Annotated in this window: 54 protein-coding genes (2 of these 54 running past the window's edge); 29 read left to right on the top strand and 25 right to left on the bottom strand. The window is 75.3% G+C overall.

The features are described from left to right. From purH to KDL28_RS07485, 4 genes are all read left to right on the top strand, one after another. Positions 1 to 1521, top strand: the 3' portion of a protein-coding gene (gene purH, locus KDL28_RS07500) for a bifunctional phosphoribosylaminoimidazolecarboxamide formyltransferase/IMP cyclohydrolase (RefSeq protein WP_252436593.1). 60 nt of this gene lie to the left of the window's left edge; 1521 of the gene's 1581 nt are visible here — the last part of the coding sequence; its start codon lies off the left edge, out of view; the stop codon is at positions 1519 to 1521. A 334-nt stretch (positions 1522 to 1855) separates the two neighbouring features. Next, on the top strand, positions 1856 to 2623 hold the full coding sequence (locus tag KDL28_RS07495) for a ribosomal RNA small subunit methyltransferase A (RefSeq protein ID WP_252436591.1): 768 nt from the start codon (positions 1856 to 1858) through the stop codon (positions 2621 to 2623). An 83-nt stretch (positions 2624 to 2706) separates the two neighbouring features. After that, positions 2707 to 3552 (top strand): DnaE2-dependent mutagenesis accessory factor ImuA', encoded by an 846-nt coding sequence (gene imuA' / locus KDL28_RS07490; protein ID WP_252436589.1) that lies wholly within the window; start codon positions 2707 to 2709, stop codon positions 3550 to 3552. A gap of 414 nt (positions 3553 to 3966) precedes the next feature. Then, entirely contained in the window at positions 3967 to 5880 is a 1914-nt protein-coding gene (locus KDL28_RS07485) for a DNA polymerase Y family protein (protein ID WP_252436587.1), read from the top strand. 118 nt (positions 5881 to 5998) lie between these two features. On the opposite strand, the gene KDL28_RS07480 is transcribed toward KDL28_RS07485, so the two are convergent. From KDL28_RS07480 to KDL28_RS07465, 4 genes are all read right to left on the bottom strand, one after another. Beyond that, positions 5999 to 6277, bottom strand: coding sequence for an STAS domain-containing protein (locus KDL28_RS07480; protein ID WP_252436585.1), 279 nt, complete (start codon positions 6275 to 6277; stop codon positions 5999 to 6001). A gap of 438 nt (positions 6278 to 6715) precedes the next feature. Continuing rightward, positions 6716 to 7534, bottom strand: coding sequence for an ATP-binding cassette domain-containing protein (locus tag KDL28_RS07475; RefSeq protein ID WP_252436584.1), 819 nt, complete (start codon positions 7532 to 7534; stop codon positions 6716 to 6718). Positions 7535 to 7586: 52 nt separating this feature from the next. After that, positions 7587 to 8603, bottom strand: a complete 1017-nt coding sequence (locus KDL28_RS07470) for an ABC transporter permease (protein WP_252436582.1) — start codon at positions 8601 to 8603, stop codon at positions 7587 to 7589. A 2-nt stretch (positions 8604 to 8605) separates the two neighbouring features. Next, positions 8606 to 9664, bottom strand: a complete 1059-nt coding sequence (locus KDL28_RS07465) for a sugar ABC transporter substrate-binding protein (protein ID WP_252436580.1) — start codon at positions 9662 to 9664, stop codon at positions 8606 to 8608. Between the two features lie 184 nt (positions 9665 to 9848). Between KDL28_RS07465 and KDL28_RS07460 the strand changes: the two genes are divergently transcribed. From KDL28_RS07460 to KDL28_RS07445, 4 genes are all read left to right on the top strand, one after another. Continuing rightward, positions 9849 to 10880 carry a LacI family DNA-binding transcriptional regulator gene (locus tag KDL28_RS07460; protein WP_252436579.1) on the top strand — a complete coding sequence of 344 codons (1032 nt, stop codon included), beginning with the start codon at positions 9849 to 9851 and terminating at the stop codon, positions 10878 to 10880. A 73-nt stretch (positions 10881 to 10953) separates the two neighbouring features. Beyond that, positions 10954 to 11322: a MerR family transcriptional regulator gene (locus KDL28_RS07455; RefSeq protein ID WP_252436578.1), complete on the top strand. Its 369-nt coding sequence runs from the start codon at positions 10954 to 10956 to the stop codon at positions 11320 to 11322. Between the two features lie 10 nt (positions 11323 to 11332). After that, positions 11333 to 11674: a thioredoxin family protein gene (locus KDL28_RS07450; protein ID WP_305882186.1), complete on the top strand. Its 342-nt coding sequence runs from the start codon at positions 11333 to 11335 to the stop codon at positions 11672 to 11674. A gap of 37 nt (positions 11675 to 11711) precedes the next feature. Next, positions 11712 to 15059, top strand: a complete 3348-nt coding sequence (locus KDL28_RS07445; RefSeq protein WP_252436576.1) for an error-prone DNA polymerase — start codon at positions 11712 to 11714, stop codon at positions 15057 to 15059. Between the two features lie 282 nt (positions 15060 to 15341). Here the strand turns inward: KDL28_RS07445 and KDL28_RS07440 are convergent, their stop codons facing one another. Together KDL28_RS07440 and KDL28_RS07435 are read right to left on the bottom strand one after the other, a co-directional pair. Further along, on the bottom strand, positions 15342 to 16016 hold the full coding sequence (locus KDL28_RS07440) for a response regulator (protein ID WP_252436574.1): 675 nt from the start codon (positions 16014 to 16016) through the stop codon (positions 15342 to 15344). Continuing rightward, on the bottom strand, positions 16013 to 17185 hold the full coding sequence (locus tag KDL28_RS07435; RefSeq protein WP_252436572.1) for a sensor histidine kinase: 1173 nt from the start codon (positions 17183 to 17185) through the stop codon (positions 16013 to 16015). Before KDL28_RS07435 ends, KDL28_RS07440 begins: the two co-directional genes overlap by 4 nt. Positions 17186 to 17364: 179 nt before the next feature. Between KDL28_RS07435 and KDL28_RS07430 the strand changes: the two genes are divergently transcribed. Then, entirely contained in the window at positions 17365 to 18813 is a 1449-nt protein-coding gene (locus KDL28_RS07430; RefSeq protein WP_252436570.1) for an alpha/beta fold hydrolase, read from the top strand. 1 nt (position 18814) lies between these two features. Here KDL28_RS07430 and KDL28_RS07425 read toward each other — a convergent pair whose 3' ends face one another. Both KDL28_RS07425 and KDL28_RS07420 read right to left on the bottom strand, forming a co-directional pair. After that, positions 18815 to 19486 carry a response regulator gene (locus KDL28_RS07425; RefSeq protein ID WP_308215942.1) on the bottom strand — a complete coding sequence of 224 codons (672 nt, stop codon included), beginning with the start codon at positions 19484 to 19486 and terminating at the stop codon, positions 18815 to 18817. Further along, positions 19483 to 20619 (bottom strand): sensor histidine kinase, encoded by a 1137-nt coding sequence (locus KDL28_RS07420; protein ID WP_252436568.1) that lies wholly within the window; start codon positions 20617 to 20619, stop codon positions 19483 to 19485. The genes KDL28_RS07425 and KDL28_RS07420 overlap by 4 nt, the downstream gene beginning before the upstream one ends. A gap of 171 nt (positions 20620 to 20790) precedes the next feature. On the opposite strand from KDL28_RS07420, the gene KDL28_RS07415 reads away from it, so the two are divergent. Next, positions 20791 to 21363: a hypothetical protein gene (locus KDL28_RS07415; RefSeq protein WP_252436566.1), complete on the top strand. Its 573-nt coding sequence runs from the start codon at positions 20791 to 20793 to the stop codon at positions 21361 to 21363. 9 nt (positions 21364 to 21372) lie between these two features. Here the strand turns inward: KDL28_RS07415 and KDL28_RS07410 are convergent, their stop codons facing one another. Next, positions 21373 to 21975, bottom strand: coding sequence for a TetR/AcrR family transcriptional regulator (locus tag KDL28_RS07410; RefSeq protein WP_252436565.1), 603 nt, complete (start codon positions 21973 to 21975; stop codon positions 21373 to 21375). 60 nt (positions 21976 to 22035) lie between these two features. Here KDL28_RS07410 and KDL28_RS07405 point away from each other — a divergent pair, with 60 nt between their 5' ends. From KDL28_RS07405 to KDL28_RS07390, 4 genes are all read left to right on the top strand, one after another. Next, positions 22036 to 22419, top strand: a complete 384-nt coding sequence (locus tag KDL28_RS07405) for a nuclear transport factor 2 family protein (RefSeq protein ID WP_252436563.1) — start codon at positions 22036 to 22038, stop codon at positions 22417 to 22419. Positions 22420 to 22540: 121 nt separating this feature from the next. Continuing rightward, entirely contained in the window at positions 22541 to 23398 is an 858-nt protein-coding gene (locus KDL28_RS07400; RefSeq protein WP_252436561.1) for a bifunctional methylenetetrahydrofolate dehydrogenase/methenyltetrahydrofolate cyclohydrolase, read from the top strand. Positions 23399 to 23400: 2 nt separating this feature from the next. Further along, positions 23401 to 23694, top strand: a complete 294-nt coding sequence (locus tag KDL28_RS07395; protein ID WP_372496906.1) for a DUF3017 domain-containing protein — start codon at positions 23401 to 23403, stop codon at positions 23692 to 23694. 33 nt (positions 23695 to 23727) lie between these two features. Further along, a complete protein-coding gene (locus KDL28_RS07390; protein ID WP_252436559.1) occupies positions 23728 to 25041 on the top strand; it encodes a DUF2252 domain-containing protein in 1314 nt (437 codons plus the stop codon). 156 nt (positions 25042 to 25197) lie between these two features. Here KDL28_RS07390 and KDL28_RS07385 read toward each other — a convergent pair whose 3' ends face one another. From KDL28_RS07385 to KDL28_RS07375, 3 genes are read right to left on the bottom strand one after another with little or no spacing between them, the layout of a single operon-like run. After that, on the bottom strand, positions 25198 to 26148 hold the full coding sequence (locus tag KDL28_RS07385; RefSeq protein WP_252436557.1) for an ABC transporter ATP-binding protein: 951 nt from the start codon (positions 26146 to 26148) through the stop codon (positions 25198 to 25200). Then, complete coding sequence (locus KDL28_RS07380) at positions 26145 to 26942, bottom strand: ABC transporter permease (protein WP_252436555.1); 798 nt, start codon at positions 26940 to 26942, stop codon at positions 26145 to 26147. Before KDL28_RS07380 ends, KDL28_RS07385 begins: the two co-directional genes overlap by 4 nt. After that, positions 26935 to 27723: an ABC transporter permease gene (locus KDL28_RS07375; RefSeq protein WP_252436553.1), complete on the bottom strand. Its 789-nt coding sequence runs from the start codon at positions 27721 to 27723 to the stop codon at positions 26935 to 26937. The genes KDL28_RS07380 and KDL28_RS07375 overlap by 8 nt, the downstream gene beginning before the upstream one ends. Before the next feature lie 257 nt (positions 27724 to 27980). Here KDL28_RS07375 and KDL28_RS07370 point away from each other — a divergent pair, with 257 nt between their 5' ends. Then, on the top strand, positions 27981 to 28622 hold the full coding sequence (locus KDL28_RS07370) for a VC0807 family protein (RefSeq protein WP_252436551.1): 642 nt from the start codon (positions 27981 to 27983) through the stop codon (positions 28620 to 28622). A 95-nt stretch (positions 28623 to 28717) separates the two neighbouring features. Here the strand turns inward: KDL28_RS07370 and KDL28_RS07365 are convergent, their stop codons facing one another. After that, the gene (locus KDL28_RS07365) at positions 28718 to 30910 is read right to left on the bottom strand and encodes an NADP-dependent isocitrate dehydrogenase (protein ID WP_252436549.1); all 2193 of its coding nucleotides are present in this window, start codon (positions 30908 to 30910) and stop codon (positions 28718 to 28720) included. Between the two features lie 170 nt (positions 30911 to 31080). On the opposite strand from KDL28_RS07365, the gene KDL28_RS07360 reads away from it, so the two are divergent. From KDL28_RS07360 to KDL28_RS07345, 4 genes are read left to right on the top strand one after another with little or no spacing between them, the layout of a single operon-like run. Then, positions 31081 to 31425 carry an SH3 domain-containing protein gene (locus KDL28_RS07360; RefSeq protein WP_252436547.1) on the top strand — a complete coding sequence of 115 codons (345 nt, stop codon included), beginning with the start codon at positions 31081 to 31083 and terminating at the stop codon, positions 31423 to 31425. 17 nt (positions 31426 to 31442) lie between these two features. Next, entirely contained in the window at positions 31443 to 32255 is an 813-nt protein-coding gene (locus tag KDL28_RS07355; RefSeq protein WP_252436545.1) for an exodeoxyribonuclease III, read from the top strand. Then, positions 32252 to 33787: a serine/threonine-protein kinase gene (locus KDL28_RS07350; RefSeq protein ID WP_252436544.1), complete on the top strand. Its 1536-nt coding sequence runs from the start codon at positions 32252 to 32254 to the stop codon at positions 33785 to 33787. Before KDL28_RS07355 ends, KDL28_RS07350 begins: the two co-directional genes overlap by 4 nt. 18 nt (positions 33788 to 33805) lie before the next feature. Further along, a complete protein-coding gene (locus tag KDL28_RS07345; protein ID WP_252436542.1) occupies positions 33806 to 34294 on the top strand; it encodes a YbaK/EbsC family protein in 489 nt (162 codons plus the stop codon). 144 nt (positions 34295 to 34438) lie between these two features. Here the strand turns inward: KDL28_RS07345 and KDL28_RS07340 are convergent, their stop codons facing one another. Continuing rightward, entirely contained in the window at positions 34439 to 35296 is an 858-nt protein-coding gene (locus KDL28_RS07340) for an alpha/beta fold hydrolase (RefSeq protein WP_252436541.1), read from the bottom strand. A 132-nt stretch (positions 35297 to 35428) separates the two neighbouring features. On the opposite strand from KDL28_RS07340, the gene KDL28_RS07330 reads away from it, so the two are divergent. Then, positions 35429 to 36361: a LysR family transcriptional regulator gene (locus KDL28_RS07330; protein WP_308215941.1), complete on the top strand. Its 933-nt coding sequence runs from the start codon at positions 35429 to 35431 to the stop codon at positions 36359 to 36361. A 267-nt stretch (positions 36362 to 36628) separates the two neighbouring features. Here KDL28_RS07330 and KDL28_RS07325 read toward each other — a convergent pair whose 3' ends face one another. Then, positions 36629 to 36979 (bottom strand): DoxX family protein, encoded by a 351-nt coding sequence (locus tag KDL28_RS07325; protein ID WP_252436539.1) that lies wholly within the window; start codon positions 36977 to 36979, stop codon positions 36629 to 36631. A gap of 87 nt (positions 36980 to 37066) precedes the next feature. Here KDL28_RS07325 and KDL28_RS07320 point away from each other — a divergent pair, with 87 nt between their 5' ends. Beyond that, the gene (locus KDL28_RS07320; RefSeq protein ID WP_252436537.1) at positions 37067 to 37630 is read left to right on the top strand and encodes a TetR/AcrR family transcriptional regulator; all 564 of its coding nucleotides are present in this window, start codon (positions 37067 to 37069) and stop codon (positions 37628 to 37630) included. Between the two features lie 473 nt (positions 37631 to 38103). On the opposite strand, the gene KDL28_RS07315 is transcribed toward KDL28_RS07320, so the two are convergent. Together KDL28_RS07315 and KDL28_RS07310 are read right to left on the bottom strand one after the other, a co-directional pair. After that, entirely contained in the window at positions 38104 to 38478 is a 375-nt protein-coding gene (locus KDL28_RS07315) for a nuclear transport factor 2 family protein (protein ID WP_252436536.1), read from the bottom strand. Positions 38479 to 38542: 64 nt separating this feature from the next. Then, positions 38543 to 39157: a hypothetical protein gene (locus KDL28_RS07310; protein WP_252436534.1), complete on the bottom strand. Its 615-nt coding sequence runs from the start codon at positions 39155 to 39157 to the stop codon at positions 38543 to 38545. Positions 39158 to 39343: 186 nt separating this feature from the next. On the opposite strand from KDL28_RS07310, the gene KDL28_RS07305 reads away from it, so the two are divergent. Both KDL28_RS07305 and KDL28_RS07300 read left to right on the top strand, forming a co-directional pair. Continuing rightward, positions 39344 to 39991, top strand: a complete 648-nt coding sequence (locus KDL28_RS07305) for a TetR/AcrR family transcriptional regulator (RefSeq protein WP_252436533.1) — start codon at positions 39344 to 39346, stop codon at positions 39989 to 39991. Further along, complete coding sequence (locus KDL28_RS07300; protein WP_252436531.1) at positions 39988 to 41130, top strand: acyltransferase family protein; 1143 nt, start codon at positions 39988 to 39990, stop codon at positions 41128 to 41130. Before KDL28_RS07305 ends, KDL28_RS07300 begins: the two co-directional genes overlap by 4 nt. Positions 41131 to 41146: 16 nt before the next feature. Here KDL28_RS07300 and KDL28_RS07295 read toward each other — a convergent pair whose 3' ends face one another. The 3 genes from KDL28_RS07295 to sigJ form a co-directional block, all read right to left on the bottom strand. Then, entirely contained in the window at positions 41147 to 41617 is a 471-nt protein-coding gene (locus tag KDL28_RS07295; RefSeq protein WP_252436529.1) for a DinB family protein, read from the bottom strand. A gap of 224 nt (positions 41618 to 41841) precedes the next feature. Then, positions 41842 to 42135 (bottom strand): MarR family winged helix-turn-helix transcriptional regulator, encoded by a 294-nt coding sequence (locus KDL28_RS07290; protein WP_252436653.1) that lies wholly within the window; start codon positions 42133 to 42135, stop codon positions 41842 to 41844. A 27-nt stretch (positions 42136 to 42162) separates the two neighbouring features. Then, positions 42163 to 43098, bottom strand: a complete 936-nt coding sequence (sigJ, locus tag KDL28_RS07285; RefSeq protein ID WP_252436527.1) for an RNA polymerase sigma factor SigJ — start codon at positions 43096 to 43098, stop codon at positions 42163 to 42165. A gap of 150 nt (positions 43099 to 43248) precedes the next feature. Here sigJ and KDL28_RS07280 point away from each other — a divergent pair, with 150 nt between their 5' ends. Then, a complete protein-coding gene (locus KDL28_RS07280; RefSeq protein ID WP_252436526.1) occupies positions 43249 to 43596 on the top strand; it encodes a DoxX family protein in 348 nt (115 codons plus the stop codon). A 28-nt stretch (positions 43597 to 43624) separates the two neighbouring features. Here the strand turns inward: KDL28_RS07280 and KDL28_RS07275 are convergent, their stop codons facing one another. Then, positions 43625 to 44038 carry a hypothetical protein gene (locus KDL28_RS07275; RefSeq protein ID WP_252436524.1) on the bottom strand — a complete coding sequence of 138 codons (414 nt, stop codon included), beginning with the start codon at positions 44036 to 44038 and terminating at the stop codon, positions 43625 to 43627. A gap of 147 nt (positions 44039 to 44185) precedes the next feature. Between KDL28_RS07275 and KDL28_RS07270 the strand changes: the two genes are divergently transcribed. Continuing rightward, positions 44186 to 44761 (top strand): GNAT family N-acetyltransferase, encoded by a 576-nt coding sequence (locus KDL28_RS07270; protein WP_252436522.1) that lies wholly within the window; start codon positions 44186 to 44188, stop codon positions 44759 to 44761. Positions 44762 to 44873: 112 nt separating this feature from the next. Beyond that, positions 44874 to 47123, top strand: a complete 2250-nt coding sequence (locus KDL28_RS07265) for an MMPL family transporter (RefSeq protein WP_252436521.1) — start codon at positions 44874 to 44876, stop codon at positions 47121 to 47123. Here the strand turns inward: KDL28_RS07265 and KDL28_RS07260 are convergent. Both KDL28_RS07260 and KDL28_RS07255 read right to left on the bottom strand, forming a co-directional pair. After that, the gene (locus tag KDL28_RS07260; protein ID WP_252436519.1) at positions 47104 to 48501 is read right to left on the bottom strand and encodes a TY-Chap domain-containing protein; all 1398 of its coding nucleotides are present in this window, start codon (positions 48499 to 48501) and stop codon (positions 47104 to 47106) included. The two genes, KDL28_RS07265 and KDL28_RS07260, sit on opposite strands and share 20 nt — an antisense overlap. A gap of 186 nt (positions 48502 to 48687) precedes the next feature. Next, positions 48688 to 50562, bottom strand: coding sequence for a DUF6461 domain-containing protein (locus KDL28_RS07255; protein ID WP_252436517.1), 1875 nt, complete (start codon positions 50560 to 50562; stop codon positions 48688 to 48690). Between the two features lie 181 nt (positions 50563 to 50743). Between KDL28_RS07255 and KDL28_RS07250 the strand changes: the two genes are divergently transcribed. Next, positions 50744 to 51916, top strand: coding sequence for an SPL family radical SAM protein (locus KDL28_RS07250; RefSeq protein ID WP_252436515.1), 1173 nt, complete (start codon positions 50744 to 50746; stop codon positions 51914 to 51916). Positions 51917 to 52033: 117 nt separating this feature from the next. Then, positions 52034 to 52618 (top strand): dihydrofolate reductase family protein, encoded by a 585-nt coding sequence (locus tag KDL28_RS07245; RefSeq protein WP_252436514.1) that lies wholly within the window; start codon positions 52034 to 52036, stop codon positions 52616 to 52618. A 16-nt stretch (positions 52619 to 52634) separates the two neighbouring features. Here the strand turns inward: KDL28_RS07245 and KDL28_RS07240 are convergent, their stop codons facing one another. Next, entirely contained in the window at positions 52635 to 53465 is an 831-nt protein-coding gene (locus KDL28_RS07240; RefSeq protein WP_252436512.1) for an ABC transporter permease, read from the bottom strand. After that, entirely contained in the window at positions 53462 to 54379 is a 918-nt protein-coding gene (locus KDL28_RS07235) for an ABC transporter ATP-binding protein (RefSeq protein ID WP_252436510.1), read from the bottom strand. The genes KDL28_RS07240 and KDL28_RS07235 overlap by 4 nt, the downstream gene beginning before the upstream one ends. 111 nt (positions 54380 to 54490) lie before the next feature. Here KDL28_RS07235 and KDL28_RS07230 point away from each other — a divergent pair, with 111 nt between their 5' ends. Then, positions 54491 to 55685, top strand: the 5' portion of a protein-coding gene (locus KDL28_RS07230; protein WP_252436508.1) for a sensor histidine kinase. Its footprint extends 17 nt past the window's final position; 1195 of the gene's 1212 nt are visible here — the first part of the coding sequence; its start codon is at positions 54491 to 54493; the stop codon falls past the right edge of the window.

Below are 55685 nucleotides of genomic sequence, written 5' to 3'. Positions count from 1 at the left end.
CTGATCAGCGTCTACGACAAGGCGGGCGTGGTCGAGCTGGCCGCTGAGCTGCACGCGCTCGGCGTGGAGATCGTCTCCACCGGCTCGACGGCCGCCCGCATCGCCGACGCCGGCGTGCCGGTGACGCCGGTGGAGAGCATCACCGGCTTCCCGGAGTGCCTCGACGGGCGGGTCAAGACCCTGCACCCGGGCGTGCACGCCGGCCTGCTCGCCGACACCCGCCGCCCCGAGCACCTCACCCAGCTGACCGAGCTCGGCATCGCGCCGTTCGAGCTGCTCGTGTCGAACCTGTACCCGTTCACCCGGACGGTGGCCTCCGGCGCGAGCCCCGACGAGTGCGTCGAGCAGATCGACATCGGTGGTCCGGCGATGGTCCGCGCGGCGGCCAAGAACCACGACAGCGTGGCCGTCGTCGTCGACCCGGCCCGCTACGAGTGGGTCGTCCAGCAGGTCAAGAGCGGCGGGTTCGGGCAGGGTGAGCGGCGGGCGCTGGCCGCGGCCGCGTTCCGCCACACCGCCACCTACGACGTCGCCGTCGCCTCCTGGCTGGGCAACGTGCTCGCCCCCGACGGCGACCCGTTCCCCGGCTGGGTCGGTGCCACCTGGGACCGCCAGGCCTCGCTGCGCTACGGCGAGAACCCGCACCAGCCGGCCGCGCTCTACGTCTCCGGCGCCCCCGGCGTCGCCGCCGCCGAGCAGCTGCACGGCAAGGAGATGTCCTACAACAACTACGTCGACGCCGACGCCGCCTGGCGCGCCGCGCACGACCACGACGGCGTCTGCGTCGCCATCATCAAGCACGCCAACCCGTGCGGGATCGCCGTCGGCGCCGACGTCGCCGACGCCCACCGCAAGGCCCACGCCACCGACCCGGTCAGCGCCTTCGGTGGGGTCATCGCGACCAACACCGAGGTCAGCGTGGCCATGGCCGAGCAGGTCGCGGAGATCTTCACCGAGGTCGTGCTGGCCCCCGGCTACGCCGACGGCGCGCTGGAGGTGCTGGCCCGCAAGAAGAACGTGCGGGTCCTGCGGCTCGCCGGCGACGTGCCCCGCGGGGGAGCCGAGATGCGCCCGGTCAGCGGCGGGCTGCTGCTGCAGCACCGCGACGCCGTCGACGCCCCCGGCGACGACCCGTCCACCTGGACCCTCGCCACCGGCGACCCCGCGCCCGCCGACGTCCTGGCCGACCTCGCGTTCGCCTGGCGGGCGTGCCGCTCGGTGAAGTCCAACGCCATCCTGCTCGCCGCCGACGGCGCCGCCGTCGGGGTGGGGATGGGCCAGGTCAACCGGGTGGACGCGGCCCGGCTCGCGGTGTCGCGGGCGGGGGAGCGGGCGCACGGCTCGGTGGCCGCCTCCGACGCCTACTTCCCGTTCCCGGACGGCCTGGAGGTGTTGACCGAGGCGGGCGTGCGCGCGGTCGTGCAGCCCGGTGGGTCCGTGCGGGACGCCGAGGTCACGGCGGCCGCCGCGGCGGCGGGGATCGCGCTCTACCACACGGGAACCCGCCACTTCGCCCACTGACCCGCGGTGTTCGGCCCAGCCCCGGTTCAGGAAGGCCACCTTCCTGAACTTCTGAGCGAGCGGGCGGACGGGTGGGGGCAGAGCGCGGGGCGGACGGGCGGGCGATCGCCGTGCCGTCCGCGAAAACCCGTCGACGCGGGGGATAGCGTGATCGTCATGGCTGCGTCCATAAGGCTGCGCCGCGCTCACCGGACGTCGCGCCGCTGATCGCCCGCCGGTCCTCCCCGACCGACCCGTTCCGCACCCGGCTGCCGCACCCTCGTCGTGCGCCCCGGGGTAGTCGCGCGCCGTCCGACCGGATTCCCGTCCGATCGACGCGAAGCGCGGGTCAGTCATGCCATCCTCCTTCCGTGGCCATCGCCACGAACTGGGTCAGAACCACCTGATCGACCGCGGCGTCGCCGCCCGCATCGCCGGGCTCGTGCCGCCGGGGGCGGTCCTCGAGCTCGGCGCGGGCGACGGCGCCCTCACCCGGCTGCTGGCCGCCCGGCCCTGGCCGGTCACCGCCGTCGAGCTCGACCCGGCCAGGGTCGAGGCGCTGCGCCGCGGGCTCGGCCGCGGCGTCCGCGTGGTGCACGCGGACATGCTGCGGTTCCCGCTGGCCGGCGACCACCACGTCGTCTCCAACGTGCCGTTCGGCATCACCACCGCCGTGCTGCGCAGGCTGCTCGCGCAGAGGTCCTGGATGACCGCGGTGCTGCTGCTGCAGTGGGAGGTGGCCCGGAAGCGGGCCGCGGTCGGCGGCACGACCCTGCTGACCGCCAGCTGGTGGCCGTGGTTCGAGTTCGACCTGGCCGGGCGGGTGCCCGCGGCGGCGTTCCGGCCGCGGCCCGCGGTCGACGGCGGGCTGCTGGTGGTGCGCCGCCGGGCCGTGCCGCTGGTCGATCCCGGCCAGCGGGCCGCCTACCAGCACCTGGTGCGCACGGCGTTCGCCGGCGACCGGCTGCTCCCCGCGTTGCGCCGCGTGCCCGGGGCCGACCGGTGGGCGGCGGTGGAGCGGGTGCCGCGCTCGGTGCGCCCGCGCGACCTGCGGGCCGAGGCGTGGGCGTCGCTGCACCGGGCGGTCTCCGGTGCCCGCCGACTCCCCGAACGGAGGGGTTGAGGGCGTCGACGACCGCCGGTTAGAGTTCGAACATCAGTTCGACTCGCCGACTTCCCCACGGCGTGCCAGGGGAGGGGTGTGTCGTGGCCGAGGCTGCGGTGGTCGGTGCGGGGTCGGCGGACGACCGGGCGAGCCGCCTGGAGCGGGCCCGCGGCCTGCTGCGCGGCTTCGAGGCCGCTCCGGCCCGGCCGGTGCGGGTCACCGGGGGCGACGGCGCCGTGCTCCCGGTCGTCGGGCCGCTGGCCGGGCTGCTGCCGGCCGGTGGGCTGCGCCGCGGCACGGCGGTGGCGGTGGCCGACGGGCCGGGGTCGAGCTCGCTGCTGCTGGCCCTGCTGGCCGAGGCCTCCGCGAGCGGGGCCTGGGTGGGGCTGGTCGGCCGCCCCCAGCTGGGGGTGGTGGCCGCGGCGGAGGCCGGGATCCGGGTCGAGCGGCTGGCGCTGGTGCCGCACCCCGGGGCCGACCTGGTCGCCGTCACCTCCGCCCTGCTCGACGGGCTCGACGTGGTCGCGGTGGCCGGGGCCGCCGCGGCCGGGGTGCGCGCCGCCGACCGGCAGCGCCTGGCCGCCCGGGCCCGCCAGCGCGACGCGGTGCTGCTGTCGCTGGGCCCCTGGCCCGGCGCCGACGCCGAGCTGACCTGCGCCGACGCCCGGTGGCTCGGCCTGGGCGGCGACGGCGGCGGCCGGTTGCTGGCGCGCCGGCTGGAGGTGCGGGCCCGTGGGCGGGGGATCGCGCCGCGCGGGCGCAGCGCCCGGATGCTGCTGCCTGCGCCCGGTGGGGCGCTCGGGGTCCCGGACGCGGTCGTGCCGGGCGAAGCGGTCGCGGCCGGGCTGGACGAGGCCGTCGGGTCAGGGGAGCCGGCGGTCGAGGCGGGCGCGGCACCGGGCGGGTCGCGACGCCCGGTGCCGTTCCCGGCGCGGGAGGCCGGGTGAGCGGGCCGCGGCGCCGGCCCCGTCCGGTCGCCTCGGGCCCGGGTGAGTGGGCCGTCGGGCCGGCGTGGTCGGGCGGACGCGCCGTTCGCCCGACCCGGTCGGTGGCCGGACGGCGGGCGCCGAGCGGGGAGCGAACGGACCGGTGGGCTGGCGTGGTCGGGCGCGCGTGCCGTTCGCCCGACCCGGTGGCGGGGGCGCGTCGGAGCGGGCTGTCGCTGCGGCACCGGACGTGCCCGCGGGCCGTGGTCATCGGGCGAGTGGGCCGGTGGGCCGGTGTGGTCGGGCGGATGCGCCGTTCGCCCGTCCCGGTCGGTGGCCGGACGGGCGCCGTGCGGGGAGCGAGTGGGCCGGTGGGCCGGTGTGGTGGGGCGGGCGCGCCGTTCGCTCGGCCGGCGGCGGGGAACGGGCGCGGTAGTGGGTGAGCCGCTGGACGACGCCCCGCCCCGCGACGAGCCGACGCGGGTGCTGGCGCTGTGGTCGCCCGACTGGCCGGTCACGGCGGCGGCCCGGGCGGCGCACGTCCCGGCGCACCAGCCGGCCGCGGTGTTCGTGGCGAACCGGGTGCTGGCCTGCTCGGCGGTGGCCAGGGCGCAGGGCGTGCGGCGGGGCCTGCGCCGCCGCGAGGCCCAGGCCCGCTGCCCCGACCTGGCCGTCCTCGCCCCCGACCCGGACCGCGACGCCCGGGCCTTCGAGCCGGTGGTGGTGGCGATCGAGGAGCTGGCGCCGGGGGTGGAGGTGGTGCGGCCGGGGTTGGTGGCGCTGCCGGCCAGGGGGCCGGCCGGCTACTTCGGCGGCGAGCTGGCGGCGGCCGAGCGGCTGGTCGACCAGGTCGCCGCGCGCACCGGGGTGGAGTGCCAGGTCGGGCTGGCCGACGGGCTGTTCGCGGCGGTGCTGGCGGCGCGCCGCGGGGTGGTCGTGGCGCCCGGCGACACTCCGGCCTTCCTGGCCCCGCTGGAGGTCGGCGAGCTCGACCGCGAGCCCGACGTCGACCGCTCCGAGCTGGTGGGCCTGCTGCACCGGCTGGGCCTGCGCAGCCTGGGGGCGTTCGGCGCGCTGGCGGCGAGCGATGTCGCGTCCCGGTTCGGCGCCGACGCCGTGCTCGCCCACCGGCTCGCCCGGGGGCTCGACCCGCGGCCCCCCGTCCGCCGCCACCCGCCCGAGGAGCTGACCGTCGAGCTGGAGCTCGACCCGCCGGTCGACCGGGTCGACGCGGCCGCGTTCGCCGCCCGCGGGCTCGCCGAGCGGCTGCACCGCACGCTGGCCGGGCACGGCCTGTCCTGCACCCGGCTCGGGGTCGCCGCCCGCACGGTGGGCGGGGAGCAGCTGCTGCGGGTGTGGCGCTGCGCCGAGCCGCTCACCCCCGCCGGCACGGTCGACCGGGTGCGCTGGCAGCTCGACTCCTGGCTCACCCGCGGCGGCTCGGGCGCGGTCGACCGGATGTGGCTGGTCCCGGAGGAGACGGTCACCGCGGGGGCGCTGCAGCTCGGGCTGTGGGGTGAGGTCGGTGAGGCCGACGAGCGCGCGAGCCGGGCGCTGGTGCGGGTGCAGGCGCTGCTGGGGCCCGAGTCGGTGGTCACCGCGGTCCTGGTGGGCGGGCGCGACCCCGGCGAGCGGGTCCGGCTGGTGCCCTGGGGCGACACCCGCGACGGCGCGGGCGCCGCGGCCGCCGGGGTCACCGGGGTCGACGTGGCGCCGCCCGCACCGGAGACCGGCCCGGCGGTGCTCGACGAGCCGCCCGAGCTGTGGGCCGTCCCGGAGGGCGCGCCGGACCCGCTGCCCGCGGCTCCCCCGGCCGGGACAGTCCCGGACGTGTTCGCGCCCCGGGTCGCCGCCGACCGCGCCCCCGCCGGTTGGCCGGCCGACGTGGTCCGGGAGACCGGTCGCGTCCCGGCCACCGCCCCGCTCGAGGGCGGCGCCGCGCCCCCGGCCCGGCCCACCAACCGCAGGCGCCGCCCGCCTGCCCGCCGGTCCACCCCCCGCGCGCCCCTGCGCGAGCCCCCGCCGCCCTGGCCAGGGCGCCTGCCCGCCCCCGCCCCGGCCACCGTGCTGCCGGAGCCGGCGCCGATCGGCGTCCTCGACGGCGACGGCCGCCCGGTCCGGCTGGCCGAGCCCGACCGGCTGTCCGCGTCGCCCGCCCGCCTGGTGCTCGGCGCACCGCACGGCGAGTGGGCGGTGCTGGGGTGGGCGGGCCCGTGGCCCGTGCAGCAGCGCTGGTGGGCGGGCGGGGCCGGCCCCACCGGCCGCGTGCAGGTGCTCTGCGACGGCGGCGCCGCCTACCTGCTGGCCGTGCGCGACGACCGGTGGTGGCTCACCGCCGTCTACGACTAGCGTTCGAGTGGCACATGAGCGGGATCTCCCGCCGGTTCAGGCCCGCTGGTGTGCCACTCGACCGCAGTCGATCACCGTGGAGCGGGATCCCGGTCCCGCCTCCACCAGCGGAAGGCGATCACGGGTCGCCGAGCACGCGCCGGACGGAGTCGCCGGGCACGATCCGCAGCCCGGCGTCGTGGTCGGCGCAGATCAGCAGGACCCGCAGCAGCTCGTCGCGCAGCCCCGGGTCGCACACGCCCGCCTCCCGCATGTCCAGCACGACGGCCTCGGTGCCCGCGCTGCGGGGCAGCGCGAGGTGTTCGGCGATCGTGCGGCGGAGGGCGTCGAGGTCGGCGGCCGGCAGGTCCCCTGTCACCCGCACGGCGCCGCGGTTGTCCGAGTGCGTGACGGTCATGCCGACGACGTTGCCACGCCCGCGCCCGCCCGACCTCCGGGTCGTCCCGGACCCGACCCCGGGGCCGGTGGTCGGATCAGCGCTCGAACTCGACCTTGCCCTTGCTCATCTCGAACGTACCGTCGGGCCGAGCAGGGGGCGCCGCTCGGAGAACGACTTGCCGTAGGTCTCCACCTGCGACACGTGCAGCCCGGCCGGGACCATGTCGGCGTCGCCGGAGCCTTGCCGTCGGCGCCGAGGACGAGCGCGGTCAGGTCGACCGGGCCGGTGACCGAGACCGTCAGCGACCCGCCGACGAGGGGGGCGTTCTGGCCGGGAGCGAGCTGCACCCGCCGGACATTACCGACCGATACCGCCGTCCCCGTACAGTTCGATGCACGACGAGTGCCGGGTGCGGTCTGCCATCGTCGCGGACCGCACCCGGCTCCCGCCCCCGGGTCAGGCCACCGGGGGCGGGGGCTCCGCGGCTCCGGTCATGATCGCCACCGCCTCGGACATCGAGTGCGACCGCGGGGTGATCACCGTGGCCCGCCTGCCCAGCCGCTGGATGTGGATCCGATCGGCGATCTCGAACACGTGCGGCATGTTGTGGCTGATCAGGATGACCGGCAGGCCGCGGTCACGGACGTCGCGGATGAGCTGCAGCACCCGGTTGCCCTCCTTGACCCCGAGCGCGGCCGTCGGCTCGTCGAGGATCACCACCTTGCTGCCGAACGCGGCCGCCCTCGCCACCGCGACGCCCTGGCGCTGCCCGCCGGACAAGCTCTCCACGGCCTGCCCGATGTTCTGCAGGGTGGCGATGCCCAGCTCGCTCATGTGCCGCTCGGCCTCGGACCGCATGTGCTTCTTGTCGAGCATTCGGAACACCGAGCCGAGGAGCCCGGGCTTGCGCTCCTCGCGGCCGAGGAACAGGTTGTCGGCGATGTCGAGACCGGGCGCGACGGCCAGCGACTGGTAGACGGTCTCGATGCCGGCCAGCCGGGCGTCCATCGGGCTGCGGAACTGCACCCGCCTGCCGTCCAGCAGGATCTCCCCGCTGTCCGGGACGATCGCCCCGCACAGCGCCTTGATCAGGCTGGTCTTGCCCGCCCCGTTGTCGCCGATCACCGCCAGGATCTCGCCGGGGTAGAGCTCGAGGTCGCCGCTGGCGATCGCGGTGACCGGCCCGTACCGCTTGACCAGGCCCTTGGCCTGCAGGACCGGCTCGCGGACGGCGGTCGGCTGCGGGTCGGACTCCACGGACGACTGCGCGCTCATGCTGTGTCTCCCGGCGCCTTCGGCGCGGCCCCTTCGGGGAACGCTGTCGCGCTCATGCCCGTACCTTCCTGATCCACTGGTCGATGGCCACCGCCACCAGGACGAGCAGGCCGATCGCGAAGCCCTGCCAGACGACGTCGACCCCGCCCAGCTGCAGCCCGTTGCGGAACACGCCGACGATCAGTGCGCCGACCAGGGTGCCGAGCACCAGGCCGCGCCCGCCGAACAGGCTGGTCCCGCCCAGCACCACCGCGGTGATGGAGTCGAGGTTGTACTCGACGCCGACGTTCGGGCTGGCCGAGGCGAGCCTGCCCATCAGGATCCAGGCGCCGATCGCGTAGATCAGCCCGGCCACGGTGTAGACCGACAGCAGCACGCGGTCGGTGCGGATGCCGGCCAGCCGGGCGGCCTCGATGTCGTCGCCGGTGGCGTAGACGTGCTTGCCCCAGGCCGTGTTGCCCAGCGCGTAGAAGAACACCGCGAACAGCAGCAGCATGATGATCGACCCGTAGGTGATCCGGAAGCCGCCGACGCCGAAGGTGTCGCCGGTCCAGGTCATGATCGCGGGCATGTCCGCGCCGCGGACGGTCTCGCTGCGCGAGATCACCGAGTTCAGCGAGAAGAAGATGCTCAGCGTGCCGAGCGTGACGATGAACGGCGGCAGCTTGAGCCGGGTGACCAGCAGGCCGTTCAGCGCGCCCATCGCGATGCCGAGCACGAACCCGATCAGCAGGGCGAGCGCCCCGGGCACGCCGAGACCGGTGGCCATGTTGGCCATCAGGATCGAGGAGAACACCGCGATCGCGCCGACCGACAGGTCGATCCCGGCGGTGAGGATGATCAGGGTCTGGCCGAGCGCGAGCGTCGCGATCACGGTGACCTGGGCGAGCACCAGGCCGAGGTTCGCCGCGGACAGGAACCGGCCGCTGACGAGCGAGAACGCCAGCACCGCCAGCACCAGCACGGCCAGCGGCCCGAGGATCGGGTTGGCGTGCAGGACGTGCTGGACCCGTTCCAGCGGTGAGACCGTCCGCTGCTCGGCGAAGGAGCTCTTGGTCGCGGTGGTCACCCTCAGCCCCAGCACTTCTCGGCGCCGAAGGTGGTGTCCTCCGACGTCACGCCGGCCTGCGGCTGGTCGGTGATCAGGTTGACCCCGGTGTCGGTGAAGCCCTTGCCCGAGGTGGCCTCCGGCTTGCTGCCGTCCTTGGCGAACGCGGCCAGCGCCTCGACCCCCTTCGAGGCCATGTCCAGCGGGTACTGCTGGGAGGTGGCGCCGATCTGGCCGGCCTTGACCGCCTCCACGCCCGGGCAGCCGCCGTCGACCGAGACGATCGTGACGTCGCCCTCGCGGCCGGCGGCCTTGAGCGCCTCGTAGGCGCCGGCCGCCGCCGGCTCGTTGATCGTGTAGACGAGGTTGATCGTCGGGTCGGTCTGCAGCAGGTTCTCCATCGCCGTGCGCCCGCCCTCCTCGGCGCCGTCGGTGACGTCGTGGCCGACGATCCGCGGGTCGGACTCGTCGCCGATGACCGCGGGGTCTCCGACGTCGATGCCGAAGCCCTGCAGGAAGCCCTGGTCGCGCTGCACGTCGACGGAGACCTGGTTGGCGTTGAGGTCGAGCAGCGCGATGCGGGCCTCGGTGCCGGCGGCGTCGAACTTGGCCTTGGCCCACTGCCCGATGAGCAGCCCGGCCTGGAAGTTGTCGGTGGCGAAGGTGGCGTCCGCGGCGTCGGGCGGATCGGTCTGGGTGTCCAGCGCGATGACCAGCAGCCCGGCCTGGCGGGCCTTGTCCAGGGCGGGGACGATCGCCTTCGAGTCGCTCGGGGTGATCAGGAACCCGGCCGCGCCCGCCGAGATCAGCGTCTCGATGGCCTGCACCTGGGCCTCGTTGTCGCCGTCCTGCTTGCCGGCGAAGCTCTGCAGCTCGACGCCCTGGGCGTCGGCGGCCTGCTGGGCGCCCTCCTTCATCTTGACGAAGAACGGGTTGGTGTCGGTCTTGGTGATCAGGCCGACGACCGGCCTGTCACCGCCGCCGGTGCCGGCGTCCCCGCCGCAGGCGGTGAGCGCGAGTGCGGCCGCGAGGCCGGTGGCGAGCGCGCCCACCGTCCGGCGGGCCGTCCGTGCCTGGTTCATGAGCTGCGACCTTTCGTCTTCGTCGACAAGGGGCCGTGCGAGACAACGTTGTCACGAAACTGTGACCTCTTCACATCCGCTTCACAAGGGAGGAGTAGGGCACCGTTCATAACGACTTGGTGACAGGAAAGACGATCTTGACAACGCTGTCGGGCGTCCGACGTCGCCGGAGCAGGGGGAAGCCATGGAACGCGAACCACCGCCGAGCGCGCCGCGCCGGCCGACCATGCGCGACGTCGCCGCGCGCGCCGGGGTCAGCTTCAAGACGGTGTCCCGGGTGGTCAACGGGGAGCCCGGGGTGTCGGCCGCACTCGCCGAGCGGGTCCGCTCGGCCGTCGACGAGCTGGACTTCCGCCCGCACCCGGGGGCCAGGGTCCTGCGTCGCACCGACCGCCGCACGGCGTCGATCGCGCTGCTGCTGGAGGACGTGGCCAACCCGTTCTCGGCCGCGCTGGCCCGCGCGGTGGAGGACGAGGCCGTGCCCCGCGGGGTCGTCGTGTTCTCCGCCAGCCTCGACGAGGACCCCGGCCGCGAGCGCGAGTTCGTCCGCGAGTTCGGCGCCCGCCACGTCGACGGGCTGCTGCTCGCCCCGGCCGGCGCCGACCAGTCCTACCTGGCCGCCGAGCTGCGCGCGGGCACCGCTGTCGTCTGCGTCGACCGGCCGGCCCGCGGGCTGGAGGTCGACTCGGTGCTCACCACGAACACCCTGGGCGCCCGCGACGCCGTGCGGCACCTGGTCGCGGCCGGGCACCGGCGGATCGCCTTCCTGGGCGACCGGCCCTCCATCGACACCGCCCGGCGGCGGTTCCAGGGCTACCGCGACGGGCTGGGCGAGCCGGTCGACCCCCGGCTGGTGGTGCACGACCTGCGCGCCCCTGGCGACGCCGACGGCGCGGTGACGGCCCTGCTGACCGGGCCCGCCCCGCCGACGGCCCTGTTCACCGCGCAGAACCTGGTGACCATCGGGGCGGTGCGGGCGCTGCGCAGGCTGGGGCTCGAGCACGTCGTCGCCCTGGTCGGGTTCGACGACTTCCTGCTCGCCGACCTGCTCTCCCCGGGGGTGACGGTGGTGGCGCAGGACCCGGCGGCGATCGGGCGGATCGCGGCCGGGCTGCTGTTCGCCCGGATCGCCGGCGACCGCGGTCCCCCGCAGACCCGGCTGGTCCCCACCACGCTGGTCCGCCGCGGCTCCGGCGAGATCCCCCCTCGGGAGTGAGTTCCGCCGTGGAACTCGCTCCCGACCTCGTGAGCTGGCGTTGCCGTGGACGTGAAGGTCTAGCGTCGGTGGCGTGCGGATCGGCGAGCTGAGCGAGCGGGCGGGGGTGAGCACCCGGACCCTGCGCCACTACGAGGAGCTGGGCCTGCTGCCCGCCCGGCGGCGGGCCAACGGCTACCGCGAGTACGACGAGGCCGACCTGCGGCTGCTCGCCGAGATCCGCGACCTCGTCGAGCTCGGCTTCGCGCTGGAGGAGACCCGCCCCTTCCTCGACTGCCTGCGCGCCGGGCACCCCACGGGCACCAGCTGCGCGGACGCCCGCGCCGTGCAGCGGCGCAAGCTCGCCGAGGTCGACGACCTGATCGCCCGGCTGCGCACGGTCCGGGCCGAGCTGGCCGACCAGCTCGACACCCCCGTCCCGCGCTGCGACCTGACCTGCTGAGGAGTCCGCGATGACCACCACCGAGTCCCTGCTGTCCGTCACCGACGCCACGTTCGACGAGCTGGTGCTGCGCTCCGAGCTGCCGGTGCTGCTGGAGTTCACCGCGTCCTGGTGCCCGCCCTGCAGGATGATCGAGCCGGTGCTGTGCGAGCTGGCCGTCGAGCTGGCCGGGCGGGCCGTGGTCGCCCAGCTCGACGTGGACGAGAACCCGCGCACCGCCGCCGCGGCCGGCGTGCTCGGGATGCCGACGCTGAGCCTCTACCGCGACGGCGCGGCCGTCGCCCGGCTGACGGGGGCGCGGCCCAAGGCGGCGCTGCTGGCGGCCTTCGAGGGGTACCTGCCGCCCGCCTGACCGCACGTTCGAACTGATGTTCGAGTAGGCTGGCGGGGTGGGCTGGAGCAACCCGGACGTCCCGTGGAGCGAGTTGGAGGCGGCGCTCTCCGGTCGCGTCCCACACGGCACGGGCCCGCTCGACGGCGAACCCGACGGCGGCGACGGCCCCGCCTGGTCGCGCAAGCGCGCGCCCTACGCCCCGCCGCCCGCCCGCCGGGCCGACCCGGCCACCCGGGTCCCCTTCGCCGAGCTGCACTGCCACTCCAACTTCAGCTTCCTCGACGGGGCCAGCCACCCCGAGGAGCTGGTCGAGGCGGCCGCCGGGCTGGGGCTCGACGCGCTCGCCCTCACCGACCACGACGGCATGTACGGGGTCGTCCGGTTCGCCGAGGCCGCGGCCGCGCTGGATGTGCCCACCGCTTTCGGCTCCGAGCTCTCCCTGGGGCTGAGCGCCCCGCAGAACGGCGTCGCCGACCCCGAGGGCAGCCACCTGCTGCTGCTCGCCCGCGACCCCGAGGGCTACCGCGGGCTCTGCCGCACGATCAGCACCGCGCAGCTGGCCGGTCGGGAGAAGGGCCGCCCGGTCTACGACCTGGACGAGGTCGTCGCCGACACGGCGGGCCGGGTGCTGGTGCTCACCGGCTGCCGCAAGGGCGCGGTCCGCCGGGCCCTGCGCGCCGGCGGCCGCGACGCCGCCGCCACCGCCCTGCGCGGGCTCGTCGAGCGGTTCGGGGCCGACCACGTCGCCGTCGAGCTCACCCACCAGGGCCTGCCCACCGACACCGAGCGCAACGACGCGCTCGCCGCGCTCGCCCGCGACGCCGGCCTGCCCGTCGTCGCCTCCAGCGCCGCCCACTACGCCGCGCCGCACCGGTACCCGCTGTTCACGGCGCTGTCGGCGGTGCGGGCCCGGCGCAGCCTCGACGACGCCGACGGCTGGCTGCCCCCGGCGGGCACGGCGCACCTGCGCTCCGGCGCGGAGATGTCCGCCCGCTTCGACCAGCGCTACCCGGGGGCCGTGGCGATGGCCGCGGAGATCGGCCGCGCGTGCGCCTTCTCGATCGACCTGGTCGCCCCCGACCTGCCGCCGTTCCCGGTGCCCCCCGGCTACACCGAGGCCCGCTGGCTGCGCGAGCTGACCCGGCGGGGCGTGGCCCGCCGCTACGGCAGCCACGCCGAGTACCCGGCCGCGGTGGAGACCGTCGAGCGCGAGCTGGCGATCATCGAGCAGAAGAACTTCCCCGGCTACTTCCTGATCGTGCACGACATCGTCGAGTTCTGCCGCCAGGCCGACATCCTCTGCCAGGGCCGGGGCTCTGCGGCCAACTCCGCGGTCTGCTACGCGCTGGGCATCACCAACGTCGACGCGGTCAACATGGGCCTGCTGTTCGAGCGGTTCCTCTCGCCAGCCCGGGAGGGCTACCCCGACATCGACCTGGACATCGAGTCCGGCCGCCGCGAGGAGGTGATCCAGTACGTCTACCGCACCTACGGGCGCGGCTGCGCGGCCCAGGTCGCCAACGTGATCACCTATCGACCGCGGTCGGCCGTGCGCGACACGGCCAAGGCGCTCGGGTTCTCGCCCGGCCAGCAGGACGCCTGGAGCAAGCACATCGAGCGCTGGTCCGGCCTGGCCGACGGCCCCCTCCCGGAGAGCATCCCCGCGCAGGTCGTCGACCTCGCCGACGACCTGCTCGGCTTCCCCCGCCACCTGGGCGTCCACTCCGGCGGCATGGTCATCTGCGACCGCCCGGTCTCGGAGGTGGTGCCGGTCGAGTGGGCCCGCATGGACGGCCGCTCGGTCGTGCAGTGGGACAAGGACGACTGCGCCGCCGCCGGGCTGGTCAAGTTCGACCTGCTCGGGCTGGGCATGCTCACCGCACTGCACCTCATGATCGACCTGGTCGCCGAGCACCACGGGGAGCGGTTCGAGCTGCACCAGCTGCAACCCGTCGACGACGCCGTCTACGAGATGCTCCAGCGGGCCGACTCGGTCGGCGTGTTCCAGGTGGAGTCGCGCGCCCAGATGGCCACCCTGCCCCGGCTCAAGCCGCGCGAGTTCTACGACCTGGTCGTCGAGGTCGCGCTGATCCGCCCCGGCCCCATCCAGGGCGGCTCCGTGCACCCCTACATCCGCCGCCGCAACGGCCTGGAGGAGCCGACCTACGACCACCCGCTGCTGAAGAACGCGCTGGAGAAGACCCTGGGCGTGCCGCTGTTCCAGGAGCAGCTGATGCAGATCGCGGTCGACGTGGCCGGCTTCTCCGCGGGCGACGCCGACGAGCTGCGCCGGGCGATGGGGTCCAAGCGCTCCACCGAGAAGATGGAGAAGCTGCGCGAGCGGTTCTTCTCCGGGATGGCCGCCAACGGCATCTCCGGCGAGGTCGCCGAGGGCATCTTCGCCAAGATGCTCGCCTTCGCGAACTTCGGCTTCCCGGAGAGCCACGCGATCAGCTTCGCCTCGCTGGTCTACTACAGCGCCTGGTTCAAGCTGCACTACCCGGCGGCGTTCTGCGCGGCCCTGCTCAACTCCCAGCCGATGGGCTTCTACTCGCCGCAGTCGCTGGTCGCCGACGCCCGCCGGCACGGCGTGCTGGTCCGCGGCCCCGACGTCAACCTGGGGCGCGCCGACGCCGTCCTGCAGCCCGACCCGCGCAGCCACCGCGGGCAGGCCGTCCGGCTGGGGCTGGCCGAGGTGCGCCGCATCGGCCTCGACGTCGCCGAGAGGATCGACGCCGAGCGCGACCGCGCCGGCCCCTACGCCGACCTGGCCGACCTGGCCCGCCGCGTCCGGCTCACCGTCGCCCAGGCCGAGGCCCTGGCCACCGCGGGTGCCTTCGGCTGCTTCGGCGTCGACCGCCGCTCCGCGCTGTGGGCGGCGGGGGTGGTCGCCGCCGTCCGCTCCGACCAGCTCCCCGGCACCGCCGTCGGCCTCGAGGCGCCGCCCCTGCCCGGCCTCACCCCCGCCGAGACCACCGTCGCCGACGTCTGGGCCACCGGCGTCTCCCCCGACAGCCACCCCGTGCAGCACCTGCGCGACCGCCTCGACGCCCTGGGCGCCGTCCGCATCGACCGCCTCGCCGCCGTCGGCCGCGACCTGCGCCCCGGCGACCCGGAGCAGATCCCGCCCCGCGTCCTGGTCGGCGGCCTGGTCACGCACCGCCAGCGCCCCGCCACCGCCGCCGGGGTCACCTTCATCAACCTGGAGGACGAGAGCGGCATGCTCAACGTCACCTGCTCGGAGGGCCTGTGGGCCCGCTACCGCACGGTCGCGGTCGGCAGCACGGCCCTGCTGGTGCGCGGCCGGCTGGAGCGCAGCCCCGAGGGCGTGCTCAACCTGGTCGCCGACCGGTTGCAGAAGCTCCCGCTGGCGGTCCCGGTGAAGTCCCGCGACTTCCGGTAGAGACCCCACCGCCCGGTGAGCGGCGCTCTCGCCGGGCGGGCCCGGGGCGGTGCGCCGCCCGCTCGGCGTGGGAGCGCCCCGTGACCCGGGGCGAGCCGGGCGAGCGGCGTTCTCGCCGGTCTCCTCGTGGCCAGCCGCGAGCCGGTGTCCTCGCAGAGGTGGCGGTGTCCTCGCAGCGCGCCGGCGGGCTGCGAGGACGCCGCCAGCGCTGCGAGGAGCCCCCGAGCCCGGGGGAGGGCGAGGGGAGGGCGGGGAGGGCGAGGGGAGGGCGGGGGAGAGCACCTATGGGGGCGCCGCCACCACCAAACCCGACTCGTACGCCACGATCACCAACTGCGCCCGGTCCCGCGCGCCGAGCTTGTCCAGCAGGTGGCCGATGTGGGTCTTCACCGTCGCCGGGCTCACCCGCAGGTGCTCGGCGATCTCGGTGTTGGACAGCCCGCGGGCGATCAGGACGAGGACCTCGCGCTCCCGGGCCGTCACGCCGTCGAGCGCGCGGGGGAGCGGGCGGCCGGGGGCGGGGCGGGTGCTGAACTCGGCGACCAGCCTGCGGGTCACCGACGGCGCCAGCAGCGCGTCGCCCGCCGCGACGACGGCGATGCCGGCCAGCAGCCGGGCCGGTGGGGTGTCCTTGAGCAGGAAGCCGCTCGCCCCGGCGCGCAGGGCGGCGTGGACGTAGGCGTCGAGGTCGAAGGTGGTCAGCACCAGCACCCGGACGCCCGCGGTCGCGGGGTCGGCGCAGATGCGGCGGGTGGCCTCGATGCCGTCCAGGTCGGGCATGCGGATGTCCATCAGCACGACGTCGGGACGGTGCCGGGTGGCGAGGTCGACGGCCTCGGTGCCGGTGGCGGCCTCGCCGACGACGCGGAAGCCCGGTTCGGTGTCGACGAGCACGCGCAGGCTGCCGCGCAGCAGGGCCTGGTCGTCGGCGACGAGGACGGTGGTCGGGTCGGTCATCGGCGGCTCCCGGCCAGCGGGAGCTCGGCGCGCACGGCGAAGCCGCCGCCGGGCTCGGGGCCGGCGTGGAAGGCGCCGCCGTAGACGGCGACGCGCTCCCGCATCCCGATCAGGCCGTGGCCGGGCACGGGTGGCGCGGCGGTCGCGGGCCCGGTGTCGGTGACCGCGATCCGCACGCGGTCGGCCTCGACCCGGACCTCGATCCGGCAGCGGACGGGCCCGGCGTGCTTGATCACGTTGGTGAGCGCCTCCTGGACGATCCGGTAGGCCGACAGGTCGACGCCATCGGGGAGGGCCGTGGCGCGGGGCAGGTCGAGCTCGACCCGGACACCGGCCCGCTCGGCCTGGGTGGCCAGCGCGGGCAGGGCGGCGAGCCCGGGGGTGGGGCCCAGCTCGGCGGGGGCGTCGTCCTCGCGGCGGAGCACCCCCAGCAGGTGGCGCAGCTCGGTGAGGACCTCGCGGCTGGCGCCCTCGATCACCCGCAGCGCGTCGGCGGCCTCCTGCGGGCGGGCGGCCAGCACGTGGTTGGCCACGCCCGCCTTCACCGCGATGACGCTGATGCTGTGCGCGACCACGTCGTGCAGCTCGCGGGCGATGTGCAGGCGCTCGGCGGTCACCGCCCGCTCGGCGAGGCGCTGGGCGGCCTGCGCGGCCAGTAGCCCGCGCTCGCGGACCACCCGGCCGACCACCCACGCCGCCCCGACCACGACCGGCCCGATCAGCACCGCGTCGATCCAGGACGAGGTGGGCGCCTGTGTCCCCGCCAGCAGGGGGACGGCGCCCAGCACCGCCAGGTAGCCGTGGCCCCGCGTCCAGCGCCGGGCCGGGCGGGAGACGGCGACCGCGTAGGCGGCGTAGGCCGCGGCCAGGAAGGGGAGGCGCCCCATCCCGACGGCGACCGACCCCACCGCGGCCAGCGCCACCACGGCGAACACCGCGCGCGGCCACCGCCGCCGCACGGCCAGCGGCAGCGTGAGCGCCACCGGCAGCGCGGGAGCGAGCCACGCCGGGCCGGTGCCCGGCGGCGCGGCCGCCGACAGCGCCACCAGCAGCCCGACGGCGACCGCGGCGTCGAGCACGACGGGCAGTCGGTCGGCGTCCCACCGCGCGACGGGCGCGGCCCGGGTGTCGGGGTCGCGCACCGCGTGCGGAGCGCCGGCAGCGGCCACCGACCGAGCGTATCCGCGCGCGCCGCGCCGGCCGTCCGACCGGGGTCTGTCATACCCCGGTCGGAGCCCTGAGCGACCGTGCGACCAGGGGTGGAGGGTTGATTTCTGGCTCCGGTCCGATGTGCCGCGGGCCGCGGATCGGGAGCCTGGTCGGGACCCGGCCCCGACCCTGGAGAGCCATGCACCTGCCCCGAAGAGCGGTCGTCGTCGTGCTGGCGGCCGTGCTGGCCGTCATCGCGACGATCACCGTGAGCACGACCGTGGCGAGCGCCGACGCCCCCGCGCTGACCTGGGGCCCGTGCCCCGACGGCCCGGGCGCGGTCGGCATGGAGTGCGCCACCCTCGACGTGCCCGTCGACCCGGCCGATCCCGACGGCCGCACCATCACCCTCGCACTGGGCCGGCTGCCGGCCACCGGCACCGCCGAGGGGTCGGTGCTGGTCAACTTCGGCGGTCCGGGAGCCCCCGGCATCCCGATGCTGCGCGACCAGGCCGCCGAGTCCTTCGCCGCGCTGCGCGCCCGGATGGACGTCGTCACCTGGGACACCCGCGGCTACGGCGGGCTGTTCGGCGGTCGCAGCACCGGGCTGGACTGCGACTTCCGGTCCCTGGCCCGGCCCACGCCGCCGTTCCCGGCCGACCAGGCGGCGTTCGACGCGATCACGGAGGCGAACCGGGCGGTCGCGCAGGCCTGCCGCGACACCGACCCGGTGCTGTTCGACCACATGGACTCGGCGTCGCACGCCCACGACATGGAGGCGATCCGGCGCGCGCTCGGCCAGGAGCGCCTGACGTTCTACGGCGCGTCCTACGGCGGCATGTTCGCCCAGGCCTACGCGCGGCTCTTCCCCGACCGCGTGCGGGCGATGGTCCTCGACGGGACGGCCAACCACTCCACCGCCGACTGGGACGCCGAGGTGGACGAGCAGGCCCGCGACGGCGAGGAGGTCTTCGACCGGTTCGTCGCCTGGTGCGCCGCCGAGCCCGCCTGCGCGCTGCACGGCACCGACGTGCGTGCGCGCTGGCTCGCCGTCGTCGCGGCGGCCGACCGCGAGCCGCTGCCGGTGCCCGGCACCGACATCCGCTACACCGGCCGCGACCTGCAGGGCCTGCTGCGCTTCACGTTCCTGGCCGGCCCGCCGGAGTGGCCGGCGATGGCCGCGGCCGTCGTCACCGCCGAGGGCGGCGACGGGTCGGGGTTCGTGCCGGAGCGGGGCAACCCGTACCCGGTCGTGAGCACGGTGGGGCTGACCGAGTGCCAGGAGATCCCCGGCTACGACGACCACCGCGACATGGTCGGGACGGTCGAACGGGTACGCGCGGTGGGGCCGGCGCTGGGCGTGTCCATGCCGATCGTCGCGCACGTCCTGACCTGCGCGGGATGGCCCGCGCCGCTGGCCAACCCGCCGGCCCCGCTGCCCGACGGGCTGCCCCCGCTGCTCGGGCTGGGCACCTGGACCGACTTCCCGGGCACCGAGCGGGCCGTCCGGCAGGTCCCGGGCAGCGTCGCCGTCCGCCACGACGGCCCCGGCCACGTGCTCTACCGGACGGGCAACGCCTGCGCCATCGAGGTCGCCGACCGCTACCTGACCGACCTGGAGCTGCCCGAACCCGGCACCACCTGCTGACTCAGGCGCCCGGCTCCACCAGACCGTGCTCGTAGGCGAACACCACCGCCTGGACCCGGTCGCGCAGGTCGAGCTTCATCAGCACCCGCGCGACGTGGGTCTTCACCGTGGCCTCGCCGACCACCAGCTCCGCGGCGATCTCGGCGTTGGACAGCCCGCGGGCCAGCATCCGCAGCACCTCGTGCTCGCGGTCGGTGAGCCGGTCGAGGGCCGGCGGGCGCGGGCGGCGGCCCGGCTCGGGCAGCGTGCTGAACGCGCTGATCACCCGCCGGGTGACCAGCGGGTCGAGCAGGGCGCCGCCGTCGGCGGCCACCCGGATCGCGTCGACCAGGCGCTCCGGCGGGGCCACCTTGAGCAGGAAGCCGCTCGCGCCCAGCCGGAGCGCGGCGTGCACGTTGGCGTCGTCGTCGAAGGTCGTCAGCACGACGACCCGGACCGCGGGGTGGCCCTCCAGGATGCGCCGGGTCGCGGCCAGGCCGTCCAGGCCCGGCATGCGCACGTCCATCAGCACGACGTCGGGGTGCAGCGCGGCGGTGGCCGCCACGGCGGCGGCCCCGTCGCCCGCCTCGCCGACGACGACGATGTCGGGCTCGGTCTCCAGCACCAGCCGCAGCCCGGCCCGGATCATGATCTCGTCGTCGGCGAGCAGGACGCGGATCGCGCGCCCGCTCACGGCGGCGCCGGGAGCCGGGCGCGCACCGCCCAGCCCCCGCCCGGGGCCGCCCCGGTCTCCAGCTCGCCGCCGTACATGCCGACGCGCTCGCGCATCCCGGCGAGACCGTGGCCTGCCGGTTCGCCGGGGCCGCCCGCGCCGTCGTCGACGACCGACACGGTCAGCTCGGCGGGGTCGTAGCGCACGACGACGCGCGCCCGCGCCGGCCCGGCGTGCTTGAGCGCGTTCGTCAGGCCCTCCTGGACGATCCGGTAGGCGGCCAGGTCGAGCCCGCCGGGCAGCGGGCGCGGCTCGCCCTCGACCCGCAGGTCGACCGGCAGCCCGGCCGACCGGATGCGCTCGGCCAGCTGCCCGACGTGCTCCAGCCGGGGCGGCGGCGCCAGCCCGGACTCCCCATCGGGTTCGGCGGCGAGCGCGCGCAGCACCCCGACCACCCGGTGCAGCTCGGCCACCGCCTCCCGGCCGAGGTCCTCCACCCCGCGCAGCATCCCGGCCTCGCGGTCGTGCCCGCCGCCGGCGTCCAGCAGCCGGCGCACGCCGCCGACCTGCAGGGTCATCACGCTGACGATGTGGGCCACGGCGTCGTGCAGCTCGCGGGCGATCCGCCCGCGCTCGACGCGCACCGCCTCGTCCGCCCGCGCCTCGCGCTCCAGCGCCAGCTGGGCGGCGACGGCGGCCAGCTCGGCGCTGCGCTCCTGCTCGCGGCGCACCAGCCGGCCGATGCCCCACGCCGAGCCGGTGCCCAGCAGCATCGCCATCACGTCCCACGGGCGGTCGCCGAGCAGGCTCAGGGCGCCGAAGAGCGCGAACGTGCCCGTCGCCGCCGCCGCACCCACGGCGGGCGCGCACCGCTGGGCGACGCTGCTCAGCGCGACCAGCAGGCCGAGCGCCATCGACGCGGTCAGCCCGACGCCGTCGCCGGGCAGCTCCGAGGCCGCCAGCACCAGCAGCGCCACCCCGAACGCCACGAGCGGCACCCGCGTGCGCAGCAGCAGCGCACCCGCGGCGATCACGATCACGCCCGCGGCGACCAGCGGGTCGGAGTCGGGCAGCGCGCCGAGCGCCAGCTCGGCGAGGCCCCCGGCGCCGAGCGCGCCCGCGATGGCCGCGTCGAGGCGGGTGGGGGCGCGCACAGCGGCTGACGCTAGCCGAGCCGGCGCCCGCCGGAGTCCCCCTCGCGGTGGATCCGCGTCCACCGCGCGGCGGACGCCGGGATCACGATCGCGGGCGACGACCGGAACGGGGTCGCGCGGCCAGGCTGTCCCGGCCCGCCGAGCCGCGGCGGGCGGGGGAGGAGACAGGCGATGAACAGCGCGATGGTCCGGGCGGGTGGGGCGGCGGTCGCCGCGGGCGGGGTCGTGTGGGGTGCGGTCGGCCTGCTGGCGCCGCCGGACGGGGACGCGGTGAGCGCCACCGACGTGTGGTCCAGCGGGGTGTACCTGCTCGGCGTGATCGCGCTCGTCGCGGTGGTGGGCGGGACCGGAGCAGCCGGGCGCGGCCGGTGGGGGCGCTGGTCGGTCGCGGTGGAGCTGGTCCTGCTGGGGCTGGCCGCGCTGTCCACGCTGATCGCGCTGGCGCGGGGGCAGTACGAGCTGTCCGGGGCGCTGCTGGCGCTGGACATGGCCTGGCCGCTGAGCCAGCTGGGGATGATCGCGGTCGGGATCACCGTCGTGGCCGCGCGCGTGTGGCCGGCCCGCACGAGCTGGCTGCTCCTGGCCACCGCGCTGTGGCTGCCGGTCGGTTTCGTGGCGCCGGAGGCGGTCACCTCGGTGTACCTGGTCGTCGTCCCGCTGCTGCTGGGGCTCTCGGTCGCGCTCGACGTGCCGGCCCGCGCCGGCCGGTCGGCGCCGCGGCCGGCACCGGTGGTCCGGGGCTGAGGATCGGGGTCAGCGGTCCGACGGCGGGCGCGCGGGCCCGAGCAGCCGCAGCACGCTCGTCCGCAGCGCCGCCGACGCCGCGGCCGCGGTCGACCGGCCGGTGCCCACCTCGGCGCCGGCCGCGTGCCCGAGCGCGATCACGGCGGCGACCAGCCAGTCCAGGGGGAGGTCGCGGTCGAACTCGCCGCCGTCGCGCCCGCGGCGCAGGACCCGCTCGAAGCGCGCCCGGATGGGCTCGTGCCGGGCGTGGTCCTGCGCCGGATCGGGCGCGGCCACCGACTCGTGCAGCAGCAGCGGGTAGCGCTCCAGCAGCCGCCAGGTCGCGTCCAGCAGCGCCAGCAGGGCCCCGGTCGCCGAGGGGGCGTCGCGCTCGGCGGCATCCAGCTCGTCCAGCACGTCGGTGGTGATCCGGTCCAGCACCGCGGCGAGCAGCGCGTCGCGGGTGGGGAAGTGCGCGTAGACGGTCTGGCGCGTCACGCCGGCGGCCGCGGCGACCTGCTCGATCCCGGCCTCGGGGGTGCGGCCGAGCACGCGGGTGGCCGCGTCCAGCACGGCGGCGGCGTGCCGGCGGGCGTCCGCGCGGCGGCGGCGGGCGGGCGGGATCTCGGACATGCTTGTCAAGCTTAGCCGGCGGCCTTATCTTTGACATCGCTGTCAAAGAAGGGGGTCCGCATGCCCACCGCTCCCGTCCCCGCCGACGACTTCGCCGGCTACCTCCGCGGGTACACCGCGGAGATGACCTCCGGCGACGAGGACCCGGCCGCGGTCGTCGACCGGTACCACGCGCCCGACATCCAGTGGGTGTCCGACGGCAACGCGCTCGACCGCGACCGGCTCGTCGCCCACGTCCGGCCGGCCCGCCACAACGCCCGCTCGGTGCGGGTGGAGGTGCACGACGTCGTCGTCTCCGGCGACCGCGTCGCCGCCCGCTACACCCTGCGCGCCACCCTCCGGAAGGGGCGCGAGCTGACGATGGACGCGCACCTGTTCGGGACCCTCGCCCCCGACGGGCGGCTGCGCCGGGTCGACCAGATCACCCGGACGCTGCCGGGCTGAGCGGCCGCAGCCGGTGCCCCGCCGTGCGACACCCGTCGCGGGGAGCCCCGGCGGCGGTGCGCACCCCGACCACGGAACCCGGCCGGTCCGGGCGGGCGACCCGTTCTGGGAGGATGGCGCCGTGACGGCGACGGTGATGGACGGCAAGGCCACCCTCCAGGAGATCCTCGGCGAGATCGCGGGGCGCGTCGAGAAGCTCAAGGCCGCCGGGGTCACCCCGGGTCTGGGCACCGTGCTCGTCGGCGACGACCCGGGCTCGCACTCCTACGTCCGGGGCAAGCACCGCGACTGCGCCAAGGTCGGCATCACCTCGCTGCAGCGCGAGCTGCCCGCCACCGCCACCCAGGCCGACGTCGAGGCCGTCATCGACGAGCTGAACGCCGACCCGGCCTGCACCGGCTACATCGTGCAGCTGCCGCTGCCCGCCGGGCTGGACGCCGGGGCCGCGCTGGAGCGCATCGACCCGGCCAAGGACGCCGACGGCCTGCACCCGGTGAGCCTGGGCCGGCTGGTGCTGGGCGAGCCCGGCCCGCTGCCGTGCACCCCGCGCGGCATCGTCGAGCTGTGCCGGCGCTACGACGTCGAGCTCAACGGGGCCCACGTGGTGGTGGTCGGGCGCGGCATCACCGTGGGCAGGCCGCTGGGCCTGCTGCTCACCCGGCGCTCGGAGAACGCCACCGTCACCCTGTGCCACACCGGCACGCGCGACCTGGCCGCCGAGGTGCGCCGCGCCGACGTGGTGGTGGCCGCGGCGGGCAACCGGGGGCTCATCACCGCCGACATGATCAAGCCGGGGGCGGCGGTGCTCGACGTCGGCGTCACCCGCACCGACGAGGGCCTGCGCGGCGACGTGGCCCCCGAGGCCGCCGAGGTGGCCGGGCTGATCGCCCCCATGCCCGGCGGCGTCGGCCCGATGACCAGGGCCATGCTGCTCACCAACGTGGTCGAGGCCGCGGAGCGGACCGCGGCGGGGCTGTGACCGTGCCCGGTCTGCGCTCCCGGCTGCCGGTGCACGCCCCGCTGGCGCTGGTGTTCACCGTCGTCGCGGTGGGGATGGTCCGGGTGCTCACCCAGCACTGGCGGGAGGGCGCGGCGCTGCTCGGCGGCGCGCTGCTGCTCGCCGCGCTGCTGCGGATCGTGCTGCCCACCGACCGCGTCGGCCTGCTGGCCATCCGCAGCCGCCCCGTCGACGTGCTGGTCTACTCGGCGTTCGGCGGGGCGATGCTGGTGCTGGCGCTGACGATCGTGCGGGCGTCGTCGGACCTGACGTACTGACGCACCGACACCCGGCGGGGCATGATCAGCGCCATGACGGACCGTGCCGCCACGATCGTGGACACCCTGGTTGCGGCGTTCTCCGACCTGATGGCCGCCGATCCCGCGGCGTTCCGCACCAAGTTCCGCAAGATGGCGGCCGACCCGTTCGCCTTCTACCGGGGCAGCGCCTGCCTGTTCTACGCCGACGTCGCCGACCGCGACGACCCGTGGGTCGACGAGCGCACCAGCCGCGTGTGGATCCAGGGCGACCTGCACGCCGAGAACTTCGGCACCTACATGGACGGCGACGGCGCCCTCATCTTCGACGTCAACGACTTCGACGAGGCCTACGTCGGGCACTACACCTGGGACGTCAACCGGTTCGCGGCCAGCCTCGCCCTGATGGCCTGGAGCAAGGCCATCTCCGACGACGACATCACCGCGCTCGTCCGCCGGTACGTGGGCGCCTACGTCGCCCAGATCCGCCGCTTCGTCGAGCGCGACGACGACCGCAGCTTCTCGCTGCGGCTGGGCTCCACCGACGGGCCCGTGCACCAGGTGCTGCAGCTGGCCCGGCTGCGCACCCGCGTCGGCCTGCTCGACGCCATCACCGAGACCGAGGGCTTCGACCGCCGCCTGCGCGGCGTCCCCGGCCTGCGCAGGCTCGAGGACGGCGAGCGGACCGCCGTGCTCGACGCGTTCGAGCGCTACCTGGAGTCGATCCCGGAGCAGAAGCGCTACCGCGGCGTCGCCTACGCGGTGAAGGACGTGGCCGGCCGCTCCGGGTTCGGCATCGGCAGCGCCGGGCTGCCCGCGTACACCGTGCTGATCGAGGGCTACAACGAGGCGCTCGACAACGACGTCGTGCTGTCGATGAAGCAGGGCAACGTGGCCGCGCCCTCGCGCGTGGTCACCGACCCCGCCATCGCCGGCGCGTTCCACCACCACGGGCACCGCACCGCCGTGTCCCAGCGCGCCCTGCAGGCCCACGCCGACCGGCTGCTCGGCTGGACCGACCTGGACGGCGTCGGCTTCGTGGTCAGCGAGGTCTCGCCCTACGAGGCCGACCTGGACTGGTCGGAGCTGACCGAGCCGGCGGAGATCGGCCCGGTCGTGGACTACCTGGGCAAGGCCACCGCGAAGGCGCACAGCGTCGCCGACTCCGAGGCCGACCACTCGCTCGTGCCGTTCCAGAGCGAGGACGCGATCGCCGCCTCGATCGGCGGGCGGGACGCGGAGTTCACCGACTGGGTGGTCGAGTTCGCGCACACCTACGCGAGCCAGGTCCGCGCCGACCACGCCCTGTTCGTCGACGCCTTCCGCAGCGGCGCGATCCCCGGCGTCTCCTCCTCCACCCACCTCTGACGCCGCCCACCCCCCGGCTCCCGCCCCCGCCGCCGCCCGCCCCCGCCCCCGCCCGGATGTCAGGAAAGCCACCATCAGGACACCAGACGTCCTGATGGTGGCTTTCCTGACACGGCGGGGCGGGGGCGGGAGCCGGGGCCGGGCGCGGGGAGGGCGTCAGGTGGTGCGGGTGGCGTAGAGGGTGCGGATGACGTCCTCGATGGAGGGCTCGACCACCGTCACGTCCCGCAGGTCGACGCGCGCGGCGACCGCGGCGATCAGGGCCGCGGCCGTGGTGTCGGCGGGGGAGAAGGCGAGGCGCTGGCGCAGGCCGTCGGCCTCCACCGCGACGCCCCGCACCCCGGGCAGCCCGGTCAGCGCCGGGGTGGGCGCGGTCAGCTCGACCACCAGTTCGCGGGCCCCGCCGAACGTCGTGCGCAGGACGGCGAGCGAGTCGTCGGCGACCACGGTGCCGTGGTCGATCACCACGACCCGCCGGCACAGGCGCTCGACGTCGGCCAGGTCGTGCGTCGTGAGCAGCACCGTGACCTCGCCCGCGGCGTTGACCTCCTGCAGGAACAGCCGCAGCCGCTCCTTGCTGACCAGGTCGAGCCCGACCGTCGGCTCGTCGAGGACGAGCAGGTCGGGGGCGTGCAGCAGGGCCGCGGTGACCTCGCCGCGCATCCGCTGGCCCAGCGAGAGCTGGCGCACCGGCACGTCCAGGAACTCGGCCAGCCCGAGCACGTCGACGCAGCGGTCGAGCCGCTCGCGGTGCACGGCGGGCTCGACCCGGTGGATGGCCCGCAGCAGCGCGAAGCTCTCCCGCAGCGGCAGGTCCCACCACAGCTGGCTGCGCTGCCCGAACACCACGCCGATGCGTCGGGCCAGCTCGCGGCGGCTGCGCACCGGGTCCAGGTCGCAGACGCGCAACGTTCCCGCGGTCGGTACCAGGATGCCGGTCAGCATCTTGATCGTCGTCGACTTCCCGGCGCCGTTGGGTCCGAGGAACCCGACGGCCTCCCCGTGCGCCACGGTCAGGTCGATCCCGTCGACCGCGACGACGGTGCGGCGACGGCCGATGCGCCCGATCCGGAACTCCCGGCGCAGCCCGTGCGTCTCGACGATCATGATCCGGCTCCCTGGTAGCGGCGGACGGCGGTCCGCCAGACGAGTGCGGCGACGGCGACCGCGACGACGGCGACGAGCGGTGAGGCGTAGCGCAGGGCGTGCGGCAGGCCCAGCGGGTCGGGGCGGTCGAGCAGGGCCAGCGCCGGGAAGTAGGCGACGAACGCCGAGGGCACCGCGAAGCAGAACACCCGGCGCAGCCACGGGCCGAACACCGTGACGGGGTAGGAGGTGGTCAGCGACGAGCCGTAGGTGAAGGCGTTGGCGACCTCCTTGCCGTCGACGACCCAGAACGAGACGGCGCAGGTCGCCACCCAGATCGCGCTGATCAGCACCGTCCCGACCAGCGGTGTGACCACGAGCAGCGCCAGGTTGAGCGGGGTCGGTTCGATGCCCGCGCCGGTGATCACCGCGACCAGCACCACCAGCCCCACGGCGACCCGACCCAGCCGGCGCAGCTGCAGGTCGCTGGTCGCGAGCTGGGTCAGCGTCCCGAGCGGGCGGGCCAGCAGCACGTCGAACTCGCCGGTGCGGATCCAGCGGGGCAGGTCGTCGAGCTGGCCGACGGCGAGGTCGGCGAGGCCGAACGCGATCCCGGCCAGCCCGTACATCAGCAGCACCTCCTCGCGGTCGAAACCGCCGAGCGACCGCACCCGGCCGAACACCACGAGGATCACCACGAGCTCCAGCGCCTGCCCGATCGCCTGGGCGAGGCAGTCGAGCGCGAACGACGTCGGGTACGCCAGCTGGCTGCGCACCCGGGACGCGACGATCCGCCGGTAGACCCCCTCAGCCACCCTGCACCACCAGCTTGCGGGTGGCCCTGGCCAGCACCAGCCGGCCGAGCGCGAGCAGCGCCACCGCCCACAGCAGCTGGTGGGCGAGCAGCGCCGCCAGCCCGTCGCGCTCGGTGAACACGTCGATCGGGGTCTGCAGGATCGCCGGGAACGGGGTGGCGTAGAGCAGCCCGCGCAGCGCGTCGGGGAAGAACGCCAGCGGCACGGTCAGCCCGGCGAGCACCCCGCCGAGCCCGTTGTAGACCGAGCGCACGCCCCGGGAGTCGAGCAGCCAGAACGTCGACAGGTCGAGCAGGAACCGCAGCGCGAAGCTGACCACCACCGCCAGCACCGTCGAGGCGGTGAACAGCAGGATCGTCGGGACCGGGTCGGTCGGCCAGCGGAACGGCAGCACCAGCGCCCCGAACGCCACCGGCGGGGCGAGCCGAAACAGCACCGCGTGCCCGGCCCGGCCCAGGTCGCCGGCCAGCAGCGCGAGCTGCAGGTCCCACGGCCGGGACAGGTCGATCGCGATGTCGCCGCTGCGGACCCGCTCGGACAGCTCCCCGTCGCCCCACAGCATGACCACGGCGATCAGCCCCTGGCCCAGCCAGACGAACGCGGACACCGCCCCGGCGTCGTACCCGGCGGTGCTGCCCGTCTGCGCGACCACGGCCAGCAGCACGGCGACCCGCAGCAGCCCGAACACGGTGTTGGTGAACAGCCCGGCCAGGCTGGCGGTGAGGTAGACACTGCGCCGCCGGTAGCCGGCGCGCACCAACAGGGGGTAGGGCGACAGCACGTCTGTCCACGTTACGGCCGTCCACAACCGGTTTTCGCCGGCTCGTCGCCCCGGCGCTGGGCCCGCCCGGAGTTCAGGAAGGCCACGTTCCTGACCTGCCGGGGTCAGGAAGGTGGCCTTCCTGTCCTGTGGGGACCTGAGGGTGGCCTTCCTGAACCGGCGCGGGCGCCGCGGGCGAGCGGAGTCCGACGAAAGTAGGGGGTGCTCGATGCCGTCGGCCGGCGCGGGCGGCGGGGTCCCGAGGCGAGCCTGGGCCCATGGCCGAGAACCGCTCCGTCCCGCCGCTCGTCCGGACGCTGGCGCTGGACGTCGCCGCCCCGCTGGCCGTGTTCTACGGGCTGCACGCGTGGGGCGTCGGGGACGTGCCCGCGCTGCTGGCGTCGGCGGTGCCGCCGCTGCTGCACGCCGGGTACACCGGCCTGCGCGAGCGGCGCGTCGACGCGATCGGGGTGGCTGTGCTGGCGGCGACGCTGCTCAGCCTGCTGGCCACGCTGCTGGGCAGCGGCGGACCGCGGGAACTGCTGGCGCGCGGGGTCTGGCTGACCGCACCGTTCGGGCTGTGGACCCTGGCCAGCGCCTTCACCCGGCGACCGCTGTGCTTCACGGTCAGCCGCTCGATGATGCCCGGGCGGGTGGTGGTGATGGACCGGCTGTGGGAGACGAACGCGCGGTTCCGGCGGGCGTGGCGCGACATCACGATCACCTGGGGCGCGGTGTCGCTGACCGACAGCGCGCTGCGGCTGGTGATGGCCTACACGCTGCCGGTGGCCTGGGTGCCCGCTCTGGACACGGCGCTGACCTTCGTGACGATCGCCGCGCTGCAGCCCCCGACGTGGTTCTTCCTGTGGCGCGCGGGGGTGTGGAACGAGCTGTTCGGTCGTCGCCGGGTCGCGGCGTGACGGCCCACCGCGCACGCGCGGTGGCCACCGCGCACACGTCCCGACATGCGCGCGGTGGCAGACCGGTGTGCGCCGTCAGCCGGGTCAGGGAGGGTTCAGAAGGAGGCGATGGCCTCGTTCAGGGTGGCGGAGGGGCGCATGACCTCGTCGGCCTTGGCCTTGTCGACGTGGTAGTAGCCGGCGAGGTCGACCGGGGAGCCCTGCACGCCGTTCAGCTCCCCGACGATCTTCTCCTCGTCGGCGGCGAGCCGCTCGGCCAGCGGGGCGAAGATCCCGGCCAGCTCCGCGTCCTCGCTCTGCCGGGCCAGGGCCTGGGCCCAGTACAGGGCCAGGTAGAAGTGGCTGCCCCGGTTGTCCAGCTCGCCGGCCCGCCGCGACGGCGACTTGCCCGTCTCCAGCAGCAGGCCGGTGGCCTCGTCGAGGGTGCGCCCGAGCAGCCCGGCGCGGGCGTTGTCGTCGGCGTCGGCGAGGAACTCGAGGGACACGGCCAGTGCGAGGAACTCGCCGAGGGAGTCCCAGCGGAGGTGGTTCTCCTTGACCAGCTGCTGGACGTGCTTGGGCGCGGAGCCGCCCGCCCCGGTCTCGAACAGGCCGCCGCCGTTCATCAGCGGGACGATCGACAGCATCTTGGCGCTGGTGCCCAGCTCCAGGATGGGGAACAGGTCGGTCAGGTAGTCGCGCAGGACGTTGCCGGTGACCGAGATGGTGTCCTCGCCTGCCTTGGCGCGCTCCAGCGTGTACCGGGTGGCCTCGGCGACGGGGAGGATCTCGATGGTCAGCCCGTCGGTGTCGAGCTCGGCGAGCTGCTCGCGCACCTTCTTGATGACCTCGGCGTCGTGGCCGCGGGTCTCGTCCAGCCAGAACACGGCGGGCGCGCCGGTGGCGCGGGCGCGGCCGACGGCCAGCTCGACCCAGTTGCGGATGGGGGCGTCCTTGGTCTGGCAGGCCCGCCAGATGTCGCCCTCGGCGACCTCGTGCTCCAGCAGCGCGGCGCCGTCCGCGCCGACGACCCGGACGGTGCCCGGGGCGCTGATCTCGAAGGTCTTGTCGTGGCTGCCGTACTCCTCGGCCTTCTGCGCCATCAGGCCCACGTTCGGGGTGGTGCCCATGGTCGTCGGGTCGAAGGCGCCGTGCTCGCGGCAGAAGTCGACGGTCTCGGCGTAGAGGGGCGCGTAGGACGAGTCCGGGATGACGAACTTGGTGTCCTGCAGCGCGCCGTCGCGGTTCCACATCTGCCCGGACGTGCGGAACGCCGCCGGCATCGAGGCGTCGATGATGACGTCGCTGGGGACGTGCAGGTTGGTGATGCCGCGGTCGGAGTCGACCATGGCCAGCCCCGGGCCCGCCTGCACGGCGGCGGTGATGGCCCGCTCGACGGCGGCGCGCTTGTCGTCGGGCAGCTTGCCGATCGCGGTGAGCACGCTGGCCAGCCCGTCGTCCGGGTCGGCGCCCACGGAGCGCAGGTCCTCGCCGAACTCGGCGAACACGTCGGCGAAGTAGGCCTCGACGGCGTGCCCGAACAGGATCGGGTCGGAGACCTTCATCATCGTGGCCTTGACGTGCACGGAGAACAGCACGCCGCGGGCCTGCGCGTCGGCCACCTGCTCGGCCAGGAACGTCGTCAGCGCCGCCTTGCGCATCACGGCCGCGTCGACGATCTCGCCCTCCAGCACCGGCAGCGACTCCTTGAGCACCGTGACGGTGCCGTCGCCGCCGACGTGCTCGATGCGCAGGGTGTCGGGCGCGGCGAAGGTGACGGAGCGCTCGGAGTGGCGGAAGTCGCCGTCGGTCATCGTGGCGACGTGCGAGGCGGAGTCCTTCGACCAGGCGCCCATCGAGTGGGGGTGCTTCTTGGCGAAGTTCTTCACCGACGCGGGGGCGCGCCGGTCGGAGTTGCCCTCGCGCAGCACGGGGTTGACCGCGCTGCCCTTGACCGAGTCGTACTTGGCGCGGGCGGCCTTCTCGTCGTCGGTCTGCGGGTTCTCGGGGTAGTCGGGGATCGCGTGCCCGCCGTCCTGCAGCTCCTTGATCGCGGCCTTGAGCTGCGGGATCGAGGCGCTGATGTTCGGCAGCTTGATGATGTTGGCCTCGGGCGTCTTGGCCAGCTCCCCGAGCTCGCCGAGCGCGTCGTCGGCCAGTCCGAAGGCGGCCAGGACGCGCCCGGCCAGGGAGATGTCGCGGGTCTCCACGTCGACACCGGCCTTGCCCGCGAACGCCTCGATGATCGGCAGGAGCGAGTGCGTGGCCAGCGCGGGGGCCTCGTCGGTGTAGGTGTAGATGACCTTCATCGTCGCTCCGCCTGCCTGGTTTCGGGTGGACGGCGGCACGTGCGGCCCGCCGTCGCCCACGCTATCCGACGCCGACCGGAGCAGGGGGAACCGCACGCGCGGGGGCGCGCGGCGGGCGTTCGACCGGCTACCGTTCTCGCAGTCCCCTCACGCCCCGGGAGCCGCGACAGATGGCCAAGCTCACCATCCCCCAGCTGAAGTCGTCCTCCTTCAAGGGCTGGGCCTTCGTGCTCGTCGCCGGCGCGCTGCTGGCGGTGCTCGCGCTGATCGACCGCGGCGGCGGCAGCCTGCTGCCCAACCAGGCCGACGGGTCCACCGGCTGCACGCTGGAGGTCACCACCGAGGAGCTGAACGTCCGCGCCGGGCCCAGCCAGAACGCCGAGCTGCTCGACGCGCTGAGCCGGGGCACGCGCGTCGACGGGACGACGATCGTCACCGACGGCTTCCGCCAGCTGGAGGGCGACCGCTGGGCCTCCGACCAGTACCTGGCCCCCGTGGCGGGCACCGTCTGCTAGTAGGGGACGCTGGCGGCGTGCACACCGTCAGTTCCGTGAACGTCAACGGCGTGCGGGCTGCGGGGCCGAAGGGCTTCGCCCGGTGGCTCGCCCGGACCACGGCCGACGTCGTCTGCGTGCAGGAGACGCGCGCCGAGCGGGACGAGTTCCCCGCCGGCCTGCTGGACGGCTGGGTGCTCAGCCACGTGCCGGGCGCCCAGCGCGGGCGGTGCGGCGTCGGTGTGCTCACCCGCGGCGAGCCCGAGGCGGTCCGGGTGGGCATCGGCTCGACGGAGTTCGACGGCTCCGGGCGCTACCTGGAGATCGACCTGCCCGGCCTCACCATCGGCTCGCTGTACCTGCCCAACGGCACGGTCGGCACCCCCCGCCAGGACGAGAAGGACCGCTTCCTCGCCGAGTTCGGGCCCTACCTGGCCGAGCGCCGGGCCAAGGCGGCCGCCGAGGACCGCGAGGTGCTGGTCTGCGGCGACTGGAACATCGCCCCCACCGAGCGCGACATCCGGGCCTGGCGGCGCAACGCGAAGAACTCCGGGTTCCTGCCGCACGAGCGGGCCTGGCTGGCCGGCCTGCTCGCCGAGGGCTGGGTCGACGTGGTGCGCGCCCGGCACCCGGACGTCGACGGGCCGTACTCCTGGTGGTCCTACCGCGGCCGCGCCTTCGACAACGACGCCGGTTGGCGCATCGACCTGCACCTCGCGACTCCCGCGCTGGCGGCGCGGGCCGTGTCGGCTGTGGTCGAGCGGGCCGCGACGCACGGGGAGCGCTGGTCCGACCACGCGCCCGTCACGGTGTCCTACGCGACGGCGACCGATCCGGAGGGGCCCGCATGACGTACCCGCCCGGCGGCGCTCACCCCGGCGCGCCCCAGACCGGCCGGCACAGCACCGGCGCCCACCCGTGGCCCGGGCCGCCGCCCGGGCAGGTCGGCGCGCCGGTCGCCCCCACCCGGGTCATCGGCGGGCGTTACGTCGTGCTCGGCGAGCTGGGCCGCGGTGGCATGGGCATCGTGTGGCGGGCGGAGGACCGGGTGATCGGGCGCCAGGTCGCGGTCAAGGAGCTGCACCTGGCCGAGGGCCTGAGCCCGGAGGACCGGCACAACTTCCGCGAGCGGCTGCTGCGCGAGGCGCGCACCGCGGGCAGGCTCAGCGACCCGGGCATCGTCACGGTCTACGACGTCGTCACCGACAACGGCGTCGACCACATCGTGATGGAGCTGATCGACGCCCGGACCCTGGCCGACGTCGTCGCGCAGAACGGGCCGCTCGACGAGCGCACCGCGACCCCGGTGGCCCAGCAGCTGCTCTCGGCGCTGCGGGCCGCGCACGAGGCCGGGGTCGCGCACCGCGACGTCAAGCCGGGCAACGTCATGCTGACCCCGAGCGGGCGGGTCAAGCTCACCGACTTCGGCATCGCCCATGCCACCGACGACACCCGGCTGACCAGCACCGGGCTGCTGGTCGGCTCGCCGGGCTACCTCTCGCCCGAGCAGCTCGACGGCGCCGACGCCTCACCGGCGTCGGACCTGTGGGCGCTGGGCGCCACCCTGTTCTACGCCGTCGAGGGCCGCGGCCCGTTCACCCGCGACACCACCGCGGCCACCATCTCGGCGGTGCTGCAGGCCGAGATCCCGCCGACGCGGGCGCGCGGCGCGCTCGGCGCGGTGATCGCCGGACTGCTGCAGCGCGACCCGACGGTGCGGCTGACCGGACCGCAGGCCGCGGCGATCCTCGGCTCCCCGGCCACGTCCACCATGCCGGTCGGGGGCCCGCACGGGCCGGGACCCACCACGCCGCTGCAGCAGGCCACCCGGGGCGGCGGGTGGCGGCGCACCCTGCTGTGGACGGCCGCGGCCCTCGTGGTCGGGCTCGTCGCCGGCGGGATCGGCGGCCGGCTGCTGCTGCCCGGGCTGGGCGAGCGGGAGATCACCACGCTCAGCTACGGCGCCGGCGGCGACGTGCCGGAGTTCGACGTCAGCAACGGCTACTGCTACCAGGTGGCGCCGGGGCCGGGCCGGGCGGTCGACAGCGGCGCGATGCGCGACTGCGACGAGGTCCACGACAGCCAGGTCTTCGCGGCCTACCTGCCGTACGGCAGCGACGACGAGGTCCGGTACCCGGGGGCGGAGGACTTCCGGGAGTTCGGGGCGGCCGCCTGCCGGATGTACTTCGACAACGTCGTCGTCGGCGAGGACAAGGACCAGCTCGCGGTCACCCTGCTGCTGCCATCGGAGGAGGCCTTCCAGGACGACACCCGCAGCGCAGGCGCGTCGCGGCCGTCGTACCAGTCGCGCGGGGTGTACTGCGTGCTGTCCGCGGCCGACGGCCGCCAGCTCACCGGCACCCGGGTCCTCGACGACAGCTGAGAGGCCGGCGATGGTGGGATGCCTCCCGTGACCCACCCGAACGTCCAGCTCGTCGTCGACGCCCTGCGCCGCGGCGGCGCCGACCCGTCCCGGATCGACCGCATGCGCGTGCTCCCCGACGCCGTGTCCACCGCCGCCGCGGCCGCCGCCGCACTCGGCGTCGAGGTCGGCCAGATCGCCAACTCCCTGGTCTTCGACGCCGACGGCGCCCCGCTGCTCGTCCTCACCTCCGGTGCGCACCGCGTCGACACCGGCAAGGTGGCCGCGCTGGTCGGGGCGACCCGCGTCCGCCGCGCGACCCCGGAGTTCGTGCGCGCGGCCACGGGACAGGCGATCGGCGGGGTGGCGCCGGTGGGGCACCCGGCACCGATCCGCACGCTGGTCGACCGGGCGCTGGAGGCCTACCCGGAGGTCTGGGCGGCAGGCGGCATCCCGCACGCCGTCTTCCCCAGCACGTTCGCCGAGCTGGTGGCCGTCACCGGCGGGGAGCCGGCCGACGTCGCGTAGCCGGTCAGGTGCGCGGTCGGGTCGGGCGAGCGCCACTGCTGGGACGAGCGGTGGCGTCCCGCCGGTGCCGCGGCGCGGCTGACCGGGCGAGTGCACCGACGTCGGCGCGGTCGCCGAGCGGTCGGCCGCCAGCGGGTGGACGAGCTAGTGCGGATCTCCTGCCCCGGTGGCCACGTGCTCGACCACCTGGGGCCACACCCGGCGGGGCAGTTCGTGTCCGACACCGGGCAGGACGACGAGGCGGGCGCCGGGGATCTCCTTCGCCGATGCCACGGCGTTGTCGAGCGGGAACAACGGGTCGCGGTCTCCGTGGAGCACGAGGGTGGGCACGCGCACCCGGTCGAGCCGCTCGCGCCAGCGGGGTCCCTGCTCTGCCATCGGGTGGTTCACCACGGCGGAGCGCACCTGGTGGGCCCGGGACACGCAGGCCTCGGCGACGGCGCGGGCGCCCGGCTCGTCGAACGGCTCGGCCGCGAGGCTGCGTTCCCCCGCGACGAGGTAGTCGACCACCTCGTCCTCGTCCCGCCAGTCGGGTTCGGCGACCTGGGCCCATGCCTGGAGCAGCTCATCGGTCACCTCGGGCAGGTCTGCGTCGGCTGGACCATGGCCCGTCGGCCGGGTGGACATCAGCACGAGCTCCGAGACGCGGGCGGGATGGTCGAGGGCCGCGAGCTGACCGATCCAGCCGCCTTGGGAGAACCCGACCCAGGTCGCCGATGCGACGCCGTAGGCGTCGAGCACGGCGAGGGCGTCTCCGACCAGGTCCGGCAGGCTGTACCCCGGCTGTCCGGGCGGGTCGTAGGTCGCCCGGCCGGTGTCGCGCTGGTCGAATCGCAGCACGTGGAAGCCGCGCCCGGCGAGGGTCGTGCAGAAGTCCGGCGGCCACCAGTCCATCGAGCACGACGTCCCGGCGACGAGCAGGACGGTCGGTCGGGACGGGCTGCCGAATGCCTGGGCGCACAGCTGCGCGCCGCCGCTGTCGATGGTGCGTTCGCACTGCATGGGTTCTCGGCCTCTCGGTCGCGGGGTCGGTCGAACGTGCTGCCCAGGCTCGCGCCCGCTGTCCGACCGCGTCCAACACCCCTTCCGGCGCGATCCACACGCGAGGGGCGTTAATCCGGTAGAACCGCGGGTGTGGGCCACGACCTCGACATCCGGCTGCTGCGCCACTTCGTGGTCGTGGCCGAGGAACTGCACTTCTCCCGCGCCGCGGCGCGGCTGTTCGTCGCCCAGCAGGCGCTGAGCCGGGACGTCGGTCGACTGGAGCAGCAGCTCGGGGTGCGCCTGTTCGACCGCACGACGCGGCGCGTGGCCCTGACGGCGGCCGGGGCGGAGCTCCTGGACCGCTCCCGCGCGCTGCTCGCCCACCACGACGAAGTCGTACGTGACCTGGGCGCCGTCACCAGCCGGTTCCTGGTCGACGCCGTCGGCGCCGGGATCACGCCCGGCCGCGTGCTGAACCGCGCGCGTCGGTACGAGGAGGGCTTCGAGTTCTACAGCCGGCGATGCGCCGGCCTCGCCGAAGCGCTTCCACAGATCGGCGCGGGTGAACTCGACGTCGCGTTCGGGGTGTGGCCTCCCGCCGCACGCTCGACCGGCGTGCGGGTGCAGCACCGGCTCATCCGCGAGGAGCCGCTCGGACTGCTGCTACCCCCGGGCCACCGGCTGGCGGAGCAGCCGGAAGTACCGGCCCGAGAGCTCGAAGGCCTGGAGGTGTGCCGGCGAGCCGGCGACCACGTGACCGGCGAGTGGGACGACCTGGCCCGGCAGTTCCTGACCCGCTACGGCGCACGCCCGGCCGAGGCGCACCCGCCCGTACGTGGTGGCGAGGAGCTCGCCCACCACGTGCGAGACGGCGAGCCGCCCGTCCTGACCGTCCTGGGCCACCCACCGGTGCCCGGAGCGACACTGCTGCCGCTCGTGTCTCCTGTGCCGCTGCTCCCCTGGTCGATGGTGTGGCGCGACCGCGAGCGGCATCCCGGGCTCGCGGCGCTCCACCGAGCCGTCGACGAGTTGCGCTCGGCCGAGAACTGGAACGACCTGCCCCGAGACACCTGGCGTCCGTGAGGCGCTCATCCTCGCGCAACCCACGACCCGGGTCGCCGGTGGTGAGCCGGCCGACGTCGCGTGGCCGTCGTGCGTCACCGAGCGCTGAGGGGCTGGGTGTCGACCGGCAGGAGCGGGCGTGTGGGATCCGGCGTGGATCAGGCATCTCAGGGGAATCCGCGGTGCTCGCCGATCGGGGTGTCCCCCGCGCCGGGCGCAACCGCCGCCACACGCACCCCCGCCCGGCACCAACTCACCGGCAGGGAGCGCGCTGACGTGGCTCGGGCATCACGACGTCCCGAGGCGCAGGGCCAGCGCGGCCGCCGACAGGAGGGCGAGGACGGCGGCGGGGCCGGCGTGGCGCGAGTCGTGGGCCCGCACGTGCGCGGCCACGGCGATGAGGAAGTAGCAGAGCAGGCCCGCTGCCGCGGCCACGGCGACGGGGGGCCAGATCAAGCCGGCGAGCAGCCCGCTCGCTCCGGCCAGCAGGATCCCGGCCAGCAGGTCGAGCCGGTTCTCCGGCACGCCGACCCGCTGATAGCTCTGCACGACCGCCTCGCGGTGGCTCAGTTTCAGCGCGGCCGACGCGACGAGCAGCGCGGCCAGAGTGCTGGAGGTGATCAGGCTGGCGACGATCACGGCGGCCTCCCGGAAGGGTGCGGGCCGGTCTGAATCTAAACGTTTGTACAAGTTGAGTCAACGGCCGCCGTCCGGTATCGATGACCGGTGAGTCCTCAGCGGAGCAACCGGGCGCAACTGGTCGAGGGCACGCTGCGCTGCTTGGAACGGCTGCCGCCGGAACGGATCACGGCGCGGGCGATCGCCGAGGAGTCCGCGGCCAACCTCGCGTCGATCACGTACCACTTCGGCTCCAAGGACGCGCTCGTCACCGCGGCGGTCATCGAGGGTCTCGACCGGTGGCTCGACGAGATCGCGGGTGCCCTCCAGGGCGTGGACCCGGAGCAGCCGGGCGAGCGCTTCCGGCGTGCGTTCGTCGCCGTCGAGGGCAGCCGACAGCGGCACCTGGGGCTGGCCCGGACTCTCGTCGCTGCTCTGGCCAGGGCCCAGCACGACGCGCAGGTCCGGGAGATGCTGGCCGAGGGCTTCCGCCGGTCGCGTCGGGACGTCGCCACGGTCCTGGGACTGGGCACGGACCAGGCGGGGCTCGACGCGGCCGGGCTCGCCCTCGCGCAGTTCAACGGGCTGCTGTTCCAGACCCTGCTCGACCCGGACCTGGCCGTCCCGCTCAGCCGGTGGGAGCTCGCCCAGGCCCGCCTGCGCCCGCAGTGATCCGCCGGGCGCGAGTCGTGGTCGGAGCTGCGGGACCGGCGGACGGTCGGGCCGGGCGCGGTGGAGGCGGACGACGCTGCGCGGTCGGCGGCCGCTGTGCGTGAGCTCCGGGAGCGTCGGAAACGGCGATCCGGGTGAGGGCGTCACTCGCCGGTCGGAGTGCCCTCGCCACTCCCGTCCGGCCCGTCGAGCTCGGCGCGGAAGACGTCTGGGATCCGCACGCCCGTCGACAGCTGCGCCGAGGCGGCCCGCAGGTCGGGCCGGTCCGCCGACGGTGCCCCGATCGCGTCCGCGCCCGGCGCGGTGTGGCCAGGAGATCGATCACGAGCGTGGACGCCGTCGAGCTCATCGGGTGCGACCCGACCAGCCGCACGTGTGCGAGCTGATCGCTCAGCCGGATGATGGACTCCGAGCGCGCTTCGAGGGTCTCGGTGGTCGAACTCCACCGCGTCCTCGGGCAGCAGGGCGGCGCGTCAGTCGCGCGGCAGGGGCCCGAAGAAGCCGATGATGCGTCGGATCCGGCCGTCCGCGGTGAGCTCGGCGAGGTCCAGGCCCTCCGGGAGCGTCGAGCCGTCGGCCTGCACCACGTGCCACGCGAAGCGGGCCAGGCCGTGGTGGACGTCGACCCGGCTGGTCCGGACGACCTTCGCCCCGGGGCGGCGCGCGAGCACGGTGTCGATGTGGGCGAGCAGCTCGTCCGGGCCGGTCGCGTGCACGGTCGGGTCGGTGTAGGTCGCGCCGTCGGCCCACACGCTCCGGAGGAGGGCGCGGCGGCGCTGCGGGTCGGGGTCGCTCCAGGCCCCGCAGTAGGTGTCGATCACGTCGTCGATGACGGGGTCCGCGGCCATCGTCCGATTCTCGCAGCGGCCACGGCGACGGTCTCGGGAGTTTCGACGGCGGCGCCGCCGGTCCTCAGTCGCCGCGGAGCGCGCGGAGGGCGGCTTCCGTGCGCCTGCGCGCCTCGTCCTCGGTCAGCCCGTCGACCGAGGCGATGAAGGCCACGAAGACCTCCTTGTCGGGGTCGCTCCAGGAGAACACGCCGCCATCGGCCGGGAACACCAGCTTGACCAGCGCCAACGTCGACTGCGCCAGCTCGGCGTCGCCGCCGGTGTCGGCGCCCAGCGCCGCCAGCATCCCGAACCAGGCGCCCAACCGCCAGGTCAGCGCCTTGCCGAAGGCGATGTTGAACGGGATCCCGATGATGGGGATCGAGCCGATCGCCTTGTCCCACACCAGGTCCTGCACGAGGAACGCCATGTTCGGCCGCAGGTACTCCTGCGCGGCGTGGAGGGTGATCTCACCGCGGCCGTAGACGCGCCGGACGTCGTTCCACAGGTCGACGTAGAAGGGGATGGCGGCCGCGTCGACGAGGAGGTTGACGCCTCCGCCGAAGACACCGCTCGCCCCTTGGGCGACCGCGTTGCCGTTGGCCAGGTTCCGGGTCTTCTCGTACACCCGGGCGGCGCGCTCGTGCTTCGCGTGGTCGGTGCCGGGTTCCGGCGACCCGGGGGTGGATCCGGCAGACACCGACGGACTCCTTCGGTAGGGCGTGGGCGGAGCGGGGGTGCGAGCCGGTGGGACGTGGATCGGCACCCCAGGTCGTCCTTCACCCTACTGGCGCCACGGCCTACGGCGAGTTACGCGCGGGACCGGTCCCCGCCCTCGACAGACGTGATCCGCGGGCGTCCTGATCGATCGTGCTAGATTCTGGCCGTGCGGCCAGAAGACAAGCCAGACGGCCAGAAGCGGTCCTTCGTCGAGGAGGCCCGCCGCGCCCAGATCATCGAGAGCGCCATCGGGACCCTCGCCGAGCTGGGCTACACCGGCACCTCGCTGGCGCGCGTCGCCGAGCGCGTGGGCATCAGCAAGGGCGTGATCTCGTACCACTTCGCGGGCAAGGCGGAGCTGATGGAGCAGATCGTCGAGCGCGTCTACCGCGACATCGCCCAGTTCGTCCTGTCGCGGCTGGAGAAGGAGGCCACGGCGACCGGCGCGCTGCGGGAGACCATCCGCTCGGTCGCCGAGTACATGCGCGACCACCGCACCCAACTGCTCGCCCTCGGCGAGGTCGTCACCAACCTCCGCACCACGCCCGACGGCGCGCTGCGCTACGGGATCGCCTTCAACGAACCGATCTACGACGCTCGCGAGGCGCTGTTCCGCCGCGGCCAGCAGGCCGGCGAGTTCCGCCCGTTCGACGCCCGCGTCATGTCCGTCACCGTGCAGGCCGCGCTCGACGACATGTTCGCCTACTGGGTGACCCACCCCGGCCACGACCTCGAGGCGCACGCCGAGGAGCTGGCCGACCTGTTCGAGCACGCCACCCGATCCGAAGACCCTGGAGCAACGGCGAACCGATGACCACATCCGCGAACACGTCGACCGCGACGCCCACCACCGGCCGGCTCCACCACGTCGACAACCTCCGCATCGCCCTGACGGCGCTCGTGGTGCTCCACCACGCCGCCGTCACCTACAGCACCATCCCGCTCTGGTACTACAAGGAAGCGACGACCGATTCCTCGGCGATGCTCCTCGACATCTTCGTCGTGCTCAACCAGTCGTTCTTCATGGGCGCGTTCTTCCTCATCGCGGGGCTGTTCGTGCCGGGTTCGCACGACCGCAAGGGCGCCGGGCGCTTCCTCGCCGAACGGCTGCTGCGCCTGGGGGTCCCGCTGCTGGTCTGGCTGCTGGTGCTGCGTCCCCTGGTGACGATCGACCGCTACACCGCCGCGCGGGACGCCGCCGCCCAGCAGGGGGCCGAGCTGCCCTACTGGCAGTACTACCTGTCCTCGTTCTCGCCGGGGCCGATGTGGTTCGTCGAGGTGCTGCTCGTGTTCAGCGCGCTCTACGTCCTCTGGCGGCGCCTGGCTCCGGCGCCCGCCCCGGTGTCCGCGCTCGGCCGCGCTCCCGGCGCCGTCGCGATCGTCGGGTTCACGATCGCGCTGGCGCTGGTGACCTACCTGTGGCGCATCGTGCTGCCGATGGACAGCCACGTCCTCGGCCTGCCCACCCCCGGCTACCTGCCGCAGTACGCGGCGCTGTTCACCGTCGGCCTGCTCGCGGCCCGCCGCGGCTGGCTGCACGGCCTCTCCCGGACGGCCGGCCGGATCGGGCTCGCCGCCGCGGGCCTGGCTGTGCTCGCGCTCCTGGTCGTCACCGGTTCCGGCGGGGTCGAGTTCCTGGGCCACGGCACCTGGCAGTCGCTGGCCATGGTCACCTGCGAGTCGGTGCTCGCGGTCGGCCTGGTCCTGGGCCTGCTGGTGCTGTTCCGGGAGCGCCTCGGCAGCCAGGGGCCCCGCCGCCGGTTCCTGTCGGCGCACGCCTACACCGTCTACCTGATCCACCCGGTCGTGCTGGTCGTGCTGGGCCACGCCCTCGGTGGCGTGCAGGCGCCGGTCGCGGCGAAGTTCGCGATCATGGCCGTCCTCGCGCTGCCGCTGTGCTGGGCGGTGGCGTACCCGGTGCGTGCGCTGCCGGGCCTCCGGAAGGTGCTCTGACCCCCCGACCGCCCGGTCAGCGCCCGGTGGAACCGTCGATCTGCTCGCGCAGGATGTCGGCGTGGCCGGCGTGCCGGCCGGTCTCCTCGATCATGTGCACGAGCAGCCACCGCATCGACGGGGCCGATGCCCGTCGCGACGGCCGGGGCGCCGGGAGCGCCAGGTCCGAGTAGGTGCCGATGACCTCGTTGGCGCGCGCGATCGCGTCCCGGTAGGCGGCGAGCACGCGGTCGACGGTCTCCTCCGGGGTCGCCCGCATGGTCCCGGCCCAGTCGGCGACGTCCTCGCCCAGGAAGTAGAAGCGCTCGACGGCGGTCAGGTGCTTGACCAGGCCCAGGAGGTTGGTGCCCGAGGGCACGCCGGCCGCCCGGACCTGCGGTTCGGGGACGCCCTCCGCCTTCGCCGCGATCGCGGAGCGCAGGTAGTCGAGGAAGCCGACCAGGGTCGACCTCTCGTCGGCGGCGGTGCGCGGGGGTCTGGCGTCCATCCGTGGTGATCCCTTCGCGGTCGGGTCGTCCGGCCCGGGACTGTCGACCCTTCGGTCAGACGAGCGCAAGCTCCGTCGCCGGGTTGGCAAGGTGGACGTCCCTCGCCCTCGCGTCGGCCCGGGGCCGGACCGGCTCACCACGGGCGCAGGTCGGGCGGCACCCAGCCGGTCCGGGCCGCGGGCGCGGCCAGCGTCGCGGGCCAGCAGTGCGGCGAACCCGCTCATCAGCCCGCTCCGGCCAGCGCGCGCAGCACCGCCCGGCCCGATTCCACGGAATCGGCGGGGAGGCCGGCGAAGGCCTCCCGTTCGATCTGCGCCATGGCCGCGGTGACCAGATCGGCGGTCGCGCGGCCGGTCGCGGTGAGCTCGATCTGCACGGCCCTGCGGTCGCCGGGGCGGGGCAGTCGGGTGACCAGTCCGCGCTTCTCCAACCGGTCGAGCACCCCGGTGAGGGTGGTCGGTCGGGTGCCGACCGCCGCGCCGAGCTCGGAGACCGTCCGCGGGTGGCCGTCGGCCAGGTTGCCCAGGGATCCGTTGTCTCTGCCTCACCCCCGTCGCCAGGGCCCGAGCTTCTCGGGGTTGCGCACCACCCACATCCGTCGGATCCGGTCGCCGACGACGTCGAACGCCACCACCGTCACGGTCACGCCGTCCCGCTGGACCACCAGGCCGGGCTGGCCGTTGACCGTGCGCTCCAGGACCACCAGGCCCGGCACCCCGGCGGCGATGTCGAGGGCGTAGCGGGCGATCCGCTCGCCGCCCTCGATCGGGCGGAGCGCGGTCCGGGCCAGCCCGCCGCCGTCGGCGACCACCGTGGCGGCCGGATCCAGCAGGCGGACGATGGCGCCGATGTCCTTGGCCTCCCACGCCAGTCGGAACTCCCGGACGACGCCGGCGGACCGGGCCGCCGCCGCGTCAGGCGTGCGGGCCGCGCGGATGCGCCGACGGGCCGACGTGGCCAGCTGGCGGCACGCCGACGGCGTGCGCCCGACGATCGCGGCCACCTCGGCGAACGGGTAGCGGAAGACGTCGTGCAGGACGAACGCGACGCGCTCGGCCGGGGTCATCGACTCCAGGACGACGAGGAAGGCCATGGCGACCGACTCGTCGAGGGTGACCCGGTCGGCGGGGTCGGCGGTGCCGTCGCCCGACCGGAGGCCGACCCACTCCGTGCGGTCGGGCAGCGGCTCGGGGACCCACTCGCCCACGTAGCGCTCCCGCCGGGCGCGCGCCGAGCGGAGCAGGTCCAGGCAGATGCGCCCGGCCACCGTCGTCAGCCAGGCGCCCGCGGACCCGATGGCCTCCCGCTGCGGGGGCGACATGGCGTACCAGCGGGCGTAGGTCTCCTGCACGACGTCCTCGGCGTCGGTGACCGAGCCCAGCAGCCGGTACCCGAGGTTGATCAGCTGCCGGCGCTCGCCCATGACCGCGTGCAGGCCCGGGGCGCGCCGGGCGTCCGCAGGCTCGGACTGCGTGCTCATCGTCGACGGCTCCCTCGCTCGCGGCTGCTCTCACCCGGTCAGACGAGGCGGCGCCCCGGTTCGTGAGGCCTGCAGCCCCACCTCACGTCCTCGGCGGCCGCGTCGTCGGACCTGTGGGACACCGTCCAGCACGTCGAGAACGGAGTGCGCATGCTCGCCGCCCACATCGCGGTCACGATCCTCGCCGCGGTCATCACCGGCGCGGCCGCCGTCGCCTACCTGGTCGGCCACGGGTACCCGAGGGCCCAGTTGGACATGAAGGGCCTGCCGCGGTCGTGGATGCCGGTACTGGGGACGCTGCTGGCCGCGGGCGCCCTGGGGCTGCTGGCCGGGCTCGCCGTGCCGCTGCTGGGGGCGCTCGCCGCCGCCGGCCTGGTGCTGTACTTCGTCGGCGCGCTCGTCGCGCACCTGCGGGTGGGGTCGCGCAAGCTCGTGGGGGCGGTGGTGTTCCTCTCCGCCGCGGTGGCCGCCCTGGGGCTGAACCCCGTCCTCTGGTGATCCGGGGACCCTGCCGGTGCCGCCCCGCTCAGCCCGACGGCGCGGTGATCCGGTCCGGCGCGCCGGTGCTGGCGTGGAACCGGGCGTGCTTGCCCCGGTCGCCGCGGGTGATCACGCAGCCGCAGGTGCCGCAGCTGACGAGCTGAGCCGGGTCGACCGCGTCGGTCGAGGCGAGGTCGGCCGGGACGGCCGTGTAGCCGGGCGGGGTGGGTGGCACGGGCGCGATGAGGGTGAAGCCCGCCTCCCGGGCGGCGAGCATCCAGCGCCACGCCTCCCGGGTCGCCTCCGCGCGCCGGGCCGGGGTCAGCTCGTCCCAGCGGTTCCGGCCGGCCTGGACCCGGGCCCGGGCCAGCACCTCGGCGGCCACGGCGTCGACCGGGGCGGGCACCGGCAGGGGGCGGGACTCGGCGGCAGTCGTCCGCCGACGGAACGGAATGCGCATCCTCCCAGCGTGCCCGAGCGAGCATGCCGCCGCTGCATCGACCGCCCCCCACCCCGTCGAGAACGAACCTGTTGCCGTTGTGGACCGGTCCACACGACAACGGCTTCTGGTTTGACCGGTCCCCCCGGACCCCGGTTTGCTCGGCCGATGGTGTTCCAGACCCATCCCGTCACCCCGGAGCGGGTCGACGACTTCGTCGCGGTGGCCAACCCGAACCGCCGGGCCACCCACTGCTGGTGCCTGTCGCACCGGCTGGTCGCCCGCGAGGTCGAGGAGCTGGGCGGGGGGAGCCGGGAGGCGGCGTTCCGCGCGCTCTGCGAGCGCCCGAACCCGCCCGGCGTGATCGGGTACGACGACGGCGAGCCGGTCGGCTGGTGCAGCATCGGCCCGCGCGCGGAGAACACCCGGCTGAGCCGGTCCCGGCTGATCGAGCCCCTCGACGACGTGCCGGTGTGGAGCATCATCTGCGTGGTGATCCGCGGCGGTCACCGCAAGCGCGGCTTCACGACGCCGCTCATCGAAGGCGCGGTCGCGTACGCCGCATCGCGCGGCGCGCCCGCCGTCGAGAGCTACCCGGTGGACCCCGGATCCGGGCGGATCGACGTGACGATGGCGTTCGTCGGCACCCGGGCCATGTTCGAGAAGGCCGGCTTCGAGGTGGCGGGTCGGACGGGCGCGATGGCCAGCAAGCTGCCGCGGTTGGTGATGCGCCGGACGATCTGACCCGACCGCCGCGGCGTCGTGCGGTTCGGCTGATCAGCGGTCGGGCGCTCCCCACCCCGATCGGTGGGCCTGCGCTACTGCCCGTCCGGCCGCCGGCCGCGACGCTCGGCGGGTGGCGCGGACACGGGACAGCGGGACGAACGGACCCGGCCGATCGACGACGGTGCGGCTGGCGGGGTGGAGCGCCGGGCACCCGTGGCGGGCGGTCGCGGGGTGGCTGGTGTTCGTCGCGCTGTGCGTCGGCGCCGGCTCCGCCGTCGGCACGAACCAGGGGAGCGTCAGCGCCTTCTGGATCGGCGAGGCGGGCCGGGCCGAGTCGATGGCGGCCGCGGCGGGGCTGGGCTCGCCCGCGGTCGAGAACGTCCTGGTCACCGCGGTCGCCGGTCCGCTCGACGAGGGCGCGGCGGGGGCCGCCGTCCGCGACGTCACCCGGGCGCTGGGGGCGGTTCCCGGGGTGGCAGGCGTCGGGGCCGCCGTGCGCTCGGCCGACGGCACGGCGCTGCGCGTCCCGGTCACGATGGCCGGCGGCACCGACGACGCCCGCAAGGCGGTGCGGGGGGTGCTGGCCTGGGTCGCCGAGGTGCGCGCCGACCACCCGGGCGTGCGGATCGAGCAGACCGGCGGCCCGTCGATCTCGGTCGGGGTCAACGCGAAGCAGGGCCAGGACCTGGCCCGCACCGAGATGATCAGCCTGCCGGTCACCTTCCTGATCCTGTTCGTGGTGTTCGGCGCGGTCCTCGCGGCCGGGGTGCCGGTGCTGGTCGCGGTGACGGCGTTCGCCGGGTCGGTCGGCCTGTACGGCGTGGCGTCGTGGGTCTTCCCGGACGCGGGCGGCGCGGCGATCAGCGTGGTGTTCATGCTCGGCATGGCGGTGGGCGTCGACTACTCGCTGTTCACGCTCAAGCGGGTCCGCGAGGAGCGGGCGCGCGGAGCGGGGGAGCTCGACCACACCGCGGCCGTGAAGGTCGCCGCGGCCACCGCCGGGCGCGCGGTGGTGACGTCCGGCGTCGCCGTGGTCGTCTCGCTGGCCGGCCTCTACCTGGCCGACGACGTGATCTTCTCCTCGATCGCGACCGGCGCGATCCTGGTGGTCGCGGTCTCGGTGCTCGGCTCGCTGACCGTGCTCCCGGCCCTGCTGGTGCTGCTCGGCGGGCGGATCGACGGGCGGCTGCGCAGGTCCAGCCGCCACCGCGCGCCGGCCGGCGCCACCTGGGGCCGGATGCTGGGCCCGGCGCTGCGGCGTCCGGTGGCCACGCTGCTGGTCGCCGTGGCGGTGACGGTGGCGCTGGCCTGGCCCGCGACGACGATGCGGCTGGGCGTCGAGGGCAAGGAGACCTTCCCGGCCAGCGTGCCGGCGGTGGCGACGTACGCGCAGCTCACCCGGCTGTTCCCGGACCAGGGCGCGCACCACCTGGTGGCGGTGCGCGCCGAGCCGTCGCGGGCCGGCGCCGTCCAGGACGCGCTGGAAGCGCTGGCCGGGCGCACCGCGGGCGACCCCCACTACGCCGGCGCTCCGCAGATCCGCACGTCCGGCGCCACCAGCACCTTCCGCATCGCGGTGCCGCACCCGGAGAACTCGGCGCCCGCCCTGGCCTCCATGCAGCGCCTGCGCGCCGAACTCCTCCCGCAGACCCTCGGCCGGGTGCCCGGCGTCGAGTACGCGGTGAGCGGGGAGATCGCCCGCGGCGTCGACTACTCCGCCCACCAGGCCGAGCGGATCCCGTGGGTGATCGGCTTCGTGTGCCTGGCGACGCTGCTGGTCATGGTGGTCGCGTTCGGCTCGCTCGTGTTGGCCGCGCTCGGGGTCCTGATCAACCTGGCCGCGGTGGCGGTGGCCTGGGGCGTGCTGGCGCTGGTGTTCCAGAACCGCTGGGCCGAGGACCTGCTCGGGTTCACCTCGCCCGGGTTCGTCGGGTCGCGGATGCCGCTGATGGTGTTCGCGATCCTGGTCGGCCTGTCGACCGACTACCAGATCTTCGTGGTCAGCCGCATCCGCGAGGCCGTGCGCGCGGGCGTCCCGACCCGTCGGGCCGTGGTCGAGGGCATCTCCGCCACGGCGGGCACCGTGACCAGCGCCGCCGTCATCATGATCTCGGTCTTCGCCGGTTTCCTGTTCATCGACCGCATCGAGATGAAGGAAGTGGCCGTCGCCCTCACCACCGCCGTGCTGTTCGACGCCGTCGTGCTGCGGATCCTCATCCTGCCCGCGGCGATGACGCTCCTCGGCGAGCGCGTCTGGTGGCCCCGCCACCCCGGCCGCACCGGTGCCGTCGACCCCGGCGACGCCAGGGCGGCGCGCCCGGCCGGTCCGGTCCGGCCCGGTCCGGTCCGCGGCGTGGGCGCTACCGGTCCGGGCTCGTGAGGGGATCGACCTCGAGGCGCTCGGCCGGGACGGTCGACCACACGCGGCAGCGCAGCTGCCCGGGCTTCTCGACGCCGGCCGCCGCCAGCGCGGCCATGACCCGATCGGCGATCACCGTGCCGGTGCGCGCCCCGTCGAGCGGGAACGACTCGCTCGGCGCGTTGCCGCCACCGACCCGCAACCGGGCCCCGTCCCGGGTGAACGCGCCGTCGGCCAGCCACTCCCCGGTCGGTCCGAGGATCCGGACGCAGGCGCCGCCGGCGTAGGGGTGCAGCAGCGGCAGGTCGGCGGTGAAGGACCCGAACAGCTCCCGCAGGTTCCGGCCGAGCTCGTCGAGGTCGGTGGCGGGCGGGCGGGGGAACGACATCATCCCGTGCAGGGAGCGGTGCTCCGGCGCGTCGGTGTCGGGCCACGTCGTCCAGTGGTGGTCCGGCGGCTGGACGGGGTCGATGCTGCTGCTGCGGTACTCCTCGGCTTCGATGACGTCGGTCGGGGTGACGGTCATGGCGACGGTGGCGGTGTCGCGGCCGGGTCGGTGCGACACGATCACGGTCAGCGGGTCTCCGCGCCACCGGGCGAAGGCGGCGGGCCCGCCGACGAGCGGTGGGTCGCCGAGGACGGCCACGACCGCGGCCAGCACCTCCCGGAACCGCGTCGCGGCCGCGGCGGATGCGAGCCGCTCCCGCACGACCACCCTGCGGAAATCGGACCCGGACCCGGCACCGGCGGGCAGCACCTGGACCTCGACGCCACCGGCCGCGGCCAGCCCCGTGTACCCGCGCTCACCGGTGATCTCCCAGCCGCGGCCGGCGAGGACGGCGTCGATCTCCGCGCGGGACCAGCTGCCCACCCCGGCCAGCAGCGCCTCGAGGTGCCCCCGCCAGGTGGGTGACGGCGGCGGCAGCAGGCTCGCCGGGGCCACCCGCACCTCGGGCAGCTGGCCGGGGTACACCGCCACGGTGCTCAGCGTCGGCGCGCGGTGGCCGCCGTCGTTGTGCGAGCTGAACGTGGCCGCGGCCGGGGTGGCGCCGCCGAACACGTCGCGCAGGGACGCCACCAGCAACCCGGCCACCTGCCGGGCGGTCTCCGCGGACATCGGGGCGGGCAGCGGGTCCAGCTGGTGGATCGGCATCTCATCGGACGGGAGCCACCCCAGCGCGACCATGTCGCGGGCCTGATCGGGGCTCAACGAGGTGCCGGGCCGGGCCCGGTCCTGGCCGGAGGCGATCACCGAGAGCGCCTGCCCGAACTGCTTGAACTGCACGAAGTGCGGGCCGATGTCGATGGTGATGGCGTCGCCGTCGCGCAGCCGAGGCAGCCGCGCGGTCAGTTCGTCGGTGACGTCGTCGCCCCACGTGGGGGCAATTGCGTCGGCCATTCGGAGTCTTCTCGGCGGAAGCGGATGAGATCGACCCTATGGGGGACCGCCGACAGTTCGCGGGCAGTGCGACATCGCCCCACCACCGCCGAGGAGAACGGGGCCGACAACGCATTCGCCCCAGGGTCGCTTTCGCGCTCGAAGGGCCGGAATGGAGGACGACGACCGGGTGCTCCCCCCGGCGAGTCAGCCCGAATCCGGGATCCGGAAGGCGACGGCGGCCTCCTCGATGCGGTCGACGTCCTGGGCCCGGATGCCGTGGCCGGTGAACCCCTCGACGGCGGCGAGCCCCTTCTCGTGCAGGTCGGTGTAGTCGGCCCAGTCGATGCCGTCCAGGGCGGCCCGCACCTCGCCGTCGGGCGCGTCGTGGACGAACAGCGGCTCGAACGAGTCGACGACCTCGCCGCCGCGGGCGAACGCGAGGTTCGTGAGCCCGTCGCCGCTCCAGTACATGCTGGCGGCCCTCCCGTTCGCCGACGCCGCCCGCAGCACCTCGTCGTGCGTCCCCTGCCAACCGTTCGGTTCGACGGCGATCACCGCGCCGTCCACGGGCAGCACGGCCACCCACGGTTCGAGTTCGGCGCCCAGGTCCTGGCCCATCGGCACCGGTCGCCCCGGATCGCCGCCGAACGCCGCGACCACCTGCTCGGCGCTCGAACCGGTGACGACCGTGACCGTGGCGGCGGAGCCCAGGGTGCTGTCGCGCAGCCAGCGGTAGGCGGCCTCCGGGCGTTCGACGACCGGCGGCTCGGGCTCGCCGCGCAGCCGGTGCCCGAGCCGGTCGGTGGCCTTGCGCACGACCTCGGGCCCGGCCGGGGCGGACCAGACGACGATCTCGTAGCGCTCGCCGTCCCCGTCGTCGCGGCCGCGCGCCGAGACCCTGGCCCGCACCGGGCCCGGCCAGGGCGGGGTGCGCTCCGCCAGCGCCGAGGTGGCGGCGCCCGCGTCGCTCACGACGGAGGCCGCGCCGGCCTCGGCCGTGAAGCTCACCTCGACGACCTCGTGCCAGACGGCGAGATCGCGGCCGTCGGGCTCGACGGGCGGCGGTCCGGGCAGCACCTGGACGGAGACCGGAACGGGACCGTCGACGACCCCGGTGCGCACCACGAGCCCGCCGGGCACCACCGCGACCAGGCCGTTCGCCGGCTCCTCCGCCGCGGGCGGCAGCGCGCCCTCCGCCAGGCCGAACCGGTAGCCGTTGACCGTCACCTGGCCGTGCGCGACGTTCGGGACCCGGTACTCCGCGCGGCGGCGCTCCAGCGCCGCCGCGGCGTGGGTCCCGGGCATCGGCCGATCCCGGAGCACCGGGGTGACGGCGTCGAGCGCGCCCGCGACCACGGCCGCCGGATCGGACCGCACCCCGGGGACGTCCGCGGCGGAGAGCACGATCCCCGAGACGACCACGGCCAGGGCGAGGTGGGCCCGGCCGTGCGCGGCGACGACCTCGGCCTCGCGACCCGCGCCGACCTCCAGCAGCGGCGCCACCCGGTCGTGGTCGGTCAGCGCACCGGTGATGTCGGTGATCGCGCGGATCACCTCCGGGTTGTGCTGGCGCAGCAGACCGGCCGCCACGGACTGCCCGTCCCCGGTGACCACCAGGACGGCGCTCGACCCCGTCGACGGGCGTGGCGCCGGGCGCACGAACGGCCCGAGCTCCGCCGGGGCGTCGAGCGACGAACTGCCGAGGACGGGGAGCACGGCGGCGAGCACCCGCGCGTCGAGGAACGCGCCGGGGTCCTCCGGCGCCGGCACGGCCACCGAGCCCGGGTCGCTCGGGTGCGGCTGCGGGAGGGGAGCGGGGACGACGGGCAGACCCCTTGTCGCCGGTCCGACCGGGCCGGTGGACAGCGTGGGGTCGTCGGGGAGCCCCTGCCGACCGACCAGCTCCGCGTCGGCGGCGGGGATGCGGTCCGCGACGATCGGCAGCGCGCCGACCACCCGCTCGGCCAGCTCGTCGAGCAGGTGGGGCGGTAGGTCCGCGGCCGACGGCGCCGCCGGAGGTGCGGCGGCCTCCCCGAGCGCCGGCTCCCCGGAGGCGCCGCCGCACCCCGCGATCGTCATCAGCGCCACCGCCAGGGCAGCGCACCGCGCACCCGTCGAACGTCCCGCACGCATCCCGCCCCCCGACTCGATGGAGAGGCAGTATGTCGGCGGCCGACGCCCGCTCACCCGGAAGGGTGGCGGGGGAACGGCCGGGGGTCACCGCCGGTGCGATCCGCGCAGGCCGGGGTACCCGCCGCGAATGATCGACCTCGGAGAGCCGCTCGCGCCGCGGACGCCGGCCGCGCCGCACAGCGCCAGCGGGGAAGCCGTCCGCACGCACGACCTGAGCGAGGTGACCCCACCGGCCCGGCCGGGGCGGCGCTGGACGCCGACGCGGGTCGTCGCCACCCCCGCCGCCTACGACCAGCCGCACGGACGGCGCATCATGGCGCGCCTCGAGGACCTCGGCCTGGAGGTGGAGCGGCTGCGCGGCAACCGGCTGACCGGTGTGCGGGGCGAGACCGACCGGGAGACGTACGCCCGGGCGAAGGCCACAATGGCGATCGTGGTGAGCCCGCCGGCGCGGCGGAAGCTGCAGCCGATCGCGCCCAGCGCGGACTGGCGGGTCGACCTGGCCGAGGGCTGCCCCGCGCACTGCCAGTACTGCTACCTGGCCGGGTCGCTGTCCGGGCCGCCGGTGACCCGGGTCTACGCGGACCTGGACGACATCCTCGACAACCTGAGCGCCTACGAGGGCCGCGGCACGATCACCAGCCGGCGCGCGGCCCGCCAGGACGAGGGCACCACGTTCGAGGCGTCCTGCTACACCGATCCGCTCGCCCTGGAGCACCTCACCGGGAGCTGGCGCCGGGCGGTGGAGCACTTCGGCGCGTGGGAGGCGCCGGTGCAGCTGCGCTGGACGACGAAGTTCGCCGATGTGGGGTCGTTCGTCGGGTTGCCGCACGCCGGGCGCACGCGGGTGCGGTTCAGCGTCAACTGCCTCCCGGTGACCGGCCGGTTCGAGGGCGGCACCGACCGCCTGCCCGATCGGCTCGCGGCCCTGCGCACGCTGGCCCTGGACGGCTACCCGGTCGGGCTGACGATCGCGCCGATCATGACGGTGCCGGACTGGCGCGACCGCTACGGCGAGCTGCTGGACGGGGTCGCCGCGGCGGTGCAGGGCGTGCCCGACCTCGACCTGACCGCGGAGCTGATCACACACCGGTTCACCCCGGGCAGCAAGGAGGTGCTGCTGGGCTGGTACCCGCGCACCGGGCTGGAGATGGAGGAGCAGGCGCGCAGCCGCAAGCACGGCAAGTTCGGCTCGGTGAAGTTCGTCTACCCCGCGGAGACGATGTCCGAGCTGCGCTCCTGGTTCGAGGCGCGGATCGCCGAGCGCCTGCCCTCCTGCCGGATCCTCTACTGGACGTAGCGGCCCCGGCCGGTCGCCACCCGGCTCGCGGGATCCCGCGGGCACCGCGACCGATGACTCGGCGCCGTCGGGCCGGTCCTTCCTCCCAGAGGATCCGAGGACCCGTGGAGGTGCCCGATGGGTGAAGTGGCTGCACACCTGGCGATGTCGCTGGACGGTTTCATCGCCGACCCCGACGACGGCTGCGACGACCTGTTCGGCTTCTACGGCAGCGGCGACGTGCCGGTGAAGCTGAGCGAGGGCTTCCCCGAGCTGCGCGTCTCCCAGACCACGGCCGACCTGCTGACCGGCGAGGTGGCCGGTGCCGGCGCGACGGTGGTCGGCCGCAGGCTCTACGACATCACCAACGGCTGGGACGGCCACCCCGGCGGCGAGGTGCCGATGGTCGTGCTGACCCACCGCCCGCCGTCGGACTGGCCGCGCGGCGGCGTGCCGATCCACTTCGAGACCTCGGTGGAGGCCGCCGTCGCGAGGGCGCGCGAGCTGGCCGGCGACCGGGACGTCGCCATCGCGGGCGCCACCGTGACCCGCGGCTGCCTCGACGCCGGTCTGCTGGACATCATCCAGGTCAGCCTGGTGCCGGTGATCCTCGGCGCCGGGATCCCGTGGCTGGCCGGCACCCGCGGGCCGGTGCGGCTGTCCGACCCGGAGGTGCTCGAGGACCGGGGCGTCACCCACCTGCGGTACCGCGTCCGCAGGTAGCGCTCGGCACACCGGGTCACCCCGCATCGCGGCGGTCGAGGGCGAACGCCCCGGCGGCGAGCGCGGCGACCACCCACACGACCGCGGCGGCGGCCGCGCCGACGGGTGAGAGCAGGTACGGGTGGTCGGCGCCCGCGAGCTGCGGTGCCAGGTTCGGGATGAGGATCGACGCGAGGAGCAGGTGCAGCGTCGTCGGCAGGGCGTGCGCGAACATCGGCACGACCAGGCCGAGACCGCCCAGGGTCACCAGCGTCGCCGCGGTCGAGCGCAGCACTGCCCCCAGCCCCAGCGCCACGGCGCTGGTGGTCAGCACGACGAGCGCCGCGCCGACCACCGTCGGCACCGCGTCGGTCCAGGTCGGCCAGGGGTTGAGCGGCGCGGGGCGGTCACCCAGCAGCACGATGGTCCCCACACAGGACAGCAGCGCGAACAGCAACCCACCGATGGCGCCCACCGTGGCGGCCACCGTCGCCTTCGCACCGAGCAGGAGGCCCCGCTGCGGGACGGCCAGCAGGCCCGGGCCGATGGACCCGGTGGTGTACTCGCTCGTGATCACCATGGCGCCGATCGACCCGATCAGGAAGCCGACGAACGGCATGACCGCCACCGTCGGGTCGGCCGCCTCGAAGGCCGCCCGCTCCGCCGGTGCCGCCCGGTCGTAGTCCTGGACCAGGAGGGCCAGGACGGTCAGCCCGAGCAGCGTCGCCGCCGCGGCGCCGGCCAGGAGCGCGTAGGTCGTCCGGACGGTCCGCAGCTTCATCCACTCGGCGGCCACCGCGTCCCGGAAGGCGGGCGGGCGCGGGGCGGTCGGGGCCGCGGTGTCGTCGACGATCGTGGTGGTCGTCATCGTGTCGTCCTCTCCGCGACGGCCCGGTACTCGGCCGCGTCGCCGGTCATCTCCAGGTAGACCTCCTCGAGCGTGGCGCTGCGCGGCGTCAGCCCGTGCAGGGGGATCGAGGCCGCCGCCGCGGCGTCGCCGATGGTGGGTGCGTCCACGCCCACCGCCACGAGCCCGCCGTCGCCGTCGGCCGTGACCGAGGCGCCGAGTCCGGTCAGGACGACGGCGAGGTCGGCCGCCCGCGGCGACCGCACGAGCACGTCGCGCCCGGACCGGGCGCGCACCTGCTCCATCGAGGTCTCGGCGAGCAGCCGGCCCCGGCCGATGATCAGCACGTGGTCGACGGTGAGCGCCATCTCGCTCATCAGGTGGCTGGACAGCAGGACGGTGCGGCCCTCCGCGGCCAGGGACCGCAGCGTGGAGCGGATCCACCGGATGCCGGCCGCGTCCAGCCCGTTGACCGGCTCGTCGAGCAGGACCACGGCCGGGTCGCCGAGCAGCGCCGCGGCGATCCCGAGGCGCTGGCGCATGCCGAGCGAGAACCCGCCGACGCGCTTGTGCGCCACGTCGGCCAGGCCGACCCGCTCCAGCACCGCCGCCACCCGGGACCCGCCGATGCCGTTGCTGCGGGCCAGGCAGGCGAGGTGGTGGAAGGCGGTGCGGCCGGGGTGGGCGGTGTCGGCGTCGAGCACGGCGCCCACCTCGTGCAGCGGGCGGCGGATCCGCTCGTACCGGCGCCCGCCGATCAGCGCTTCGCCGGACGTCGGGCGGTGCAGGCCCAGGATGATGCGCAGCGTGGTGGACTTGCCCGCCCCGTTGGGGCCGAGGAACCCGGTCACCACTCCCGGACGGACGTCGAAGGACAGCCGGTCGACGGCCGCCGTCGGCCCGTACCGCTTGGTCAGCTCCCGCACTGAGATCACCGGGGAATCGTCGCCGACGCCGGGGCTCCGCCGCGTCTGACCAGGGTCGGAGATCGCATGTCCTACCACGGTCAGACGCGCCGGGAGGGCGACCCCGTCTAGCGTGATCGCATGCCTTCCCGGCCCTCCGGATCCGACCTGCGCGCGGCCGCCGTGGACACCGCGGTCGCCGTCGCGCTGGCCGTCCTGGCCGCCTCCACCCCGCTCGACCCGCCCGGTCCGGCTTTCGCCGGTCCGGCGTGGGTGGCGTGGGTGGCGGGCGCGGCGGTGGGACTCCCGCTGGCGGTCCGCAGGCGGTGGCCCGTGGCGGTGCTCGCCTGGGTCGCGGGGGCCGCGGCGGTGGCCACCGCGGTCGGCGCCGTGGGGCTCGGGGCCATCTCGATGACGTACGCGCCCGTCGCGCTGGCGCTCTACACCGTGGCCTCCGCGTCCGGCCGCGTCGCCGCCGGCGCGGCCCTGGTCGGCGCACTGGTCGCGCCGTCGGTCACCATCCCGTGGCTCTACGACCGGGCCCGGATCGGCGCGGCCGACACGTCCGCCAGCGAGGTGCCGCTGTGGTGGCAGGTCGAGCTCGGCGTGGTCACCGTGATGGTCACCGCCGCCTGGGCCGTGGGCTGGACGGTCCGGTGGCGGCGGGCGGTCCGGGCCGAGGCCGCCCAGCGGCTCGCCCAGGACGCGGTGGCCGCCGAGCGGCTGCGGATCGCCCGGGAGCTGCACGACATCGTCGGGCACAGCATGAGCCTGATCGCGGTGAAGGCCACCGTGGCCAACCACATCGCCGACGAGCGGCCCGCCGAGACCCGAGCCGCCCTCGTGACCATCGAGCGGACCAGCCGGGCCGCGCTCACCGAGATCCGCAGGCTGCTCGGCGTCCTCCGGCCGGACACCGATCCCGGACCGGGACCGGCCGCCGAGTTCGTCCCGGCTCCCGGCTCCGCCGACCTGCCCGACCTCGCCGACCGGCTGCGCTCCACCGGCCTGCGGATCGATCTGCGCCTCGACGGTGCCGACGACCTGCCCGAAGCCGTCGACCTCACCGTCTTCCGCATCGTCCAGGAGGCCCTCACCAACGTGGTGAAGCACGCCGACGCCGGCCACTGCCGCGTCGTGGTGGGCGCCGCCGGGGGCAGCGTGCGCATCGACGTCCTGGACGACGGCCACGCGCAGCGCACGTCCGGCCGGCGGCCCGCCGGGCAGGGCCTCATCGGCATGCGCGAGCGCGTGGCGATGTACGGCGGCACCCTGGACGCTGGCCCCCGTCCCGGGGGCGGGTTCCAGGTGGTCGCCGAGATCCCCTACGCCGCGG

Source organism: Pseudonocardia humida (assembly GCF_023898865.1).
Taxonomy (GTDB): domain Bacteria; phylum Actinomycetota; class Actinomycetes; order Mycobacteriales; family Pseudonocardiaceae; genus Pseudonocardia; species Pseudonocardia humida.
The sequence above is the reverse complement of the archived record's forward strand: the minus strand, read 5'-3'. Positions and strand labels throughout refer to the sequence as shown.

What these genes read in the sequence shown, in the direction of transcription:
- KDL28_RS07475 (WP_252436584.1), bottom strand. Translation starts at nt 7,534, where the DNA reads ATGAGCGCGCAGTCGTCCGTGGAGTCCGACCCGCAGCCGACCGCCGTC.
- KDL28_RS07430 (WP_252436570.1), top strand. Translation starts at nt 17,365, where the DNA reads ATGCACCTGCCCCGAAGAGCGGTCGTCGTCGTGCTGGCGGCCGTGCTG.
- KDL28_RS07340 (WP_252436541.1), bottom strand. Translation starts at nt 35,296, where the DNA reads ATGCAGTGCGAACGCACCATCGACAGCGGCGGCGCGCAGCTGTGCGCC.
- KDL28_RS07350 (WP_252436544.1), top strand. Translation starts at nt 32,252, where the DNA reads ATGACGTACCCGCCCGGCGGCGCTCACCCCGGCGCGCCCCAGACCGGC.
- KDL28_RS07245 (WP_252436514.1), top strand. Translation starts at nt 52,034, where the DNA reads ATGGGTGAAGTGGCTGCACACCTGGCGATGTCGCTGGACGGTTTCATC.
- KDL28_RS07440 (WP_252436574.1), bottom strand. Translation starts at nt 16,016, where the DNA reads ATGACCGACCCGACCACCGTCCTCGTCGCCGACGACCAGGCCCTGCTG.
- KDL28_RS07275 (WP_252436524.1), bottom strand. Translation starts at nt 44,038, where the DNA reads ATGCGCATTCCGTTCCGTCGGCGGACGACTGCCGCCGAGTCCCGCCCC.
- KDL28_RS07360 (WP_252436547.1), top strand. Translation starts at nt 31,081, where the DNA reads ATGGCCAAGCTCACCATCCCCCAGCTGAAGTCGTCCTCCTTCAAGGGC.
- KDL28_RS07365 (WP_252436549.1), bottom strand. Translation starts at nt 30,910, where the DNA reads ATGAAGGTCATCTACACCTACACCGACGAGGCCCCCGCGCTGGCCACG.
- KDL28_RS07465 (WP_252436580.1), bottom strand. Translation starts at nt 9,664, where the DNA reads ATGAACCAGGCACGGACGGCCCGCCGGACGGTGGGCGCGCTCGCCACC.
- KDL28_RS07295 (WP_252436529.1), bottom strand. Translation starts at nt 41,617, where the DNA reads ATGGACGCCAGACCCCCGCGCACCGCCGCCGACGAGAGGTCGACCCTG.
- KDL28_RS07345 (WP_252436542.1), top strand. Translation starts at nt 33,806, where the DNA reads ATGCCTCCCGTGACCCACCCGAACGTCCAGCTCGTCGTCGACGCCCTG.
- KDL28_RS07270 (WP_252436522.1), top strand. Translation starts at nt 44,186, where the DNA reads ATGGTGTTCCAGACCCATCCCGTCACCCCGGAGCGGGTCGACGACTTC.
- KDL28_RS07240 (WP_252436512.1), bottom strand. Translation starts at nt 53,465, where the DNA reads ATGACGACCACCACGATCGTCGACGACACCGCGGCCCCGACCGCCCCG.
- KDL28_RS07300 (WP_252436531.1), top strand. Translation starts at nt 39,988, where the DNA reads ATGACCACATCCGCGAACACGTCGACCGCGACGCCCACCACCGGCCGG.
- KDL28_RS07390 (WP_252436559.1), top strand. Translation starts at nt 23,728, where the DNA reads ATGACGGACCGTGCCGCCACGATCGTGGACACCCTGGTTGCGGCGTTC.
- KDL28_RS07460 (WP_252436579.1), top strand. Translation starts at nt 9,849, where the DNA reads ATGGAACGCGAACCACCGCCGAGCGCGCCGCGCCGGCCGACCATGCGC.
- KDL28_RS07280 (WP_252436526.1), top strand. Translation starts at nt 43,249, where the DNA reads ATGCTCGCCGCCCACATCGCGGTCACGATCCTCGCCGCGGTCATCACC.
- KDL28_RS07315 (WP_252436536.1), bottom strand. Translation starts at nt 38,478, where the DNA reads ATGGCCGCGGACCCCGTCATCGACGACGTGATCGACACCTACTGCGGG.
- KDL28_RS07370 (WP_252436551.1), top strand. Translation starts at nt 27,981, where the DNA reads ATGGCCGAGAACCGCTCCGTCCCGCCGCTCGTCCGGACGCTGGCGCTG.
- KDL28_RS07480 (WP_252436585.1), bottom strand. Translation starts at nt 6,277, where the DNA reads ATGACCGTCACGCACTCGGACAACCGCGGCGCCGTGCGGGTGACAGGG.
- KDL28_RS07385 (WP_252436557.1), bottom strand. Translation starts at nt 26,148, where the DNA reads ATGATCGTCGAGACGCACGGGCTGCGCCGGGAGTTCCGGATCGGGCGC.
- KDL28_RS07405 (WP_252436563.1), top strand. Translation starts at nt 22,036, where the DNA reads ATGCCCACCGCTCCCGTCCCCGCCGACGACTTCGCCGGCTACCTCCGC.
- KDL28_RS07450 (WP_305882186.1), top strand. Translation starts at nt 11,333, where the DNA reads ATGACCACCACCGAGTCCCTGCTGTCCGTCACCGACGCCACGTTCGAC.
- KDL28_RS07495 (WP_252436591.1), top strand. Translation starts at nt 1,856, where the DNA reads ATGCCATCCTCCTTCCGTGGCCATCGCCACGAACTGGGTCAGAACCAC.
- KDL28_RS07255 (WP_252436517.1), bottom strand. Translation starts at nt 50,562, where the DNA reads ATGACGATCGCGGGGTGCGGCGGCGCCTCCGGGGAGCCGGCGCTCGGG.
- KDL28_RS07410 (WP_252436565.1), bottom strand. Translation starts at nt 21,975, where the DNA reads ATGTCCGAGATCCCGCCCGCCCGCCGCCGCCGCGCGGACGCCCGCCGG.
- KDL28_RS07250 (WP_252436515.1), top strand. Translation starts at nt 50,744, where the DNA reads ATGATCGACCTCGGAGAGCCGCTCGCGCCGCGGACGCCGGCCGCGCCG.
- KDL28_RS07415 (WP_252436566.1), top strand. Translation starts at nt 20,791, where the DNA reads ATGAACAGCGCGATGGTCCGGGCGGGTGGGGCGGCGGTCGCCGCGGGC.
- sigJ (WP_252436527.1), bottom strand. Translation starts at nt 43,098, where the DNA reads ATGAGCACGCAGTCCGAGCCTGCGGACGCCCGGCGCGCCCCGGGCCTG.
- KDL28_RS07260 (WP_252436519.1), bottom strand. Translation starts at nt 48,501, where the DNA reads ATGGCCGACGCAATTGCCCCCACGTGGGGCGACGACGTCACCGACGAA.